This is a genomic window from Pseudomonas sp. P65(2024) (genome assembly GCF_057480955.1).
On sequence record NZ_JBLIYX010000014.1, the window covers coordinates 1 to 56,994 of the forward strand.

The following is a 56,994-nucleotide window of genomic DNA, read 5'->3' on the forward strand; positions in this document are numbered from 1 at the left end:
ACGGTCTCCGAAGTAAAAGCACCCTGCGAAAGCGTACGCCTCGCAGGGTGCCGGGGTGACCATCTCATTAAGTAACCCGCCGTAAGGGCGGAAAGGTGACTAAATGTCGATATCGTCTACGAATGCGCATGAAAATTTCAAAACCCACACCCTGAAGCGCCAGACCCAGACCCAGACCCAGACCCAGACCCAGACCCAGACCCAGACCCAGACCCAGACCCAGACCCAGACCCAGACCCACCCACTTCCTTGCCCAATCCCCCATCAGCCGCTATCGTCCAACCCCAAGCAAATTCATCCGATGACTGGACGTACCCACCTCGTGACCCCGCTCATCAAACGCTCCCTGGTAGAACAAGCCGTAGACCAGCTCCGCGACCGCATCGCCAAGGGCACCTGGTCGATAGGCCAGCGCCTGCCCACCGAACCGGAGCTGGCCAGCGACCTGGGCATCAGCCGCAACACCGTCCGCGAGGCCATGCGCGTCCTGGCCTTCAGCGGCCTGGTAGAAATCCGCCAGGGCGACGGCAGCTACCTGCGTACCGCCGTGGACCCCTTGCAGGCCGTGCAGGTCATGTCCCGCTGCGCAGTCGAACACGCCCGCGAAACCCGCCATATTCTTGAAGCAGAAGCCATCGGCCTGGCCGCCGTGCGCCGCACCGACACCGACCTGCAGGCCCTGCGCGAGGCCCTGGAACACAGCGCGCGGCATTTCCATGGCGATGTCGACGCCTACGTCGAATGCGACCTGGTGTTCCACCAGCGCCTGGTGGACGCCGCCCACAACCCCGCCCTGAGCGAGCTGTACCGCTACTTCTCCAGCGTGGTCCGCGCCGCCCTGCAGCACAACATGACCAGCGTCCCCCGTTGCCAGGCCGTGTTCGACCTGCACGGGCAGATCCTCGACGCCCTCGAACAACGCGATCCGGAACGGGCCAAGCACCTGAGCCGGACACTCATCGAATCCTGACAACGAGAAGGCCATGGCCGAACAACTGACCCGCAACACCGCTCCCCGCGAGGCGGAGCTCGATGAACTGCTGATCGACGCCGAAGCCGACGACGAGCAGGTCCAGCAACAGCCCGTGGTGCTGCGCAGGCCCTGGCTGTTGCTGCTGGGCCTGGTGCTGGTGGCGCTGAACCTGCGCCCGGCGCTGTCGAGCATGTCGCCGGTGCTCGGTCAGGTATCCGAAGGGCTGGGGCTCAGCGCATCGCAAGCCGGGCTGCTGACTACCTTGCCGGTACTGTGCCTGGGGCTGTTCGCGCCGCTGGCGCCGATCCTGGCGCGACGATTCGGCAGCGAGCGGGTGATCTTCGGCATCCTGCTGACCCTGGCGCTGGGCATCCTGGTGCGCAGCACCCTGGGCGCCACTGGCGTGTTCCTCGGCAGCCTGATGGCGGGGGCGAGCATCGGCATCATCGGCGTGCTGCTGCCAGGTATCGTCAAGCGCGACTTCCCCCAGCACGCCGGTACCCTGACCGGCGTCTACACCATGGCGCTGTGCCTGGGCGCCGCGATGGCCGCCGGGGCCACGGTGCCCTTGACCCGCCACTTCGATGACAGCTGGGCGCTGGGGCTGGGCTTCTGGCTGCTGCCTGCCTTGCTGGCGATGCTGGTCTGGCTGCCCCAGTCCCGTCAGGGCCATGGCGTGCACAAGGTGGCCTACCGCGTGCGCGGGCTGTGGCGCGATCCGCTGGCCTGGCAGGTGACGCTTTACATGGGCCTGCAGTCATCGCTGGCCTATATCGTGTTCGGCTGGCTGCCTTCGATCCTGATCGGCCGCGGGCTGAGCCCGACCGAGGCGGGGCTGGTGTTGTCCGGCTCGGTGATCGTGCAACTGATCAGCTCCCTGAGCGCGCCCTGGCTGGCCACGCGGGGCAAGGACCAGCGCCTGGCCATCGTGGTGGTGATGCTGGTGACCCTGGGCGGGCTGTTCGGTTGCCTGTATGCGCCGATCGAGGGGCTGTGGGGCTGGGCGATCCTGCTCGGGCTGGGGCAGGGCGGCACCTTCGCCCTGGCACTGACCCTGATCGTGCTGCGCTCCAAGGACGCCCATGTGGCGGCGAACCTGTCGAGCATGGCCCAGGGCGTGGGCTACACGCTGGCATCCATGGGGCCATTCGCAGTAGGGCTGGTGCATGATCTGACCGGTGGCTGGAGCGCGGTGGGCTGGATCTTCGCGGTGCTGGGCGTCGGGGCGATCCTGTTCGGTCTCGGCGCCGGGCGGGCGCTGCATGTGCAGGTCAGCAGCGAGCACGTTTGAGGCTCTGGCTTGATCCGTGATCGTCATTCACGACGCGAATGGGCATGGTGTTGCTGGCATCCAGGCAGTATCTTGCGGGTTTCGCACCTAGCGCAGGAACAGTCCATGAGCGATGCCAGCAGCGCCCTGATCACCCGTTTCTACCAGGCCTTCCAGCGCCTGGACGCCGAGGCCATGGTGGCCTGCTACAGCGAAGACATCGTCTTCAGCGATCCGGTCTTCGGCACCCTGCGCGGGCGTGACGCGGGTGACATGTGGCGGATGCTCACCGCCCGCGCCAAGGACTTCACCCTGACCTTCGACGACGTGCGCAGCGATGGCGCGCACTGGGTGGCGACCTACCTGTTCAGCCAGACCGGGCGGGTGGTGGTCAACGATATCCAGGCGCGCTTCGTGATCCGCGACGGGCTGATCTGCCAGCACGACGATACCTTCGACCTGTGGCGTTGGGCGCGTCAGGCGCTGGGCATGCCGGGTGTGCTGCTGGGCTGGACGCCGATGTTGCAGAACAAGGTGCGCCAGCAGGCATTCAAGGGGCTTCGCGCATTCCAGCAGGCGCGTTGAGGCGTTAAGCTGACGACCTTCTTCCGTTGCACCGAACCGAGCCGTGAGCGAAACAGCGCCTTCCCCCGACTGCAAACCCTGGTACGTCTACCTGGTGCGTGCCGCCAATGGCTCGTTGTACTGCGGTATCAGCGATGATCCGCAGCGGCGCTTCATCAAGCATCAGAAAGGGCAGGGCGCACGTTATTTCAAGACCAGCCCGGCGCAGGCGCTGGTGTATGTGGAGCAGTGGCCGGACAAGGGCGAGGCGTTGCGCCAGGAGCGGTTGGTGAAGAAGCTGCGCAAGGCGGCGAAGGAGGCGTTGGTGGCGTCCTATGCCGGATTCGGGGGGTAGTGGTCTCGCCGACGGTGGGGCGGGTTTCGTCCGTGGTCATGATAGATCGCTGGGACTGATTTGCTGCCCTTTCGCGACGCAAGGCCGCTCCCACAGGGAAACGTGATCGCCTGTGGGGCGCGAAAGGGGCGCAACGCGCCCCGGCGATTTCAGTCCTTGCGCCGCTTCAGCTGGTCGATCAATTGCGTCGGCAAGCCCTTGATCACCAGCGTCCCAGCCTCTTCGTCATACTCCACCTTCGAGCCCAGCAAATGCGCCTCGAAGCTGATCGACAACCCCTCGGCACGCCCGGTAAAGCGGCGGAACTGGTTGAGGGTACGTTTGTCGGCCGGAATCTCCGGCGACAGCCCGTAGTCGCTGTTGCGGATATGGTCGTAGAACGCCTCGGGGCGGTCCTCGTCGATCAGACTGGAGAGTTCCTCCAGCGTCACCGGCTCGCCCAGCTTGGTCTGGGTGGTGGCGTAGTCGACCAGGGTCTGGGTTTTTTCCCGGGCAGACTCTTCCGGCAGGTCTTCTTTCTCGACGAAGTCGCTGAAGGCCTTGAGCAGGGTGCGGGTTTCACCCGGGCCGTCGACGCCTTCCTGGCAGCCGATGAAGTCGCGGAAATAATCCGAGACCTTCTTGCCGTTCTTGCCCTTGATGAACGAGATGTACTGCTTGGAGTTTTGGTTGTTCTTCCACTCGGACAGGTTGACCCGCGCCGCCAGGTGCAACTGGCCCAGGTCCAGGTGGCGCGACGGTGTGACGTCGAGTTCGGCGTTCACCGCCACGCCTTCGCTGTGGTGCAGCAGGGCGATGGCCAGGTACTCGGTCATGCCCTGCTGGTAATGGGCGAACAGCACGTGGCCACCGGTGGAAAGGTTGGACTCTTCCATCAGCTTCTGCAGGTGCTCGACGGCGACGCGGCTGAAGGCGGCGAAGTCCTTTTCCTCATCCAGGTACTGCTTGAGCCAGCCGCTGAACGGGTAGGCGCCGGACTCGCCATGGAAAAAGCCCCAGGCTTTGCCTTGCTTGGCGTTGTAGCTGTCGTTGAGGTCGGCCAGCAGGTTCTCGATGGCGTCGGAGGCTGCCAGTTCGCTGTCGCGCGCATGGAGCACGGCGGGGCTGCCATCGGGCTTCTTGTCGATCAGGTGAACGATGCAATGACGGATTGGCATGGAATTCTCGGTGGTCTGAGCGGTGAAAAGCCGCGCTGCAAAAGTCGCTCAGTTTACCTCAGGGCGGGGGCGATGCAGTGGCCAGATATTGGCACAAATGGCGGTTGTTCGTTTTTTGTTCATTTTTTTGCGATTTTTCCGAAAACCCCCGAAAAACCTGCACAAAATCAATGTCGGCAGCGGATATTTCTCGATTCCTGTGGTAGCTTTGCGCGGTCTTGCGCCCCTTGGGTGGCGCATTGCTGGCAGATCGCTTGCGCGGTGTCGAACCAAACGCCGATTTGCGTATCTACATACGCGATCGACGCGGCCTCTGGATTGTCCCGGGCTGGCCCGACCACCGACCTAGCATGCTGCACAACCTCTGATTTGATAGGGAAGGAACACCACCATGGCACTGACCAAAGACCAACTGATTGCCGACATCGCTGAATCCATCGACGCGCCGAAAACCACCGCGCGCGCTGCTCTGGAGCAACTGGGCCAGATCGTTGCCGACCAACTGGAAAACGGCGCCGAAATCACCCTGCCAGGCATCGGCAAGCTGAAAGTCTCCGAGCGTCCTGCCCGTACCGGCCGCAACCCTTCGACTGGCGCTGCCATCGAAATCGCTGCCAAGAAAGTCGTCAAGTTCGTTCCAGCCAAAGTGCTGACCGACTCGATCAACAAGTAATTGTTGATGCGTTGACGAAACCGCGCCCGGCTTGCCCGGGCGCGGTTTTTTCATGCCTATGATTTGCGCGCGGCATGCCATTGCTGGCGTGCGCTGTCGTCCTGGAAGCTCCAGGCGATCATGCGGCTCTGCTTCTGCCCCTGGCCCATCTCGACGATGCGCACGGTCTTCACCCCGGCCTTCTTCAAGGCCGCCTCGATGCCCGGCAGGTTGCTGGCCTTGGACACCAGGCTGGTGAACCACAGCACCTGGGCCGCGTACTGCACGCTTTCAGCGACCAGTTGGCTGACAAAGCGGATCTCGCCACCTTCGCACCACAGTTCGTTGTTCTGTCCGCCAAAGTTCAGCACTGGCAGCTTGCGCTTGGGGTCCTGCTTGCCGAGATTCTTCCACTTGCGCTGGCTGCCGCGGGTGGCTTCCTCGCGGGAGGCGTGGAACGGCGGGTTGCACAGGGTGACGTCGAAGCGTTCGTCGGCCTGCAGCAAGCCACTGAGGATGTGCCTGGGCTGCGCTTGCTGGCGCAGGCTGATGGCCTTGTCGAGCTTGTTGGCCTGGACGATGGCCTTGGCCGAGGCCAGGGCCACGCCGTCGATGTCGGAGCCGGTGAAGCGCCAGCGGTAGTCGCTGTGGCCGAGCAGGGGGTAGATGCAGTTGGCGCCGACGCCGATATCCAGGGCGCGCACCTGGGCGCCGCGGGGGATTTCGCCGCCGTTGTCTTCGCCCAGTAGGTCGGCCAGCACATGGATGTAGTCGGCGCGGCCGGGGATCGGCGGGCACAGGTAGTCGGTCGGGATGTCCCAGTGCTGGATGCCGTACTGGGTCTTGAGCAGGGCGCGGTTGAACACCCGCACGGCCTCGGGGTTGGCAAAATCGATGCTGGGCTTGCCGTAGGGGTTGGTGATGGTGAAGCGGGCCAGGTCCGGGTGCGCCTTGATCAGGGCGGGGAAGTCGTAGCGGCCCTGGTGGCGATTGCGCGGATGCAGGGTGGGTTTGTTGGTCATGGTCGGATCCGGTGTTGCAGGCCCTGGGGCTGCTTTGCAGCCCTTTCGCGACACAAGGCCGCTCCCACAGGATAGTGGCGCCTTTCAAGCTGGCGCCGTCCTGTGGGAGCGGCCTTGTGTCGCGAAAGGGCCGCAACGCGGCCCCAGCGGTCTATCAGGTTGTTACAGCGCCGCAATCCGCGCATGCTGCTCGGTGAAGTTGGCCAGGGCCTGCTCCGACTCGGCCAGCTTGGCGCGTTCCTTCTCGATCACCGCAGGCGGTGCCTTGTCGACGAAGGCGGCGTTGGACAGCTTGCCACCCACGCGCTGGACCTCGCCCTGCAGGCGCTGGATCTCCTTGCTCAGGCGCGCAAGTTCGGCGTCCTTGTCGATCAGGCCGGCCATCGGCACCAGCACCTGCAGGTCACCCACCAGCGCGGTGGCCGACAGCGGCGCTTCGTCCTGCTCACCGAGCACGGTGAACGACTCGACCTTGGCCAGTTTCTTCAGCAGGGCTTCGTTTTCCTGCAGGCGACGCTGGTCGTCGGCGTTGGCGTTCTTCAGGAACAGCGGCAGCGGCTTGCCCGGGCCGATGTTCATCTCGGCGCGGATGTTGCGCAGGCCCACCATCAGCTCCTTGAGCCACTCGATGTCGCCTTCGGCGGCGGCGTCGATGCGGCTTTCATTCGCTTCAGGCCATGGCTGCAGCATGATGGTCTTGCCTTCGATGCCGGCCAGCGGCGCGATGCGCTGCCAGATCTCTTCGGTGATGAACGGCATGAACGGGTGCGCCAGGCGCAGGGCGACTTCCAGCACGCGCACCAGGGTGCGACGGGTGCCACGGGCGCGCTCGACCGGGGCGTTCTCGTCCCACAGCACCGGCTTGGACAGCTCCAGGTACCAGTCGCAGTACTGGTTCCAGATGAACTCGTACAGGGCCTGGCTGGCCAGGTCGAAGCGGAATTGCTCGAGCTGACGGGTAACCTCGGCTTCGGTGCGCTGCAGCTGCGAGATGATCCAGCGGTCGGCCAGCGACAGCTCGTAGGCCTCGCCGTTCTGGCCGCAGTCCTCGCCCTTGTCCAGCACGTAGCGGGCGGCGTTCCAGATCTTGTTGCAGAAGTTGCGGTAGCCTTCGACGCGGCCCATGTCGAACTTGATGTCACGACCGGTGGAGGCCAGCGAGCAGAAGGTGAAGCGCAGGGCGTCGGTGCCGTAGCTGGCGATGCCTTCGGGGAACTCGGCCTTGGTCTGCTTGGCGATCTTCTCGGCAAGCTTGGGCTGCATCATGCCGCTGGTGCGTTTTTCCAGCAGGGCGTCGAGGGTGATACCGTCGACGATGTCCAGCGGGTCGAGGACGTTGCCCTTGGACTTGGACATCTTCTGGCCCTGGCCGTCGCGGACCAGGCCGTGCACATAGACGGTCTTGAACGGTACCTGCGGGGTGCCGTCCTCGTTCTTGATCAGGTGCATCGTCAGCATGATCATCCGGGCGACCCAGAAGAAGATGATGTCAAAGCCGGTGACCAGCACGTCGGTGGAGTGGAATTTCTTCAGGAACTCGGTCTGTTCCGGCCAGCCCAGGGTGGAGAAGGTCCACAGGCCCGAGCTGAACCAGGTGTCGAGCACGTCGTCGTCCTGACGCAGTTTTACCTCGCTGCCCAGGTTGTGCTTGGCGCGCACTTCGGCCTCGTCGCGGCCGACGTAGACCTGGCCGGCCTCGTCGTACCAGGCCGGGATGCGATGGCCCCACCACAGCTGGCGGCTGATGCACCAGTCCTGGATGTCACGCATCCAGGAGAAGTACATGTTCTCGTACTGCTTGGGCACGAACTGGATGCGGCCGTCTTCCACGGCGGCAATGGCAGGCTCGGCCAGCGGCTTGGTGGAGACATACCACTGGTCGGTCAGCCACGGCTCGATGACGGTGCCGGAACGGTCGCCCTTCGGGACCTTCAGGGCGTGGTCGTCGATGCTGACCAGCAGGCCCTGGGCGTCCAGGTCGGCGACCATCTGCTTGCGCGCGACGAAGCGGTCGAGGCCGGCGTACTGGGCTGGCAGCGAGGTGTCGATACCTTCGTTGACGCTGCCGTCGAGGTTGAACGCCTGCACGGCGGCCAGCACGGTGGCGTTCTTGTCGAAGATATTGAGCAGCGGCAGGTTGTGGCGCTTGCCGACCTCATAGTCGTTGAAGTCGTGGGCCGGGGTGATCTTCACGCAGCCGGTGCCGAACTCGGGGTCGCAGTAGTCGTCGGCGACGATCGGGATGCGGCGGCCGACCAGCGGCAGTTCGACGAACTTGCCGATCAGCGCCTGGTAGCGCTCGTCGGTCGGGTTGACGGCGACGGCGACGTCACCGAGCAGGGTTTCCGGACGGGTGGTGGCGACCACCAGGTGGTCCTTGCCTTCGGCGGTCTTGGCGCCGTCGGCCAGCGGGTAGCGCAGGTTCCACAGGTGGCCCTTCTCGTCGTGGTTCTCCACTTCGAGGTCGGAAATCGCCGTGTGCAGCTTGGTGTCCCAGTTGACCAGGCGCTTGCCGCGGTAGATCAGGCCGTCCTCGTGCAGGCGCACGAAAGCCTCTTTGACCGCTTCCGACAGGCCGTCGTCCATGGTGAAGCGTTCGCGGCTCCAGTCCACCGACGAGCCCAGGCGGCGGATCTGGCGGCTGATGTTGCCGCCCGATTGATCCTTCCACTCCCAGACCTTCTCCAGGAACTTCTCACGACCGAGGTCGTGACGGTTCTGGCCCTTGGCCTCGAGCTGGCGCTCCACCAGCATCTGGGTGGCGATACCGGCGTGGTCGGTGCCCGGTTGCCACAGGGTGTCGCGACCCTGCATGCGGCGGAAACGAATCAGCGCGTCCATGATCGCGTTGTTGAAACCGTGGCCCATGTGCAGGCTGCCGGTCACGTTCGGTGGCGGGATCATGATGGTGTAGGACTCGCCTGCACCTTGTGGAGCGAAATAGTTCTCGGACTCCCAGGTGTTGTACCAGGAAGTTTCGATGGCGTGCGGCTGGTAGGTCTTATCCATGCGCGGCGGGACCCTTAGGCATTAATTCGGGAAAGCCGGGAAGTATAACCAAGCTGCGCGCTTCAAGACAGGTGTAGCGCCCATCGCGGGGCAAGCCCGCTCCCACGTGTTGTCGTGGGAGCGGGCTTGCCCCGCGATCCGGACGAATGGTTACTCGGAGCGCTTGAGCAACCGCTCCAGCCGTGCATCGAGGCGACGCTTGATTTCGGTCTCGATGTGCGGGGTAAAGTCGTTGATCACGTCCTGCATGATCAGTTGCGCGGCGGCGCGCAGTTCGGCGTCCAGGTGCAGCAGGGTGTCCTGGCGGCGGGTCTGGGCATCCTCTTCAGGCGCTTTGGCGGGCTCGGCTTCGACAACCGGTGGCGTCGCGCCGGCAGGTTCGTCCAGCAACAGGGGAATCTGCTCCACCGTCTCGGTCAGCAGCGGCGGTTGCAGGTCGGCGTCGCCCAGCAGCTCGCGGATCGACTCGAGGTCGTCGAGCAGGTGGGCGGAATGGGTCAGGGAGTTCAGCTGCTTGTCCATCGTCGTCAGAGTCGCTGTAAGCGGTGATCTTGCAGAGCATAGCCCTGTTCGCGGTAGAAACGGAATCGCTCGCGGGCGGCCAGGCGGATGGCCGGTTCCTCGACGACGATCTCGGCGACCCGCTCGAACTGGCCGACGAAGGCGGGAACATCGCCGCCCAGGTTGATCAGCAGGTCACGGTGTTCGCCGGCATCAGTGCCGACACCCAGCGCGACAATGGCGTCCGGGTGCTGTTCGGCGTGGTCGTGGGGCACGAAGGCCTCGCCCTTGAACTGCCACAGGCGCAGGTCGAGCTCGCTGCGTTGCGCCTCGTCCTGGCAGTGCAGGTAGATCCGGTGGCCGAGGCGCCAGGCCTTTTCACACAGCTTGCAGGCGAAATCCAGCCGCACCGACAGCGAGTCGCTGGGCAGGATGTAGAAATCGACTTTGCTCATGATCGTTCAGTGCCGACCGGTGGCGCGCGGGGCGCCACCGATCTTGCGCCATCAGGCGCCGGCGCGGTCCAGCAGGTACTGGGTGAGCAGTGGCACCGGACGACCCGAGGCGCCCTTGTCCTTGCCGCCGCTGATCCAGGCGGTGCCGGCGATGTCCAGGTGCGCCCAGTGGTAGGCCTTGGCGAAGCGCGACAGGAAGCAGCCGGCGGTGATGGTGCCGGCCTTCGGCCCACCGATGTTGGCAATGTCGGCGAACGGGCTGTCCAGTTGCTCCTGGTACTCGTCGAACAACGGCAGCTGCCAGGCGCGGTCGTCGGCACGCTTGCCGGCGTCCAGCAGTTGGCCGACCAGCGCGTCGTCGTTGCCCATCAGGCCCGAGGTGTGGCTGCCCAGGGCGACGATGCAGGCGCCGGTCAGGGTGGCGATGTCGATCACCGCCTGTGGCTTGAAGCGCTCGGCGTAGGTGAGGGTATCGCACAGCACCAGGCGGCCTTCGGCGTCGGTGTTGAGGATCTCGACGGTCTGCCCGCTCATGGTGGTGACGATGTCACCCGGACGGGTGGCGCCGCCGCTCGGCATGTTCTCGGCGCAGGCCAGCAGGCACACCAGGTTGATCGGCAGTTGCAGCTCGAGCACGGCGCGCAGGGTGCCGAACACGCTGGCGGCGCCGCACATGTCGTATTTCATCTCGTCCATGCCGGCGCCGGGCTTGAGGCTGATGCCGCCGGTGTCGAAGGTAATGCCCTTGCCGACCAGCACGAACGGTTTCTCGCTCTTCTTGCCGCCCTGGTAGTTGAGCACGATCAGCCGCGGCGGCTGGTCGCTGCCCTGGCCCACGGCGTAGAACGCGCCCATGCCCAGGTCCTTGATCTTCTTCTCGTCCAGCACCTCGACCTTGAGGCCTTTGTGTGCCTTGCCCAGGTCCTTGGCCTGCTCGGCGAGGAAGCTCGGGTGGCAGACATTCGGCGGCAGGTTGCCCAGGTCGCGGGTGAAGGCCATGCCGGTGGCGATGGCGCTGGCGTGCTTGACGGCGCGCTCGGCCTCGGCCTGGCCAGCCTTGGCGGTGAGCAGGGTGACTTTCTTGATGGCGCGGGGTTCGGCCTTCTGGCTCTTGTAGCGGTCGAACACGTAGTTGCCGTCGAGCAGGGTCTCGGCCAGCAGGCGGTACTTGCCGTAGTGGCCGTCGCGGCCGGTGACGGCGATGTCGTCCAGGGCCAGCACGGCGTCGCTGCCGCCCAGTCCCTTGAGTACGCCGGCAACACTGGCGACCAGCTTGCGCCAGGCGCGATCGCCGAGGGCTTCGTCCTTGCCGCTGCCGACCAGCAGCACGCGCTCGGCCTTCAGGCCCGGCAAGCTGTGCAGCAGCAGGGTCTGGCCCGGCTTGCCGGCCAAGTCGCCACGCTTGAGCAGCGCGCTGATCGCGCCTTCGCTGGCCTGGTCGACGGCCTTGGCGGTGGCGCCGAGCTTGCGCCCTTCACCGACGGGTACGACCAAGGTCGCGGTCTTGACGGATACAGCGGCTACGCTCTTTACAACCAATTCCATGTCTGGGGTCCCCGAATGATCTGTCTGTCAGTGGGCGCTGTCTTGTGCAGGCGCTCGGAACACGCGGCTGGCGGGCGATGCCTGCCAGCGGAAAAGCTGCCAGTTTGAGCCTGCCGCGAGCACAATGACAACCCCGATATGCGCCATGCTGCGTGGCCAAGTGACAGGCGCGGTCAATCACAGGATAATGCGCGCACTTTTACATGGAGGTTCGCCTTGGCGAACCGGCATTGGTCTTGGCTGTCCGAATCGTTCGTTTGGCTGTCCGCCCCTGACAACCCAGGAGTGTCTGGTTTGATCGTCTTTCGTTATCTGTCCCGCGAGGTCCTGGTGACCTTGAGCGCCGTCAGCGCCGTGCTGCTGGTGATCATCATGAGCGGGCGCTTCATCAAATACCTGGCCCAGGCGGCCCAGGGCGCGCTCGATCCAAGCGTGCTGTTCATGATCATGGGGTTCCGCCTGCCGGGCTTCCTGCAACTGATCCTGCCGCTGGGGCTGTTCCTCGGCATCCTGCTCGCCTATGGCCGGCTCTATCTCGAAAGCGAGATGACCGTGCTGTCGGCCACCGGCATGAGCCAGCAACGCCTGCTGACCGTGACCATGGTGCCGGCGGCGCTGGTGGCCCTCTTGGTCGCCTGGCTGAGCCTGAGCCTGGCGCCCCTGGGCGTTGCCCAGGTGCAGAAGATCATCGCCCAGCAGGATGCCCTGACCGAGTTCGACACCCTGGTGCCGGGCCGTTTCCAGACCTTGCGCGACGGCTCCCGGGTGACCTACACCGAGCAGTTGTCCGATGACCGCATCAAGCTCGGCGGGGTGTTCATCTCCGAGAAACGCTTCAACCAGGACAAGACCAAGGACCGCGCGCCTTCGGTGCTGGTCGCCGAAAAGGGCCACCAGGAAGTGCAGGCCGACGGAAACCGTTACCTGGTACTGGAGAACGGCTACCGTTACGACGGCAACCCAGGCCAGGCCGACTACCGGGCAATCAAGTACGACACCTACGGCGTGCTGCTGCCCAAGCCGGAAGTCGCCGAGGAAGTCACCGAGCGCGAAGCGATCCCGACTTCCGAACTGTTCGGGCAGGAAGGCATTCGCGAGCGTGCCGAGCTGCAATGGCGCCTGTCGCTGCCACTGCTGGTGTTCGTCGTGACGTTGCTGGCGGTGCCGCTGTCGCGTGTCAACCCACGCCAGGGCCGCTTCCTCAAGCTGCTGCCGGCGATCCTTTTGTACATGGCCTATCTGACGATGCTGATTTCCGTGCGTAGCGCCCTGGAGAAGGGCAAGCTGCCCATCTCGCTGGGCATGTGGTGGGTCCATGGCCTGTTCCTGCTGATCGGCCTGGCGCTGATGTACTGGGAGCCGCTGCGTCTCAAGCGCGCTGCCCGTCGTGCGGAGGTGGCCCGTGGTTAAACTGGACCGCTACATCGGCAAGAGCGTGCTGTTGGCGATCGTCGCCGTGCTCGGCATCATCCTCGGCCTGGCGTCGCTGTTTGCCCTGATCGACGAACTGAATGACCTGAGCGCGACCTACACCTTCCTGGACGCTGGCAGCTTCGTCCTGCTGACCGCCCCTCGGCGGCTCTACGACATGCTGCCGATGGCGGCCCTGATCGGCTGCCTGATCGGCTTGGGCAGCCTGGCCAGCAGCAGCGAACTGACCATCATGCGCGCCGCCGGTGTGTCCATCGGTCGCATCGTCTGGGCGGTGATGAAGCCGATGCTGGTGCTGATGCTGGTCGGCCTGCTGATCGGCGAGTACGTGGCCCCGGTAACCGAGAACAAGGCCCAGGCCGACCGTTCGTTGGCCCAGGGCGGTGGCGAGGCGCAAAGCTCCAAGCGCGGTATGTGGCACCGCCAGGGCGAGGAGTTCGTGCACATCAACTCGGTGCAGCCCAATGGCCTGCTGCTGGGCGTGACCCGCTACCGCTTCGACGCCGAGCGCAAGATCCAGACCTCCAGCTTCGCCCGTCGGGCGCAGTACGTCGAAGGCAAGTGGATGCTCAACGATGTCTCCACCACCTACTTCCGCGGCGACCACACCGAAGTGGTCAAGAGCCCCGAGGAAGTGTGGGACGTCTCGGTGACGCCGGAGCTGCTCAATACCGTGGTGCTGGCGCCAGAGTCGCTGTCGATCACCGGGCTGTGGGACTACATCCACTACCTGGCCGACCAGGGGCTGAACAACTCGCGCTACTGGCTGGCGTTCTGGACCAAGGTCCTGCAGCCGATGGTCACCGCGGCGCTGGTATTGATGGCGATCTCGTTCATCTTCGGCCCGTTGCGTTCCGTGACCCTGGGTCAGCGCGTGTTCACCGGCGTGCTGGTGGGCTTCGTGTTCCGCATCGCCGGGGACCTGCTGGGGCCATCGAGCCAGGTGTTCGGCTTCCCGCCGTTGCTGGCAGTGGTGATCCCCGCTGGGATCTGCGCGCTGGCCGGATTGTGGTTGATGCGCCGGGCGGGTTGATGGCCTGAGCCACACAAAGAAGCCGACCCTTGGGTCGGCTTTTTTGTGCACAACATGACGATGATGCCCGCCCAGGCTACTTCTTGCGCTTGGGCAAGCGCACCAGCTGTGTCTCGGAGTAAATGTCGTGCCAGCTACGCTGGCGCTTGTCGATCAACGACCAGAAGAACCCCAGCCCCAGGCACAGCCACGAGGCGATGGATACCAGAAAGCGCAGCAGCGCCTGCCACAGGCTGATGGCGCTGCCGTCGGCGTTCTGCACGCGTACTCCCCACACCTGCATGCCCAGGGTCTGGCCGCCATGGGTCCAGAACTTGGCGAAGAAGCCGAACAGGGCGAACAGCAGGATCGTCGACAGCAGCGGGTCGCCATCCAGCGCGCCGGCTTCTGTCAGCTCACGCATGCGCGCCTCGCCGATGATCGCCATCTGGATCATCTTGTAGGCGCCGGCGGTGACGATCAGCAGGGCGGTGCACAGCAGGAAGTCATAGAACATCGCCGCCAGCCGGCGACCCAGGCCGGCGGGGGGGAAATCACCCTGGGGTGAGAGCAGGGACTTGGACATGCAGTACGGCTCCGAATGGCGAGGCCGCCATTCTACGGGCAAAAAAAAACCCCTGCACTTGGCAGGGGCTTTTTGAGTCGGGTAATCGCTTATGCGACAACCTGAACTTTGTCAGCCTGCAGGCCTTTCTGGCCTTGCACGGCTTCGAAGGTGACTTTCTGGCCTTCTTTCAGGCTCTTGAAGCCGTTGCCTTCGATGGCACGGAAGTGAACAAACAGATCAGCACCGCTTTCTGGGGTGATGAAGCCGTAACCTTTTTCGTCGTTAAACCACTTGACGGTACCGCTCTGACGAGTCGACATTGTCTTTCTTCCTATGAAACTCAATTTTAATGACAGTTACTTTCGCATCATTTTGTAAGCGAAAGATTACCGGGCTGGGTTGCAGGAAAGTAAGAGACGTCGAACGGGTTGTAGCAGATTGCGGCTACTGGCCCAGGTCACGAACTGTTGCGACCCATGCAAACACAGTGCGATGACTCTACGCCAACTGCCGAGCGAAAAACAAGCCCTTCCAGCGGGTGAAAATCGGGGTTTTCCCGATAACCGAACGATTTGTCGGAAACGGCGTGGCGCCTGGGCTGGCGCTATGTTCAGAAGTTATTGGACAGGTTCGAAAACGAATATGTCGAACCCGTCCAATCCACTCATTCAGCCACGGTAGTAACGTTGTGCCACGAAAGGCATTTTGCTGACTTTCAGGGCAACTTGCTTGCCACGGACGACGGCAAACAACGCCGTGTCGAGGGCCGCATGTTCGGTATCGACATAGCCCATGGCCACGGGCGCGCCGAGCGTCGGACCGAAGCCGCCGCTGCACACTTCGCCGACCACCTTGCCAGCCTGGTCGACGATCTGCGCGCCCTCACGCACAGGCGTGCGTTCCTGGGGAAGCAGGCCGACCCGCTTGCGCGCCACGCCAGCCTGTTGCTGGGCGAACACGGTGTCGGCGCCAGGGAAGCCGCCCGCGCGGGTGCCATCGGCGCGGCGCACCTTGGAGATGGCCCACAGCAGGCTGGCCTCGATCGGGGTGGTGGTGGTGTCCATGTCGTGGCCGTACAGGCACAGGCCAGCTTCCAGGCGCAGCGAGTCGCGCGCGCCCAGGCCGATCGGCTGGACCTCGGGCTCGGCCAGCAAGCGGCGGGCCAGGGCTTCGGCGGCGGCGGCCGGCACCGAGATCTCGTAGCCGTCCTCGCCGGTGTAGCCCGAGCGGCTGACGAAGCAGTCGTTGCCGAGCAGGCTGACCGGGCGGAACTGCATGAAGGTCATGCCGGTCACTTCCGGAGCCAGGCGCTCCAGCACCTTGACCGCCGCCGGGCCTTGCAGGGCGAGCAGGGCGCGCTGCTCGAACAGTGGCTGGATCTCGCAGCGATCACCGATATGTTTGCGCAGGTGCGCCAGGTCCTGGTCCTTGCAGGCGGCGTTGACCACCAGGAACAGGGTGTCGTCACCCAGGTTGGCGACCATCAGGTCGTCGAGGATGCCGCCCTCGGCATTGGTGAACATGGCATAGCGCTGCATGCCCACCGGCAGGTCGACGATGTCCACCGGCACCAGGGTTTCCAGGGCACGGGCGGCGTCGCTGCCGCGCAGGATGATCTGACCCATGTGCGAGACGTCGAACAGGCCGGCCTGCTCGCGGGTATGCAGGTGCTCCTTGAGCACGCCCAGCGGGTACTGTACCGGCATGTCGTAGCCGGCGAAGGGCACCATGCGTGCTCCCAGCTCCAGGTGCAGGGCGTGCAGTGGGGTCTTGTGCAGTGTTTCGGACATCGGTGACTCCTCGTTTTTGTTCGGGTCAACATTCGATGATGTTGACGGCCAGACCGCCGCGGGCGGTCTCCTTGTATTTGCTTTTCATGTCGGCGCCGGTCTGGCGCATCGTGCGGATGACCTTGTCGAGTGAGACGTAATGCTGCCCGTCGCCGCGCAGGGCCATGCGCACCGCGTTGATCGCCTTCACCGAGCCCATGGCGTTGCGCTCGATACAGGGCACCTGCACCAGCCCGCCGATGGGGTCGCAGGTAAGGCCCAGGTTGTGTTCCATGCCGATCTCGGCGGCGTTTTCCACCTGCTGCGGGGTACCCCCCATCACTTCGCACAGGGCGCCGGCGGCCATCGAGCAGGCCACGCCGACCTCGCCCTGGCAGCCGACCTCGGCGCCGGAGATCGAGGCGTTTTCCTTGTAGAGGATGCCAATCGCCGCCGCGGTGAGCAGGAAGCGCACCACGCCGTCCTCATTGGCACCGGGGACGAAGCGCATGTAGTAGTGCAGCACCGCCGGGACGATGCCGGCCGCGCCGTTGGTCGGTGCGGTGACCACGCGGCCGCCGTAGGCGTTTTCCTCGTTCACCGCCAGGGCATAAAGGTTGACCCAGTCGAGCACCGACAGCGCATCACGCAGGCTCGCCTCCGGATGGCGGCTGAGCTGGCGATACAGTGCCGGCGCCCGGCGCTTGACCTTGAGCCCGCCGGGCAGGATGCCCTCGTGGCGGCAGCCGGCCTCGACGCAGTCCTGCATCACCTGCCAGATGCGCAGCAGGCCGGCACGGGTCTCGGCTTCCGGGCGCCAGGCGGCTTCGTTGGCCAGCATCACCTGGCTGAACGACAGGTGCTGCGCGGTGCAATGGCCGAGCAGTTCCTTGCCGGTCTTGAACGGGTAGGGCAGCACGGTGCTGTCTTCGACGATGCGGTCATGGCCCGCCGCGTCCTCGTCGACCACGAAGCCGCCCCCCACCGAGTAGTACTCGCGGCTGCGGATCTGCAGCCCGGCCTGGTCGAAGGCACGGAAGATCATGCCGTTGGGGTGAAAGTCCAGCGGCTTGCGGATCATCGCCAGGTGCTGCTTCTCGACGAAGACGATTTCGTGCTCGCCGAGCAGGCGCAGGTGGCCGCTGTCGCGGATCGCCTGCAAACGGGCTGGGATGGACTCGGTGTCGACGGTATCGGGGTGTTCGCCTTCCAGGCCCAGCAGCACGGCCTTGTCGCTGCCGTGGCCCTTGCCGGTGGCGCCGAGCGAGCCGTACAGCTCGGCCTTGACCGTGGCCGTACCGGCCAGCAGGCCATCACGGCGCAGGCCTTCGGCAAAGCGCGCGGCGGCACGCATCGGCCCGACCGTGTGCGAGCTGGAGGGGCCGATGCCGATCTTGAACAGGTCGAAGACGCTCAGGGACATGGTGCAACCTCCTGGGTGAGTCGGCATGCGCGGGAGTGGACTGCGTGGGAGCGGGCTTGCCCCGCGATAGGGCCGATACCGCAAATCGCGGGGCAAGCCCGCTCCCACAAAGCCTGCTCCCACAGGCTCACTCCTACATGGAAGAGCTATCAGACGTCCTGATAGCTCTCGATCGACGGGCAGGCGCAGACCAGGTTGCGGTCGCCGAACACGTTGTCGACGCGGCCCACCGGTGGCCAGTACTTGCCTTCCACCAGGCTCGGCAGCGGGTACACCGCCTGCTCGCGGCTATAGCCGTGGGTCCATTCGCCGGCCAGCTCCGCCGCGGTGTGCGGGGCGTTCTTCAGCGGGTTGTCGTCCTTGTCCAGGCTGCCGTTCTCGACGGCGCGAATCTCCTCGCGGATCTGGATCATCGCGTTGCAGAAGCGGTCCAGTTCCTCTTTGGACTCGCTTTCGGTCGGTTCGATCATCAGCGTGCCGGCCACCGGGAAGGACATGGTCGGGGCGTGGAAGCCGAAGTCGATCAGGCGCTTGGCCACGTCGTCGACGCTGATGCCGCTGGTGTCCTTGAGCGGACGCAGGTCGAGGATGCACTCATGCGCCACCAGGCCGTTGCCACCGGTGTACAGCACAGGATAGTGCTCTTCCAGGCGGCGGGCGATGTAGTTGGCGTTGAGGATCGCCATCTGCGAGGCGCGCTTGAGACCGGCGCCACCCATCATGCGAATGTACATCCAGGTGATCGGCAGGATGCTGGCGCTGCCGAAGGGTGCGGCACAGACCGCGCCCTGGGTGTTTTCCAGGGCGGCGTGACCGGGCAGGAACGGCGCCAGGTGCGACTTGACGCCGATCGGGCCGACGCCCGGGCCGCCACCGCCGTGGGGGATGCAGAAGGTCTTGTGCAGGTTCAGGTGCGAGACGTCGCCGCCGAACTTGCCCGGGGCGCACAGGCCGACCATGGCGTTCATGTTGGCGCCGTCGATGTACACCTGGCCGCCGTTGTCATGGATGATCGCGCAGATCTCGCCGATGGCTTCCTCGAACACGCCGTGGGTCGACGGGTAGGTGATCATGATCGCCGCCAGGCGCTCACGGTGCTCGATGGCCTTGGCGCGCAGGTCGTCGATGTCGACGTTGCCACGGGCGTCGCAGGCGGTGACCACCACGCGCATGCCGGCCATGTGCGCGGTGGCGGGGTTGGTGCCGTGGGCCGAGGACGGGATCAGGCAGATGTCGCGGTGGCTGTCGCCGCGGCTGCGGTGGTAGGCGCGGATCGCCAACAGGCCGGCGTACTCGCCTTGGGAGCCGGCGTTGGGCTGCAGCGACACGGCGTCATAGCCGGTGGCGGCGCAGAGCATGGCTTCCAGCTCGGTAGTCATCTGCAGGTAACCCTGGCTCTGCTCGGCCGGGGCGAACGGGTGCAGGTTGCCGAACTCGGCCCAGGTCACCGGGATCATCTCGCTGGCGGCGTTGAGCTTCATGGTGCACGAACCCAGCGGGATCATGCTGCGGTCCAGCGCCAGGTCCTTGTCGGCCAGACGGCGCAGGTAGCGCATCAGCTCGGTTTCGCTGTGATAGCGGTTGAACACCGGGTGCTCGAGGATTGCCGACTGGCGCAGCAGGCCGGCCGGCAGGCGCACGGCGATGGTGTTGGCCAGGGCGGTGAAGTCAGGGATGGCCTGGCCGTCGGCGAACAGCTGCCACAGGGCCTCGACATCGGCCTGGGTGCTGGTTTCGTCCAGCGACAGGCCCAGCTGGGCGGCGTCGACCTGGCGAAGGTTGATGCCTTGGGCGCGTGCCTTGTCGTGCAGTGCGCTGGTGCTCTCTCCCGTGGCCAGGGTCAGGGTGTCGAAGAAATCGCCGGTGACGACCTTGATGCCCAGCTTGGTCAGGCCGGTAGCGAGGATCGCGGTCAGCGCGTGGGTGCGTTCGGCGATCCGCTTGAGGCCGGCTGGGCCGTGGTACACGGCGTACATGCTGGCGATGTTGGCGAGCAGCACCTGGGCGGTGCAGATGTTGCTGGTGGCCTTCTCGCGGCGGATGTGCTGCTCGCGGGTCTGCATGGCCAGGCGCAGGGCGCTCTTGCCGAAGCGGTCGATCGATACGCCGACCAGGCGGCCCGGCATGTCGCGCTTGAACGCATCGCGGGTGGCGAAGTAGGCCGCGTGCGGGCCACCGAAGCCCAGTGGCACACCGAAGCGCTGGGCGCTGCCGATGGCCACGTCGGCGTCGAATTCGCCCGGCGGGGTGAGCAGGGTCAGGGCCAGCAGGTCGGCGGCCACGGCCACCAGGGCGCCGGCGGCGTGGAAGCGCTGCACCACTTCGCGGTAGTCGAACACGTCACCGTTGCTGGCCGGGTACTGCAGCAGGGCGCCGAAGAAGGCGCTGACGTCGCCCAGTTCACGCTCGTCGCCCACCACCACCTCGATGCCCAGCGGCTCGGCGCGGGTGCGCAGCACGTCGAGGGTCTGCGGGTGGCAATGCACGGAGGCGAAGAAGGCGTGGCTGGCCTTGTTCTTCGACAGGCGCTTGCAGAAGGTCATGGCCTCGGCGGCGGCGGTGGCTTCGTCGAGCAGCGAGGCGTTGGCGATCGGCAGGCCGGTGAGGTCGCTGATCAGGGTCTGGAAGTTCAGCAGCGCTTCCAGGCGGCCCTGGGAGATCTCGGGTTGGTACGGGGTGTAGGCGGTGTACCAGGCCGGGTTTTCCAGGAGGTTGCGCAGGATCGGTGCCGGGGTGTGGGTGTTGTAGTAGCCCTGGCCGATGTAGCTCTTGAACAGCTGGTTCTTGCTGGCAATCGCCTTCAGCGCGGCGAGGGCGTCGGCCTCGCTCTGGCCGTCGTCGCTGCCGAGCACGCTGGTGCCCTTGATGCTGTCGGGGATGACGGCGGCGGTCATCGCTTCCAGCGAGTCGAAGCCCAGGGTGGTGAGCATGGCCTGCTCGTCAGCGGCGCGCGGGCCGATGTGACGGGCGATGAACTCGTTGGCGGTGCCGAGGTTGATGGTCATGATGCGGTACCTCAGGCGTCGTCGTTGGCTTTGAGCAGGCGGTCGTAGGCGTCCTGGTCGAGCAGGGCGTTCACTTCGCTCATGTCGGCAGGGATGAAGCGGAAGAACCAGCCTTCGCCCAGCGGGTCTTCGTTGACCAGCTCGGGGCTGTCGTTCAGGCCTTCATTGACAGCGACCACTTCACCGGTGAGCGGCATGTACACGCCGCTGGCGGCTTTGACCGATTCCACGGTGGAGGCTTCGGCGCCCTTGTCGTACTGCTGCAGCTCCGGCAGTTGCACATAGACCACGTCGCCAAGGGCGTTCTGGGCGTAGGCGGTGATGCCCACGGTGACGCTGCCGTCAGTTTCGACGCGCAGCCATTCGTGATCTTCGGTGAAACGCAACTCGCTCATGGGAATTCCTCGGGAAGCAGGGGGCGTTGGGCGCGGTAGGCTCCGCGCTCTTAAGGTTGGAATTCCCTTAGCAATAATGCGGCCAGCTACTAAAAATCCTTAATAATCAATTACTTGTCTAAGTATAGTAGGATTTTTGTCATTTTTATGGAACGAAATCGATACAGGTAGGCCGGGAATCAAAAGCGTTGCGGGATCAAACCCTTGCAAAGACGCATGCAAATGGATGTGTACCGATATCGATACGGCGTAATGAAATCGATACAATTGATACGCCTGCTTCAACCTCTGGTTGGGATTCCATATTTGCGCAAGCGCTGGGCGATGGCCGTGTGCGAAGTCTGCAAGCGTCCCGCCAGCTGCCGGGTCGAGGGGTAGCTGGCATACAGCCGCTGCAACAGTTCGCGCTCGAAATCCCCCACCGCCTGTTCCAGGCTTGCTACCTCGCCATCCTGCCCACGGGCCACCGAGGTGCCGGCGATGTCGAGGTCGCCGATGTCTACCAGGTTGCTTTCGCAGATGGCCGCAGCACGGAAGATCACGTTTTGCAGCTGGCGCACGTTGCCCGGCCAGGGGTTGGCCAGCAGTGCGGGGTGCGTGGCCGGGGCCAGGCGGCAGGCCGGGCGCTGGATCTGGGTGCAGGCCTGCTGCATGAAGAAATGCGCCAGCGACAGGATGTCCTGGCCGCGCTCGCGCAGCGGTGGCACCTGCAGGTTGAGGACATTGAGGCGGTAGAACAGGTCTTCGCGGAAGGTGCCCTCGGCGACCATGCGTTCCAGGTCGCGGTGAGTGGCGCTGATGATGCGCACATCCACTTTCACCTCGCGGTCACCACCGACCCGGCGGAAGCTGCCGTCGCTGAGAAAACGCAGGAGCTTGGCCTGCAGGTAGGGCGACATCTCGCCGATCTCGTCGAGGAACACCGTGCCCTGGTTGGCCAGCTCCATCAGCCCGGGCTTGCCGCCACGTTGCGCGCCGGTGAAGGCGCCGGGGGCATAGCCGAACAGTTCACTCTCGGCCAGGCTCTCGGGCAGCGCCGCGCAGTTGAGGGCCAGGAACGGCGCGGCATGGCGGCTGCTGATGGCGTGGCAGGCACGGGCCACCAGTTCCTTGCCGGTGCCGGTCTCGCCGTGCACCAGCAGTGGCGCATCGAGGGTGGCCACGCGCAAGGCGCGGGCCTTGAGGGTGCGGATTGCCGGTGAGTCGCCGAGCATGGCGTCGAAACCCTCGGCGTGATCGTGGTGCAGCGCCGACAGGCGCTCGCCCATGCGGTTGGGCGGGTAAAGGGTCAGCAGGCCGCCGGCGTGGGTGATCGGCGTGGCATCGAGCAGTAGGCTCTGGCCGTTCAACTGCATTTCGCGCATGGGCAGGTGGAAATTGTTGTCCAGCAGGGCCTGGAGCAGGTCCGGATCACCGAACAGTTCGCCCACCGAACGCCCGGCGGACTCACGTCCGCACAGGGCGATCAGCGCCGGGTTGGCCAGCAGCACCTTGCCCGCGCTGTCCACCGCCAGCACCGGGTCGCTCATGGCGGCGAGCAGGGCGTCGAGCTGCAGGTGGCGGCGCTGGCCGGGGAGGATGTCGACCACCTCCACCGACTGCACGCCGTGCACCTCGAGCAGGGCGTCGTGCAGCTCTTCAAGCACGGCGGGGCTCAGGGTCGGGGCGTCGATGTAGACGTTTGGCGGGACCATCTCCACGGCATCGAGGTTCAGGTTGCGGGCGCCGAGCAGGGCCAGGACTTCCTGGGTGATGCCGACGCGGTCGATGAAGCTGACGTGGATGCGCATGATGAGCGAGGCTTTGGCCGGGATGGGCGTCAGTATGCCTCGGCCATGGTGGAAACCCAATCGCGGGGCAAGCCCGCTGCCCCGTGGTTTGTGGGAGCGGGCTTGCCCCGCGATTGGGATTACTCCAGATGGTCGGGCCTGATCGGGTCGCCCGACTTCACATCCAGCGTGGTGCGAATGTCTTCGAACATGTAGTCATACAGCTTGTGCGGCGAGCCGAGGTTCTCGAACTTCTTCGGTGGCGGCAGGTACGACTGGGCCTTGCGGCTCAACTGCATCAGAAAACTCGGCAGTACCTGGTCCTTGGCCAGGAAGAATTTCTCATCGACGGTCTTGCCCTCGATGTGGCCGTGCATGCGGAACTGGATACCTCTGCCTTCCTTGGGGTCGGTCGCCGCCTCGTATTCGATATTGAGGTCGTAGCTGTGGTCGTTGGTGTTCAGCGCGGTGCGCTCAATGTGTACATGACCGGGCGCGTACTGGGCCATGGCAGACTCCTCCGGAAGGTTGAAAACGGCGGGCGCCCGGCGCCCGCCAACTGCATTCAACGGTAGCTGATACCGGGCTTGGCGGTGGAAACCCGCGTGCCGGCGGTGCCCTTGACGATGTCCTCGATGTTCTCCAGCGAGCTGATCACCGCCACCTTGCCGGTGTGACGGGCGAAATCGCAGGCGGCCTGGACCTTCGGTCCCATGGAGCCGGCAGCGAAGCCCAGCTTCTCGAGTTCGTCCGGGTGGGCCTGGGCGATGGCCTTCTGCGTCGGCTTGCCGAAATCGATGTACGCCGCATCGACGTCGGTGGCGATGATCAGCAGGTCCGCTTCCAGTTGCTCGGCCAGCAGGGCAGAGCACAAGTCCTTGTCGATCACCGCCTCGATACCCTTGAGCTTGCGGTTTTCGTCGTACAGGGTGGGGATACCACCGCCGCCGGCGCAGATCACGATGCTGCTTTTTTCCAGCAGCCACTTGATCGGGCGGATCTCGAAGATGCGTTTGGGTTTTGGGCTGGCCACCACGCGGCGGTACTTGTCGCCGTCGGGCTTGACCACCCAGCCTTTTTCCTTGGCCAGGCGCTCGGCCTCGTCCTTGGCGTAGACCGGGCCGATGAACTTGGTCGGGTCCTTGAACGCCGGGTCGTTGGCGTCCACTTCGACCTGCGTCAGCAGGGTGGCGAACGGCACCTCGAAGTCCAGCAGGTTGCCCAGCTCCTGTTCGATCATGTAGCCGATCATGCCCTCGGTCTCGGCGCCGAGCACGTCCAGTGGATAGGCTTCATCTGCCTTGTACGACAGCCCCTGCAGGGCCAGCAGGCCGACCTGCGGACCGTTGCCGTGGGCGATGACCAGTTCGTTGCCGGGGTGGATCTTGGCGATCTGTTCGGTGGCAGTGCGGATATTGGCGCGCTGGTTGTCGGCGGTCATCGGCTCGCCGCGGCGCAGCAGGGCGTTGCCGCCCAATGCAACAACGATACGCATGGGAAATGTCCTTTGGCGCAAATGTAATAGTCTGGTCGGGACCTGTGGGAGCCGGCAAGCCGGCTCCCACAGAGTCAAGGCCGCTGTCAGAGATCAGCCAGCGTCGACACCAGGATCGCCTTGATCGTGTGCATGCGGTTCTCCGCCTGCTCGAAGGCGATGCACGCCGGCGACTCGAACACGTCATCGGTCACTTCGATGCCGTTGGCCAGGTGCGGGTACTGTTCGGCGATCTGCTTGCCGACCTTGGTCTCGGAGTTGTGGAACGCTGGCAGGCAGTGCATGAACTTGGTGCGTGGGTTGCCGGTGGACTTCATCAGTTCCTTGTTCACCTGGTAGGGCAGCAGCAGCTTGATGCGCTCACCCCAGGCCTCGACCGGCTCGCCCATCGATACCCAGACGTCGGTGTGGACGAAGTCGACGCCCTTGACCGCGGCTTTCGGGTCTTCGGTCAGGGTGATACGCGCGCCGCTCTCCTCGGCGTATTTCTGGCAGCGCTCGACCAGGTCATCATGGGGCCACAGGGCCTTGGGCGCGGCGATGCGCACGTCCATGCCGAGCTTGGCGCCGATCAGCAGCAGCGAGTTGCCCATGTTGTTACGGGCGTCACCCAGGTAGGCGTAGCTGATGTCGTGCAGCGGCTTGTCGCTGTGCTCACGCATGGTCAGCACGTCGGCGATCATCTGCGTCGGGTGGTACTCGTCGGTCAGGCCGTTGAACACCGGCACGCCGGCGAACTTGGCCAGTTCCTCGACGATCTCCTGCTTGAAGCCACGGTACTCGATGGCGTCATACATGCGCCCAAGCACGCGGGCGGTGTCCTTCATGCTCTCCTTGTGGCCGATCTGCGAGGAGTTTGGGTCGATATAGGTGACGTTGGCGCCCTGGTCGTAGGCGGCGACTTCGAAGGCGCAGCGGGTGCGGGTCGAGGTCTTCTCGAAGATCAGGGCGATGTTGTTGCCCTTCAGGTGCTGCTGCTCGGTGCCGGTGTACTTGGCGCGCTTGAGATCGCGGGACAGGTCCAGCAGGTACTTCAGCTCGCGGGTGCTGTGGTGTTCGAGGCTCAGCAGGTTGCGGTTGTGGATGTTGAACGCCATGACGGTTCTCCTTGGATTCGGTGAGGTGCCCGGCCGCTGTCTCGTGGAGGCGACCGGGTGCGATGGACGTTTAGTAGTCGATAGGGTCGCGCACGATCGGGCAGGTCATGCAGTGACCGCCGCCGCGGCCCCGGCCCAGCTCGCCGGCGCTGATGGTGATGACCTCGATCCCGGCCTTGCGCAGCAGGGTATTGGTGTAGGTGTTGCGGTCGTAGCCGATGACCACGCCCGGCTCCACGGCCACCACGTTGTTGCCGTCATCCCACTGTTCGCGTTCGGCGGCGAAGCTGTTGCCGCCGGTCTCGACCACGCGCAGCTTGACCCCCAGGTGCTCGCCGACCACCTCGATGAACGACTTGTTCTCGCGGCGCACGTCCATGCCATAAGGCTTGCTTTCGTCCGGACGGATGATGAACGGCACGATCTCCTTGACCACTTCCGGGAAGACCGTGACCAGGTCGCGGTCGCAGAAGCTGAACACGGTGTCCAGGTGCATCGCGGCGCGGGACTTGGGCAGGCCTGCGACGATGACTTTCTCCACCGCGCCCTTGGCGAACAGGTTCTGTGCCAGCTGGCCGATGGCCTGGCGCGAGGTGCGCTCACCCATACCGATGAGCACGACGCCCTTGCCGATCGGCATCACGTCGCCGCCTTCGAGGGTGGCGTTGCCATGGTCCTTGTCCGGGTCGCCGTACCAGACCTGGAAGTCGGCGTTGGTGAATTCCTTGTGGAACTTGTAGATGGCGGTGGTCAGCAGGGTTTCCTGGCGTCGCGCCGGCCAGTACATCGGGTTGAGCGTCACGCCGCCGTAGATCCAGCAGGTGGTGTCGCGGGTGAACTGGGTGTTGGGCAGTGGCGGCAGGATGAAGCTGGAGTGGCCCAGGTAGTCGTTGTACATCTTGACCACGCTGGCACCTTCGCTTTCCGGCAGGTCCTGACCGGCCACACCGCCGATCAGGAATTCGGCCAGGTGGCGTGGATCGAGGCCTTCGAGCCAGCTGCGCACTTCATTGGTGAGGCCGACGCCGACGGTGTCGGAGGTGATCTTGCGGTCGAGAATCCACTTCAACGCTTCGGGTTGCTGGACGATGTCGGTCAGCAGGTTGTGCATCTCCAGCACATCGACGCCGCGTTCGCGCATCTTGGTGACGAAGTCGAAGTGGTCGCGTTTGGCCTGGTCGACCCAGATCACGTCGTCGAACAGCAGTTCGTCGCAGTTGCTCGGGGTCAGGCGCTTGTGCGCCAGGCCCGGGCTGCAGACCATCACTTTGCGCAGCTTGCCGGCTTCGGAATGGACGCCGTATTTCTGTTTCTCAGTGGACATGGTGAATCCTCCTGTAAAGCGAAGACGTGGGGTTCAGAGAGTCAGGAAGCCGTCGTACAGGCCGTAAGCTGCCACCAGGGCGCCCGCGACCACGGCGGCGAAGATCAGTTTTTCCACGCTGGTGAAGATCGGTTGGCCAACTTCGCGCTTGGCCTTGGCGAACAGGATCGCGCCAGGGGCGTAGAGCAGGGCCGAGAGCAGCAGGTATTTCACGCCGCCGGCGTACAGCAGCCAGATCGCGTAGAGCAGGGCGATGCCGCCGATGATCAGGTCTTTCTTGCGTTCGGCCAGGGCCTGTTCGTAGGTCTCGCTGCGCACCGCCAGCAGCACCGCGTAGGCTGCCGACCACAGGTAGGGCACCAGGATCATCGAGGTGGCGAGGTAGATTAGCGACAGGTAGGTGCTGTTGGAGAACAGGGTGATGACCAGGAAGATCTGCACCATGGCGTTGGTCAGCCACAGGGCGTTGGCCGGCACATGGTTGACGTTCTCGCGGCGCAGGAACTCCGGCATGGTGTGGTCCTTGGCGGCGGCGAACATGATCTCGGCGCACAGCAGCACCCACGACAGCAGGGCGCCCAGCAGCGAGATGATCAGGCCGACGCTGATCAGCACCGCGCCCCAGTGGCCGACCACGTGTTCCAGCACCGCGGCCATCGATGGGTTTTGCAGCTTGGCCAGCTCCGGCTGGGTCATCACGCCCAGCGACAGCACGTTGACCAGCACCAGGAACAGCAGCACGGTGACGAAGCCGATGACCGTGGCCTTGCCGACGTCAGAGCGTTTTTCGGCACGGGAGGAGAAGATGCTCGCGCCCTCGATGCCGATGAACACCCACACGGTGACCAGCATCATGTTGCGCACCTGGTTCATCACGCTGCCCAGCTCCGGCGTGCCGACCGCCCAGATGTCCGCAGTGAAGACATCGAGCTTGAAGGCGAACAGGCAGATCAGCGCGAACAGCGCCAGCGGCACGACCTTGGCCACGGTGGTGACCAAGTTGATGAAGGCGGCTTCCTTGATGCCGCGCAGCACCAGGAAGTGCACGGCCCATAGCAGGATCGAAGCACCGATCACCGCCGCCGGGGTGTTGCCTTCGCCGAACACCGGGAAGAAATACCCCAGGGTGCTGAACAACAGCACGAAGTAGCCGACGTTGCCCAGCCAGGCACTGATCCAGTAGCCCCAGGCCGAGGAAAAGCCCATGTAGTCACCGAAACCGGCCTTGGCGTAGGCGTATACCCCGCCGTCAAGATCGGGCTTGCGGTTGGCCAGGGTCTGGAAGACGAAGGCAAGGGTGAGCATGCCCACCGCGGTGATGGCCCAGCCGATCAGCACGGCGCCGACGCCAGCGCTGGCGGCCATGTTCTGGGGTAACGAGAAGATCCCGCCACCGATCATCGAGCCGACGACAAGTGCAACGAGTGCACCCAGTTTTAGTTTTCCGGGAGAATCAGACATTTAACGACTCCGTACCAGGAGAAAGTTGACCTCAGAATAAATCTGACGCCTGGATCATTCGCTGACTTAGATCAGTTCATGCCCGCATGAAGATCAGAAAAATCCCTCATGCGCCTCCTGGAGGATGCCGACAGCTCTGACGCAGGCCTTGTGTGCTGGCACCTCCATGTACTTCCAGAGCAAACGCTCCGTTTCGCCTGCGAACTGAGAAGTTAGTCCGTTTTGCGGCTTTCGCAAATTTTTCACAGCAAATAGCGACGGGTTTAGACGAACCGACAAGTAGTCGACTAATGTGGTTTTTATTAAGGTGTCGGGATAGACAGCATGGTTATGAGTGCTATAGGTTTAATGGCTTTATTTGATAAAAAACTTGTAACAATGATGTCGGACAATACGTTGTTCACTCGCGCCTGCGCACGAGGAGCCCCATGAGCGAACCGGGACAGAAACTGCGCTTGGGGGCGCTGATCGCGCTGGTGGTCGGCTCGATGATCGGCGGCGGGATCTTCTCATTGCCGCAGAACATGGCCGCCCGCGCCGATGTCGGGGCGGTGCTGATCGGCTGGGGCATCACCGCGGTGGGGATGCTGGCGCTGGCGTTCGTCTTCCAGACCCTGGCCAACCGCAAGCCGGAGCTAGATTCCGGGGTCTATGCCTACGCCAAGGCCGGGTTCGGCGACTACATGGGGTTCTCCTCGGCCTGGGGTTACTGGATCAGTGCCTGGCTGGGCAACGTCGGCTACTTCGTGCTGCTGTTCAGTACCCTTGGCTTCTATTTTCCGGTGTTTGGCGAAGGCAACACGCCAGTGGCCATCGGTAGTGCCTCGCTGTTGCTGTGGGCGGTGCATTTCCTGGTGCTGCGCGGCATCAAGGAAGCCGCCTTCATCAACCAGGTGACGACCGTGGCCAAGGTCGTGCCGTTGCTGATGTTCATCGTCATCGCCGCCTTCGCCTTTCGCGCCGACATCTTCACCCGCGACATCTGGGGGCTGAGCAATCCGCAGTTCGGCAGCGTGCTGGAGCAGGTGCGCAACATGATGCTGGTGACGGTGTTCGTGTTCATCGGCATCGAGGGGGCGAGTGTCTACTCGGGGCGGGCGCTGCATCGCTCGGATGTGGGCAAGGCCACCGTGGTCGGTTTTCTCGGCGTGCTGGCGCTGCTGGTGCTGGTCAACGTGCTGTCGCTGGGGGTGATGACCCAGCCGGAGCTGGCCGGTCTGCAGAACCCTTCGCTGGCCTCGGTGCTTGAGCATATCGTCGGGCCCTGGGGGGCGTTGTTGATCAGCATCGGCCTGGCGGTGTCGCTGCTCGGTGCACTGCTCTCGTGGGCGCTGCTGTGCGCCGAGATCCTCTACGCCACCGCCCGGGACAAGACCATGCCGCGCTTCCTGGCACGGGAGAACGCCAACCAGGTACCGGCCAACGCGCTGTGGCTGACCAATGTGATGATCCAGGGGTTTCTGCTGATCACTCTGTTCTCGGCGGGGACCTACACCAGCCTGATCTACCTGGCGTCGTCGATGATTCTGGTGCCGTACTTCTGGTCGGCGGCCTATGCCGTGCTGCTGGCCTGGCGCGGTGAAGGCTACCAGGGGCAGGCGGGGCTGCGGCGCAAGGACCTGCTGGTGGCGGCGATCGCGCTGCTGTATGCGATCTGGCTGCTGTATGCCGGAGGGCTCAAGTACGTGTTGCTGTCGGCGCTGCTGTATGCGCCCGGGGTGATCCTGTTCGCCCGGGCCAAGCGCGAGCAGGGGCAGGTGCTGTTCAGCGCGTGGGAGAAACTGATCTTCGCGGCGGTGCTTGCCGGGGCGGGGCTGGCGGCGTATGCCCTGTATTCGGGGTTGTTGAACCTTTGACTTGCAGGCGCCGTCGCAACGTCGCTGTCATTTGGCGCCGCAGCGCAAATGAATCAACCTTGCAGTTCGACAGCGCCTGGTGGCGTGGGACGTTCCGGGCGTGACCAGATCCACAGGTTGCCCAGGGTCATGCCGGCGATGGCGAGGAACACCGGCCAGTGGTGTTCGAGAACGGTCAGCATCAAGCCGGCGCACAGCAGCATGCTGATGGTCGCGCTGACCTTGGCGCGGCGCTGGATCACCTTGCCGTTGCGCCAGTTGTAGAGGATCGGACCGAACAGCCGGTGGTTCTCCAGCCAGGCGGACAGGCGCGGCGAGCTGCGGGTCGCGGCCCAGGCGGCGAGGAGGATGAACTCGGTGGTGGGCAGCCCTGGGATGACGATGGCCACAAGGCCAATGCCCAGGCTGACATAGGCCAGGATCGCGTAGAGCAGGCGGGACAGTTTCGAGCGGGCGATTCGGGTCATGGTCTCACTGCAACGGTGTGGCCGCCCGCAGGCGGCCGGGTAAAGCGTGTCAGGCCAGCGCGGCGTCGGCGGCGTAGGCATGCTTGAGCAGCTCGGTGAAGCGCTCGAAGGCAGCAACAGCGCCTCGTTCGGCGGCAGCGTCTTCCTCGGGCGACAGGTCCAGGCTGTCGAGGATGCGGGTGAACTGCTTCCAGCCCTCGGCACGGCCGCCCGCCGGTTCGCCCAGGTGACGGGCACCGAAGGTTTCGGACAGCTCCAAGGCCACGGCACGCTTGATCAGGAACGCGGCGCCCAGTTTGGAGCCTTCGGAGACGAAGATCCAGCCCAGCGCCTCGCCCAGGCTTGGCTTGCCCAGGGCGCCGGCGAAGGGCGCGGGCACTTCGGTGTCGAGGTCGGCCAGGTCCAGGCGGGCCTGTTCGGCGCGGCAGCGCGCGGCGAGGTCGGGCACGATGGCGATCAGTTGCGGGTCGGTGTACAGCGCCTGCAGCTCGGACTGGAACAGGTACTGGGCAACCACGAAGCGGGCGAAGCTTTCGCGGCTGTCGAACGGCTTGTGCGACTTCACCAGGGCGTCCAGCTCGGTGTGCGGGGCGTGGGTGACCTGATTCAGGCGCTGGGAGCGCAGGGCAGCGCGTTCGGTGGAAGGGGCGGTCATGGGGGCATCCTTGGAAAATGGGGCGTCTAGTGACAAGACGAAACAGAAGACGTGGGACAGTAAAAAAACCTCACCTGCGAAGTGAAATCATTCTCATGACTTGAAACGGGCGGCACCTGCATCGCGGTCGCCGCCCTTTTCAGCCGATCAGATATCCCACACCAAGTTGATGGCGAAGTTGCGCCCCGGCATGGTCAGCCGATCAAGGTTGGCTGGCTGGGTCACGCCTGCTTCGCCAAGCGCGTCGTAGCCACGGACGTCATCCCACTGCCAATACTTTTTGTCGGTCAGGTTGTAGAGCCCTGCGTTTACGGTGATGTCGTCCGTCACCTTGTAGAAACCGGTCAGGTCCAGTACGCCATAGCCAGGGGTGCGGAACTGCTTGCTGGCACCATCGGGGGCGAAGAAGGTGGAATCGTCGACCCGGTCCTTGCGTTTTACCAGGGTCCAGCTAAGCAGGCCGCCATAGTTGGAGGTTTCGTAACCCAACCCGAGGACTGCGGTCAGCGGGTTGACACTGTTCAGCGGCTGGCCGTTATCGTCATTGCGACCATGGGCGTAGGCCAGCGAGCCCTGGGTGTACAGGCCCTGTGCTGCACCGAAGTGGTCGAGGTTCAAGCGACCCTTGAACTCTGCGCCCTTGATAGTGGCGTGCTTGATGTTGTTGGCCTGGAAAGTCGAGCCAAGGTTTGCCGACTGTACTGCGTCCTCGTTGATAAAGTCGCGATACTTGTTGTAGAACACCGCCACGTCGAAGTTGCCGGCCTCGAAGCTGCCGCGCAGGCCCGTTTCGTAGCTCTTGCTCTTCTCTGGTTCGAGGTTTGGGTTCGGCTCGACGCTGTAGCCGAGCGTAGGGTTGTCAAAGCGGCCGTACATGGCCTTGGCGGTCGGGGTACGGAAGCCCTCGGCGTACTGACCGTACCAGGTGTAGTTGTCGTTGAATGCGTAAGTCACGCCAAATTTAGGCGAGACCCGATGCCATTTCTTGTCCGAGTCATCGATACTGCCCGGCGCGGCGCCAGTGCCCTGGATACCGCGCAGGAACTCGGCAGTCATCTCTGGTTCCATGCGGGTGTAGTCATATCGCAGGCCTGGCAGGAAGGTCCAGTTGTTCCAGCGGATCTCATCCTGAGCGAACAGGCTGTAGGTGTTCACGGTTGGGTCCGGGAAATCGCTCACCAACGCCTGGCCGTCACTGGGGCTGTTCTGGCCGATGGCGGTGCAGCTACCTCCGACGTTCTGGCAGGTGCCGGTGCCGCTTCGCGCGCCGGTGATCTTTTCGTGCTTGAGCGTTGTGCCGTAGGTCAGCAGGTGGTCAGTGGCGCCAATGCTGAACGCTTTGTCCAACTGGCCATCGAAGACCCACTGGCGATCCTTGTAAGTAGTCTGGCGATCGCGAAACACCTGGCGGCCACTGGCGAAGTACAGTTCGTCTGTGCGTTGATCGGTCTTGGCAATCTGGTAGTTCAAGCTCCATTTCGCGTGATCGGCAACCAGGCTGTCGAGGCCGAACTTGTGGTTGATGCCGAAGCGTTCTCGGGTGACGGTGTCGTTGCCCTGACGCATGCGGTACATGTTTGAGGCGCCGCGACCAGGAATGAATGGACCACCCACCGCGCTCAGGATGTTCTGGTCGCGGTCATCCTTGTAGTGCTCGTAGGTGAATCCCAACCGGGCATCGTCGGCATAGTCCCAGCCAAGCTTGGCCAGGACGTTAGTGGTGCGCACATCCTCGGGGTTGGCCTCGCTACGGCCAAGACCGGTGCCGCCATGCTTGCCATATGATTCGGTTTCGTGGCCGTTGCGCTGGCTGATATGCAGCAGGCCGTCAAAGTCGCCTTGGCGGCCGGCGACAGTGGCCGAGGTCAACCAGCTTTCGTCGGCTGAGCTGTAGCCGGTCTTCAGGCGGGCGCCGACATCGTTACCGGGTTTGATGATGTCCTCGGGGTCGAGGGTGAAGTAACTTACCGCGCCGCCGATGGCATTGCTGCCGTACAGCACCGAGGCAGGACCGCGGAGGATCTCCACCCGCTTGATGATCTCCGGATCGACGTAGTTGCGTTGTGTCTGGGCATAGGGGCCGTAGAAAAAGCTGTCGGGGATCGACACACCGTCAACCTGGGTCAGGATACGTTCACCGTCGATGCCCCGGATGTTGTAGCCGTTCAGTCCGCTACGCTGGCCAACACCGCCGACCGAGACGCCGGGCTCGTAGCGCACCAGTTGCTTGATGTCATTGACGTTCTGCCGATCCAGCTGCTCGCGGGTCTGCACGCTGACGGTGCTTGGCACCTGGCTGACATCCTGGGCGCTGCGGGTGGCGCTGACGGTCACCTGTTGCAGGGCGATGGCGTTGCCGGCCCACTGGCGTTCGAGCACCACGTTGCCGTTGCCGATCTTGCGATAGCCCAGGCCGGTGCCGCGCAGCAGGCGCTGCAGCGCCGCTTCCGGGGCCAGCGAGCCCTGCACGCCGGGCGAGGCCACACCGTCGGCGAGCTCGGCGCTGAAGCCGACCTGCCAGCCAGTCACCTTGCTGAACGCGTTGATGGCCTCGACCAGCGGCTGCTGGGCGATGGCGAAACGGTAGTCGCCCATGCGCGGGCTGCTGGCCTGGGCCGGTTCCACGGCCAGCGCCGGCAGGCTGCAAGCGCCGCTGGCGAGCAGGGCCAGGGTCAGCAGGGACAATTGCCCGCGACGGCGGGAAGAAGTGGACGGGCGGGTCTGACCTGTGGGCATTGAAAGCGCTCCCTGTCGCGCGTGAGTTATAGGCGGTACTTGTTCTCGTTTTCGAACGAGAATCAATCGTATTGGCTATAACGAGACGGGCGAGGCAGGGCGATCGCGTAAAAAAACTTGCCGGGTCAGTTGAGAATCACCACGGCTGGGTACTCATGCAGTTGCGCCGAGGTGATATGGGCGAGGGCGCGCAGGGTTTCCAGCGGCTGGTCGAGGCGGTAGTTGCCGGTGACCGCGACCTGCTCCAGGTGGGTGTTGCGGTTGATGATCCAGCCTGGGTAGTAGCGGCGGACTTCTGCGAGCACCTGGCTCAGCGGGCAGTTCTCGAACACCAGGCGGCCCTCGATCCAGGCCAGGTCCTTGCTCATGTCGGGACGCTGGCGCTGGCCGAACCCCTTGGGGCCGACGCTGATGCTGTCGCCAGCGCTCAGACGGATGCGCTGGTCGCTCGCGGCCTGCAGGTCGACATCGCCGCGCTGCACCCGCACCTGGGCCTCGCCATCGAGGTAGCGTACGGCGAAGTCGGTGTCGCGCACGCTGGCGCGCAACGGACCGGCCTGGACCTCCAGGGGGGGCTGGCTGGCGTTGGACACCTGGAAGTACGCCTCGCCCTGCAGCAGGCGGGCGACCTTGCGACCTTCGCGTTCGTCGCTGGCGAAGGCCGAATTGGTGTTGAGCAGCACCTTGGCGCCCGGGTCCAGCTCCAGGCGCTGGCGTTCGCCGACCACGGTCAGGTGGTCGGCCTGCAGGCGCACCGGCAGGTTGCCGAAAGTGGACAGCCCGACCAGCAGCACGGCGGCGGTGGCCAGCGGTTTCCAGTGGCTGCGCAGGCGCCCGGCGAGCGAGCGCTTGCGCCTGTGCTGCAACTGGCCGGCGGCCTGGCGCAGCGAGGCGCCGTTCCACAGCGCTTCGGCCTCGACATAGGCCTCGGCGTTTTCCGGCTCGGCCTCCAGCCAGTGCTCGAAGGCGCGGGTGTCGTCCTCGCTGGCGCACTGCAGGCGGATCAACCAGTCGAGCGCCTCCTCGCGGGCACGGGCGCGGGCATCAGGCTCGGCAAGTGACGGGCGAGGGGGGCGGTGGTCGGTCACGGAGGATCCTTGCATCGGGCATTTTTTGCGCATGATCAGTGCAGACCTTGCCCATGGCAAGGGCTTTGCGCAGGCCAGTGGCGAGCGGTCGCATCACTGGTGACGATCGGCCACGCCCATGCAGATGGCCATGATCAGTTTCAGCTCCTTCTGCACCGTACTGGCCGAGACCTTCAGTTGGTCGGCGATTTCCAGGTAGCTGGCGCCGTGCAGGCGGCTGAGGATGAAGATGCGTTGCTGGCGTTCGCTGAGCTGGCCGAGGCTGACGCTCAGGTGCTTGAGCAGTTGCTCGGCGTGGGCGGCGTCCTCGCTGCTGGTCGAGGGGGAGGCGACATTGTGCAGGACCTGCTCGGGCACATCGTCCACCAGCGTACGCGCCTGCACCCGACGTGCGCGCAGGTGGTCCAGGGCCAGGTTGCGGGCGGTCTGGAAAACGAAGGGTTCGAGGTGCTCGATCGGCCGCTCGCCCAGGGCGCGGGTGACTCGCAGGTAGGTTTCCTGCAGCAGGTCCTCGGCGGTGCTGGGGTTGCCCACCATGCGTTGCAAGGTGCGCAGCAGGGAGAGGCGCTGGCTGAGGAACACGGAGTTGAACCGGGACTGACTCACGGGGAAACCTGGGCGTTTTCGGGTGAATGATAATGCTTATCATCCATGCTCCAGGTCAAGCGTGGAAATGTCACGAACAGGTAAATATTGCGGCTAACGCGGTCTCTTTAGGAGACCACCCAGCCCTGCGGGCTACGCTGTCGCGTAGGGAACTACCCCCCTGTGGGAGCGGCCTGGCGTCGCGAAAGGGCTGCGCAGCAGCCCCGGCAATTTCGAAGATGGCTCAGAATCTGGGGCCGCTACGCGCCCCTTTCGCGACGCAAGGCCGCTCCCACAGGGATACAGCTCTCTGCGCGACCACCTGCAAGGGATCGCGCAAACATTCACCTGGCGTTGAACAACGCCAGGCAGTTGTCCAGCATGCGGTTGGAGAAGCCCCATTCGTTGTCGTACCAGGCCAGCACCTTGAGCATGCGCCCGTTGGCGCGGGTGTGGTTGGCGTCGAAGATCGACGACAGCGGGTTGTGGTTGAAGTCGCACGACACCAGCGGCAGGGCGTTGTAGCCCAGCACCCGCGAGTGGCGGCTGGCTTCGAGGAACAGCTGGTTGACTTCGTCGGCGCTGGCCTCGCGCTTGAGGTTGACCGTGAGGTCGACCAGCGACACGTTGATCACTGGCACCCGCACGGCCATGCCGGTGAGCTTGCCGGCCAGCTCCGGCAGCACCAGGCCCACGGCTTCGGCGGCGCCGGTCTTGCTCGGGATCATCGACTGGGTAGCCGAGCGGGCGCGGTACGGGTCGCCGTGGTAGACGTCGGTAAGCACCTGGTCGTTGGTGTAGGCGTGGATGGTGGTCATCAGGCCTTGCTCGATGCCGAACTCGCGGTGCAGCACCTGGGCGATCGGCGCCAGGCAGTTGGTGGTGCACGAGGCGTTGGAGATGATCTGGTGCGAGGCGCGCAGCACGTCGTGGTTGACCCCGTACACCACGGTGGCGTCGGCGCCCTTGGCCGGCGCGCTGACGATCACCTTGGCGGCGCCGGCCGTCAGGTGCGCGGCGGCCTTGGCGCGTTCGGTAAACAGCCCGGTGCACTCGAACACCACATCGATGGCCAGGGTCTTCCAGGGTAATTCGGCAGGGTTGCGGATGGCGCTGACGGCGATGCGGTCGCCATTGACGGTGAGGCTTTCATGGTCGGCCTCGACGCTGGCGTCGAAAATGCCGTGGACGCTGTCGTACTTGAGCAGGTGGGCGTTCATCGCGCTGTCGCCCAGGTCGTTGATGGCGACGACCTGCAGGTCCTGGCGGTAGCCCTGCGTGTACAGTGCGCGCAGGACGTTGCGTCCGATGCGGCCGAATCCGTTGATGGCGATGCGTAGGGTCATGGCGTTACCTCTGGCAGTCGGGTGAAGCCTGTGGCACAAAGAGCAGCTTCACTGAAACGGTTTTGTTGTTGGAATTACAAGATTATTCACCGAGAGATAGAAAACAAGCCTTTTTGCTGGCAGTATTTTGTTTAAACATACAACGAGTGGTCGGGTCAGCCCCATTTCGAACGGTCCAGGCACCTGTTTCTACAGCCTAGGTCGCAATCGTTTGGAGGGGAAATGGCCAGTGGAGGCCGCCCCACAGTTAGCCTGGAGTCCAGTACATGCATCCGCGCATCCTTGAGGTCACCGAACGGCTGATCGCCCGCAGCCGCCGTACCCGTGAACGCTACCTTGAGCTGATCCGTGGGGCGGCCAGTGACGGACCCATGCGCGCCAGCCTGCAGTGCGCCAACTTCGCCCATGGCGTGGCCGGCTGTGGCGGCGAGGACAAGCAGACCCTGCGCCTGATGAACGCCGCCAACGTGGCCATCGTCTCGGCCTACAACGACATGCTCTCGGCGCACCAGCCGTACCAGCACTTCCCCGAACAGATCAAGCAGGCCCTGCGCGAAGTCGGCTCGGTCGGCCAGTTCGCCGGCGGCGTGCCCGCCATGTGCGATGGCGTGACCCAGGGCGAGCCGGGCATGGAGCTGGCCATCGCCAGCCGCGAAGTGATCGCCATGTCCACCGCCATCGCCCTGTCGCACAACATGTTCGACGCCGCCCTGATGCTGGGCATCTGCGACAAGATCGTTCCCGGCCTGATGATGGGCGCGTTGCGCTTCGGTCACCTGCCGACCATCTTCGTGCCGGGTGGGCCGATGGTCTCGGGCATCTCCAACAAGGAAAAGGCCGATGTGCGCCAGCGCTACGCCGAGGGCAAGGCCACCCGCGAGCAACTGCTCGAATCGGAAATGAAGAGTTACCACGGTCCGGGCACCTGCACGTTCTACGGCACTGCCAACACCAACCAGCTGGTGATGGAGGTGATGGGGCTGCACCTGCCGGGCGCCTCGTTCGTCAACCCGTATACGCCGCTGCGCGACGCCCTCACCGCCGAGGCCGCGCGCCAGGTCACGCGCATGACCAAGGCCAGCGGCAATTTCATGCCCATCGGCGAGATCGTCGACGAAAAGGCGCTGGTCAACTCAATCGTTGCCCTGCACGCCACCGGCGGCTCGACCAACCACACCCTGCACATCCCGGCCATCGCCCAGGCCGCCGGCATCCAGCTGACCTGGCAGGACATGGCCGACCTGTCCGAGGTGGTGCCGACGCTGTCCCACGTCTATCCGAACGGCAAGGCCGACATCAACCACTTCCAGGCCTCCGGCGGCATGGCGTTCCTCATTCGCGAACTGCTCGACGCGGGCCTGCTGCACGAGGACGTCAACACCGTGGCCGGGCATGGTCTGCGCCGCTATACCCAAGAGCCGTTTCTCGAAGATGGCCAACTGGTCTGGCGCGAAGGGCCGAAGGACAGCCTCGACGAAAGCATTCTGCGCCCGGTGGCACGACCGTTCTCCGCCGAGGGCGGCCTGCGGGTCATGGAGGGCAACCTGGGGCGCGGCGTGATGAAGGTATCGGCGGTGGCGCCGGAGCATCGCGTGGTCGAGGCGCCCGCCCGGGTGTTCCACGACCAGCAAGCGCTGGCCGATGCGTTCAAGGCCGGAGAGCTGGAGCGCGACTTCGTCGCCGTGGTGCGCTTCCAGGGCCCGCGTTGCAACGGCATGCCTGAGCTGCACAAGCTGACACCCTTCCTCGGTGTGCTGCAGGATCGCGGCTTCAAGGTGGCGCTGGTTACCGACGGGCGCATGTCCGGCGCCTCGGGCAAGATTCCGGCGGCCATTCACGTGTGCCCGGAAGCCTTCGATGGCGGCCCGCTGGCGCGGGTGCGCGATGGTGATATCGTGCGTGTCGATGGTGCCGAAGGCACGCTGCGGATCATGGTCTCGGCCGAGGAGCTGGCCAGCCGTGAACTGCCCGAGCCGCCCACGGGCAACGACCTGGGCTGCGGGCGCGAGCTGTTCGGCTTCATGCGCGTGGCGTTCAGTTCGGCCGAACAGGGCGCGAGCGCCTTCACCTCGGCCCTGGAGAATCTCAAATGAAGGCCTTGCTGGTCGGCGACATCGGCGGCACCAACGCACGTTTCGCCTTGTGGCGCGACAATGAGCTGCAGGCGGTCCAGGTGCTGGCCACCGCCGACTACACCAGCCCCGAGCAGGCCATCGAGGCCTACCTCGCCGACCAGGGCATCGCCCGTGGCGGCCTGGCGGCGGTGTGCCTGGCAGTGGCCGGCCCCGTGGACGGCGACGAATTCCGCTTCACCAATAACCACTGGCGCCTGAGCCGCAGCGCGTTCTGCCAGACGCTGCAGGTCGAGCGCCTGTTGCTGATCAACGATTTTTCCGCCATGGCCCTGGGCATGACGCGCCTGCGCGACGGTGAGTTCCGCGAGGTCTGCGCAGGCCACGCCGATCCGTCGCGCCCGGCGCTGGTGATCGGCCCCGGCACCGGCCTGGGCGTGGGCAGCCTGCTGCGCCTGGGCGAGCACTGGCTGGCGCTGCCGGGGGAGGGCGGGCATGTCGACCTGCCGGTGGGCAACGCCCGCGAGGCGGCGATCCACCAGGAGATTCACCGGCAGATCGGACATGTCAGCGCCGAGACGGTGCTCAGTGGCGGTGGGTTGGTGCGCTTGTACCAGGCGATCTGTGTGCTCGACGGCGCCACGCCGACGCACAAGACTCCGGCGCAGATTACCGACGCGGCCCTGGCCAGCGAGCCCCGGGCACTGGCGGTGATCGAGCAGTTCTGCCGCTTCCTCGGGCGGGTGGCGGGCAACAATGTGCTCACCCTGGGCGCCCGGGGTGGGGTCTACATTGTCGGTGGGGTGATTCCGCGTTTCGCCGAGTTGTTCCTGGGCAGCGGATTCGCCGCGAGTTTCGCCGACAAGGGCTGCATGAGTGGTTATTTCGCCGGGGTGCCGGTATGGCTGGTGACGGCGGAGTTTTCCGGGTTGTTGGGTGCCGGGGTGGCCTTGCAGCAAGCGTTGGATCATTGAGCGTCATCGCGGGGCAAGTCGCATCGGCGATTGGCCCTCACAGCAGACACTAAGATCTGCGAATAACAAGAGGACTGACCATTGTGACCACTGCCGGCAAATCGATCCTGATGGTCGATGACGACCAGGACATCCGCGAACTGTTGCAGACCTACCTCGCCCGCTGCGGCCTGCAGGTCCATGCCGAACCCGATGGCCAGGGCTTTCGCCGTGCCCTGGATGCCAACCCCTATGACCTGGTGATCCTCGACGTGATGCTGCCCGACGAGGATGGCTTCAGCCTGTGCCGCTGGGTCCGCCAGCATCCACGCCAGGCGCGGGTGCCGATCATCATGCTCACCGCCAGTTCCGACGAGGCCGACCGGGTCATCGGCCTGGAGCTGGGTGCCGACGACTACCTCGGCAAACCCTTCAGTCCACGTGAACTGCAGGCGCGCATCAAGGCCTTGCTGCGTCGCGCCGATTTCGCTCAGGCGGCGCCGGCCAGCGCGGTACTGGCCTTCGACGACTGGCGCCTGGACACGGTCAGCCATCGCCTGTTCCACCGCGATGGCGAAGAGGTGATCCTCTCCGGCGCCGACTTCGCCCTGCTCAAGCTGTTCCTCGACCACCCGCAGCAGATCCTCGACCGCGACACCATCGGCAACGCCACCCGCGGGCGCGAGCCGATGCCGCTGGACCGTATCGTCGACATGGCGGTCAGTCGCCTGCGCCAGCGCCTGCGCGACACGGAAAAACCCCCTCGGCTGATCCGCACCGTGCGCGGCAGCGGCTACCTGCTGGCGGCCAATGTCTGCCCGGCCTAGCGAACGCCGCTGGCGCCTGCTGCCGCGCTCGCTTCTGGGGCGCATGCTGCTGCTGACCTTGCTGGTGGTGTTGCTGGCCCAGGGGCTGTCGAGCCTGATCTGGGTGGCGCAACTGCGCGCCAGCCAGCTGCAGGGCCTGCGTGCCAGCGCCGGCAGCCTGGCTCATTCGATGAGCGCCAGCGTCAGCTACTTCCGTTCGCTGCCGGTGGCCTACCGGCCCATGGTCCTCGACCAGTTGCGCAGCATGGGCGGAACGCGCTTCTTCGTTTCGCTCAACGTCAAGCCGCTGGATATGCCGGTGCTGCCGATCACCCCGCGCAAGCAGGCGGTGATCGACGTGTTCCAGGACGTGTTGCATGAGCGCCTGGGCCAGCAGATGGAAATCTCCGTCGAATTCGTCAGCCCCGACGACCTGCGGATCTTCAACAGCGGCCTGAAACTCGATGAGCTGCCTCGCTCCTGGGCGCACTACTCGTTGACCCTGGAGCCGCTCAACCCGCCGGTGCTGGTGACCCAGATCCGCCTGGGTGAGGGCGAGTGGCTGTACATCGCCTCGCTGCTGCCCGAGCCTTACACCAGCCTCGAGGCCGAGCGCCTGCCGCGTCAGCAGATCGGCTTCATTGCCATGACCACTGCCCTGCTGTTGCTGTTCATCGGCCTGTTGGTGCACTGGCAGAGCCGGCCGCTCAAGCGCCTGGCGCGGGCGGCGCGGGAAATGTCGCTGGGCGCCGATGTGGCCCCGGTGGCCGAGGGCGGCGGCAGCGAAGTGGTCGAGGTGGGGCGGGCGTTCAACAGCATGCGCGAGCGGATCAGCCGCTATCTCACCGAGCGCGCCCAGCTGTTCAGCGCCATCTCTCATGACTTGCGCACACCGATCACGCGCCTGCGGCTGCGGGTCGAACTGCTCGAGGACGAGAAGCTGCAAGCGAAGTTCAGCCGCGACCTCGACGAGCTGGAGCTGCTGGTCAAGGGCGCGCTGCAATGTGTCAAGGACACCGACATTCACGAGAACATCGAGCCGATTGACCTCAACCAGGTGCTGGAGATGCTTGCCGAGCCTTACCTCGGCGACGGGCGCATCACCCTCGAGGGGCAGGCGCTGGCACCGTACCTCGGCAAGTCACTGGCCCTGCGCCGCTGCATCGGCAACCTGATCGATAACGCCATAAAGTACGGCGAGCGGGCGCACCTGCGGATTCTCGACAGTGCCGAGAGCTTTGTCCTGCAGGTGGACGACCAGGGGCCGGGGGTGCCGGAGCAGCGCCTGGAGCAGGTGTTCGAGCCGCATTTCCGGCTGGCCGGGCAGCAGCAGGGCTATGGGCTGGGGCTGGGGATCGCGCGCAACATTGCCCACAGCCATGGTGGCGAGGTGAGCCTGTTCAACCTGCGTGAGGGTGGACTGCGGGTGACCTTGTACCTACCCCGTACAACCGATTGACATGCTCCTACCGGGGCCTGATGTCACTAGATGGTGACAATCGAGCCGGTCTTCGTGACATGCCAGCCAGGACGGCTGACTAGAATCGGCTGACAACAACAAGGAAGACCACGTCCATGGCCAACCGCTGGATCGACTCCCCGACACACCATGCCTGGCTCGACGCCGAGGCCCTGCGCCTGCTTGCCTTCGCCAGGGCTTCGCGCCTGCCCCAGGGGTTCGGCAACCTCGACGACGAAGGCCGCCTGCCCCGTTGCGCCCTGGCCGAGACCATGAACACCGCGCGCATGACCCATAGCTTCGCCCTGGCGCATATCCAGGGCGTTCCGGGTTGCCGCGAGCTGGTCGAGCATGGCGTCGAGGCCCTGCTGGGCCCGCTGCGCGACCAGGAGCACGACGGCTGGTACGCCCAGCCCGAAGGCCACGGCGACACTGGCAAGGCCGCCTACCTGCATGCCTTCGTCGCCCTTGCCGCGAGCTCGGCGGTGGTAGCGGGTATCACGCAGGCCCAGGCACTGCTCGATGCCGTGGTCCGGGTCATCGAGCAGCGCTTCTGGTGCGAGGAGGAGGGCGCCTTGCGCGAGTCGTTCTCCCGCGACTGGGGGCAAGCGGAGGCTTACCGTGGCGCCAACAGCAACATGCACGGCGTCGAGGCGTTTCTCGCCCTGGCCGATGTGACCGGCGACACGCTGTGGCTGCGCCGCGCCCTGCGGATCGTCGAACGCTTGATCCCGGCCCAGGCCGCCGCCGATGGTTTGCGGGTCACCGAGCATTTCGACGCGCTCTGGCAGGCGTTACCCGACTACAACCGTGACAACCCCGCCGACGGCTTCCGTCCCTACGGCACCACGCCCGGCCATGCCTTCGAATGGGCCCGTCTGGTGCTGCACCTGGAAGCGGCCCTGCAGCGGGCGCAATTGCCGGCGCCCGCTGCTTTGCTGCCCGCCGCCAGGGGCCTGTTCGACAGTGCCTGCCGCCATGCCTGGCAGGCTGATGGCGCCCCGGGGCTGGTCTATACACTGGACTGGCGCAACCGACCGGTGGTGCGCGAACGCCTGCACTGGGTGCATGCCGAGGCCAGCGCCACCGCCGCGGCCCTGTTGCGACGTACCGGCGAGGCGCAATATGAACATTGGTATCGCTGCTTCTGGGACTTCATCGCCAGCCACTTCATCGACCGCGGCCACGGCAGTTGGCATCACGAGCTGGACCCGGCGCTGCTGCCCAGCGCGCGGATCTGGGGCGGCAAACCCGACCTCTACCACGCCTACCAGGCCCTGCTGCTGCCCCGCCTGCCGCTGGCGCCGAGCCTGGCCACGGCCCTAGCTTTGTAACCAAACGATGACATTCGCGCATCCGTTCGTTACCTGGCGGCGGGCGCGGGCTCCCTACACTCCATGCCATGCAAGCGACAGTCTTGCCTCGCATAACAACAAGAAAGGTATTCCCATGCATTCGACGCTTCGTCTCGCCGCCGCGATCTCCTTCGCCTCCCTGTTTTCCCTCAGTGCCCAGGCCGCCGATTCCAAAGGCAGTGTGGAAGTCGTCCATTGGTGGACCTCCGGCGGTGAAAAGGCCGCGGTCGATGTGCTCAAGGCCCAGGTCGAGAAGGACGGTTTCACCTGGAAGGACGGCGCCGTGGCCGGGGGCGGTGGCTCTACCGCCATGACCGTGCTCAAGAGTCGCGCGGTGGCCGGTAACCCCCCTGGAGTGGCGCAGATCAAAGGCCCGGATATCCAGGAGTGGGCATCCACCGGCCTGCTCGACACCGATGTGCTCAAGGACGTTGCCAAGGAAGAGAAGTGGGATAGCCTGCTCGACAAGAAAGTCGCCGACACCGTGAAGTATGACGGCGACTATGTGGCCGTGCCGGTTAACATCCACCGTATCAACTGGCTGTGGATCAATCCGGAAGTGTTCAAGAAGGCCGGTATCGACAAGGCCCCGACCACCCTCGATGAATTCTACGCCGCTGCCGACAAGCTCAAGACCGCCGGTTTCATCCCACTGGCCCACGGTGGCCAGCCGTGGCAGGACAGCACCGTGTTCGAGAATGTGGTGCTCTCGGTGATGGGCGTCGAGGGTTACAAGAAGGCCCTTGTCGAACTGGACAAGGATGCCCTGACCGGTCCCGAGATGGTCAAGGCGCTCACCGAGCTGAAGAAAGTCGCCACCTACATGGACCCTGACGGCAAGGGCCAGGACTGGAACTTGGAGGCGGCCAAGGTCATCAACGGCAAGGCCGGGATGCAGATCATGGGCGACTGGGCCAAGAGCGAATGGACCCTGGCCAAGAAGACCGCCGGCAAGGACTACCAGTGCGTGGCCTTCCCAGGCACCGACCAGGCCTTCCTCTACAACATCGACTCGCTGGTGGTGTTCAAGCAGAAGGACAAGGGTACCGCAGCGGGCCAGCAGGACATCGCCCGCAAGGTGCTGGGCGAGGACTTCCAGAAGGTCTTCAGCATCAACAAAGGCTCGATCCCGGTGCGTAACGACATGCTCGCCGACATGGGCAAGTACGGTTTCGACAGCTGCGCCCAGACTGCGGCCAAGGACTTCCTGGCCGACGCCAAGACCGGCGGCCTGCAACCGAGCATGGCGCACAACATGGCCACCACGCTGGCGGTGCAGGGAGCGTTCTTCGATGTGGTGACCAACTACATCAACGATCCTAAGGCCGATCCTGCGGATGCGGCGAAGAAACTCTACTCGGCGGTGAAGGCGGCTCAGTAGTCCTTGTCTGGCGAGGCTTCCTGTGGGAGCGGCCTTGTGTCGCGAAAGGACCGCGTAGCGGTCCCGGAACCCAGCAGGACAGTCCCTCCGGCTTAGCTCATCAAGCCCCGGGGCTGCTGCGCAGCCCTCTCGCGACGCAAGGCCGCTCCCTCAGGGCTCCGAGTCGTTCTCGAAACGAGATCTGAACCATGACCACTGCAACCGCCCGCCTGCGGGCATCCCCCCTGGACGCGCTGCAGCGCTGGCTACCGAAGCTGGTGCTGGCGCCGAGCATGTTCATCGTCCTTGTGGGTTTCTACGGCTACATCCTGTGGACCTTCGTCCTCTCGTTCACCACCTCGACCTTCCTGCCTACTTACAAGTGGGCGGGCCTGGCGCAGTACGCCCGGCTGTTCGACAACGACCGCTGGTGGGTGGCGAGCAAGAACCTGCTGCTGTTCGGTGGACTGTTCATCGGCATCACCCTGGCCATCGGCGTGTTCCTTGCCGTGCTGCTTGACCAGCGCATCCGCCGCGAAGGTTTCATCCGCACCATTTACCTGTATCCCATGGCCCTGTCGATGATCGTCACCGGTACCGCCTGGAAGTGGCTGCTCAACCCCGGCATGGGCCTGGACAAGCTGCTTCGCGACTGGGGCTGGGAAGGCTTTCGCCTGGACTGGCTGATCGACCCCGACCGCGTGGTCTACTGCCTGGTGATCGCCGCCGTGTGGCAGGCCTCGGGCTTCATCATGGCGATGTTCCTCGCCGGTCTGCGTGGCGTCGACCCGTCGATCATCCGCGCCGCCCAGCTCGATGGCGCCAGCCTGCCGCGCATCTACTGGACCGTGGTGCTGCCCAGTCTGCGCCCGGTGTTCTTCAGCTCGCTGATGATCCTTTCGCACATCGCGATCAAGAGCTTCGACCTGGTGGCGGCGATGACTGCTGGTGGCCCGGGCTACTCCTCGGACCTGCCGGCCATGTTCATGTACTCGTTCACCTTCAGCCGCGGGCAGATGGGCATGGGCTCGGCCAGCGCGATCCTCATGCTGGGCGCCATCCTGGCAATCCTCGTGCCTTACCTGTACTCCGAGCTGCGGGGGAAACGCCATGACTAGCCCGATCGACAAACCGGCGCTGAACCTCAGCCGCGTCGCCGTCCACGCCGTGCTGCTGCTGGCCGTGCTGCTGTACCTGGTGCCGCTGGTGGTGATGCTGCTGACCAGCTTCAAGACCCCCGAGGACATCGGCAGTGGCAACCTGCTGAGCTGGCCCACCGCGTTCACCGCCATCGGCTGGAGCAAGGCCTGGGCCACGGTCAGCGGCTACTTCGTCAACTCGATCCTGATCACCGTGCCGGCGGTATTGATTTCCACGGCCATTGGCGCGCTCAACGGCTATGTGCTTTCGATGTGGCGCTTCCGTGGCTCGCAGCTGTTCTTCGGCCTGTTGCTGTTCGGCTGCTTCCTGCCGTTCCAGACCGTGCTGCTGCCGGCCTCGTTCACCCTCGGCAAGCTGGGCCTGGCCAGCACCACCAGCGGGCTGGTGCTGGTGCATGTGGTGTATGGCCTGGCCTTCACCACGCTGTTCTTCCGCAACTACTACGTGAGCATCCCCGAGGCGCTGGTCAAGGCCGCGCGGCTGGACGGCGCCGGGTTCTTCACCATCTTCGGGCGGATCATCCTGCCGATGTCGACGCCGATCATCATGGTCTGCCTGATCTGGCAGTTCACCCAGATCTGGAACGACTTCCTGTTCGGCGTGGTGTTCTCCAGCGGCGACTCGCAACCGATCACCGTGGCCCTCAACAACCTGGTCAACACCAGCACCGGGGCCAAGGAATACAACGTCGACATGGCCGCGGCGATGATCGCCGGGCTGCCGACGCTGCTGGTCTACGTGGTCGCGGGCAAGTATTTCGTGCGCGGGCTGACCGCCGGCGCGGTCAAGGGGTAAGTCATGGCAACACTCGAACTTCGCAATGTGCACAAGACCTACGGCGTGGGCCTGCCGGACACGCTCAAGGACATCCAGCTGGCGATCAAGGACGGCGAGTTCCTGATCCTGGTCGGCCCCTCGGGCTGCGGCAAGTCGACGCTGATGAACTGCATCGCCGGCCTTGAGAGTATCAGTGGCGGGGCGATCCTCATCGACGACGAGGACGTCAGCGGCATGAGCCCCAAGGACCGCGACATCGCCATGGTGTTCCAGTCCTACGCGCTGTACCCGACCATGAACGTGCGCGACAACATCGCCTTCGGCCTGAAGATCCGCAAGATGTCCCAGGCCGCCATCGACGAAGAGGTGGCGCGGGTCGCCAAGCTGCTGCAGATCGAGCACCTGCTCGAGCGCAAGCCCGGGCAGCTGTCCGGTGGCCAGCAACAGCGCGTGGCCATGGGCCGAGCGCTGGCGCGCCGGCCAAAGATCTACCTGTTCGACGAGCCGCTGTCGAACCTCGATGCCAAGCTGCGGGTGGAGATGCGCACCGAGATCAAGCTGATGCATCAGCGCCTGAAGACCACCACGGTGTACGTCACCCACGACCAGATCGAGGCGATGACGCTCGGTGACAAGGTGGCGGTGATGAAGGACGGCATCATCCAGCAGTTCGGCACGCCGCAGCAGATCTACAACGACCCGGCCAACCTGTTCGTCGCCAGCTTCATTGGCTCGCCGCCGATGAATTTCATTCCGGTGCGCTTGACGAAGCAGGACGGTCGCGTGCTGGCGCTGCTCGACAGCGGCCAGGCGCGCTGCGAGCTGCCGCTGGGCGTGGTGGCGGACGAGCTGGAAGGTCGCGAGATCATCCTCGGCGTGCGCCCGGAGCAGATCGCCCTGGGGGCGGAGCAGGGCAATGGCCTGCCGGGCATCCGCGCCGAAGTGCAGGTCACCGAGCCCACCGGCCCGGACCTGCTGGTGTTCGTCACCCTCAATCAAACCAAGGTCTGCTGCCGTCTGGCGCCGGATGTGGCATGCCGGGTCGGTGACAGCCTCAACCTGCAGTTCGACCCGGCGCGGGTTCTGCTGTTCGACGCCGGCAGCGGCGAACGCCTGGACCTTGCCGCCACCGCCGTGAAGGACAACGTGACGCGTTTCAAAGGCCGTTAAGAACGGCGGCCGCTCCTACAGGAAAGATCAGGCCGTTGATTCGTTCTGTTAATAACAAGAAAAGAGGACGCAAAGGGATGGAACATCGCAATCGCATCAGGACACTGGGCTCACTGGCACTGCTGGCCGTGGTCGGCAGCAGCGGGGCCCAGGCCGCCGAGGCTTTCTCGTCGGAATCGAAATGGATGACCGGCGACTGGGGCGGCACCCGCACCGAGTTGCTGGAGAAGGGCTACGACTTCACCCTCGACTACGTCGGCGAGGTGGCCGGCAACCTGCACGGCGGCTACAACAACGACAAGACCGCGCGCTACAGCGACCAGTTCGCCCTGGGTGCGCACCTGGACCTGGAGAAGATCTTCGGCTGGAAGGACACCGAGTTCAAGCTGGCGATCACCGAGCGTAGCGGCCGCAACCTGTCCAACGACCGCATCAGCGACCCGCGCGCCGGGCAGTTCAGCTCGGTGCAGGAAGTCTGGGGCCGGGGCCAGACCTGGCGGCTGACCCAGATGTGGATCAAGCAGAAGTACTTCGACGGCGCGCTGGACGTGAAATTCGGCCGCTTCGGCGAGGGCGAGGACTTCAACAGCTTCCCCTGCGACTTCCAGAACCTGGCCTTCTGCGGCTCGCAGGTGGGCAACTGGGTCGGCGGCATCTGGTACAACTGGCCGGTCAGCCAGTGGGCGCTGCGGGTCAAGTACAACATTACCCCGGAATTCTTCGTCCAGGTCGGCGCCTACGAGCAGAACCCGTCGAACCTGGAGACCGGCAACGGCTTCAAGCTCAGCGGCAGTGGCACCAAGGGCGCGATCCTGCCGGTGGAGGCGGTGTGGTCGCCGAAGGTCAACGGCCTGCCGGGCGAGTACCGCCTGGGCTACTACTACAGCACCGCCAAGGCCGACGACGTGTACGACGACATCAACGGCAACCCGCAGGCGCTGACCGGCGCGGCGTTCAAGTCGCACTCCAGCAAGCACGGCTGGTGGGTGGTGGCGCAGCAGCAGGTCACCGCCCATGCCGGCGACGTCAATCGCGGCCTGAGCCTGTTCGCCAACTTCACCGTGCACGACAAGGCCACCAACGTGGTCGACAACTACCAGCAGGTCGGCCTGGTCTACAAAGGTGCCTTCGACGCCCGGCCCAAGGACGACATCGGCTTCGGCATCGCCCGCATCCACGTCAATGACGACGTGAAGAAGCGCGCCGAGCTGCTCAATGCCCAGAGCGGTATCAACGACTACGACAATCCGGGCTTCGTGCCGCTGCAGCGCACCGAGTACAACGCCGAACTCTACTACGGCTTCCACGTCACCAACTGGCTGACCGTGCGGCCGAACCTGCAGTACATCAAGAGCCCGGGCGGTGTGGACGACGTGGATAACGCGCTGGTCGCGGGGTTGAAGATTCAGTCGTCATTCTGAGAAAAATTGTTGTAAATTTACGCCATCCATCTCGACCTACCGCTAACCACTGGCCAGCAGTGGTTAGCGGGCACGGGGTGAGACAGCGCTATCTCAAACAACAAAAGAGCTCGGAACCATGCCTGAACATCCGCTACATCGCTTCTTCACCTCGCAACGGCCCAGGCCGACCTTCGAGTGGGAGCGTTACCAGCAGCGCGATGTGCTGATCATCGACCACCCAAGCTGCCAAGCGGTGTTCAGCCGCCAGGGCGCGCAACTGCTGCATTTCCAGCCGGCCGGCGAGAAGCCCTGGCTGTGGTGCGCCGAGCAGTGGCCGCAGGTGGGCGCCATCCGCGGTGGCGTGCCGGTGTGCTGGCCATGGTATGGCCGTCATCCCAGCGAGGACCTGTGGCCGGCCCACGGCTGGGCGCGCCTGCTGGACTGGAAGCTGGTGGACAGCCTTGAGGACGAGCAGGGCGTGGCCCTCAAGTGGCGCCTGGACCTGTGCGACTGGCAGGTCGACCTGCACGCCCGGCTTGGCGCGAGCATGGAACTGAGCCTGAGCACCGAGCACCAGGACAGCGAGCCGTGTCAGCTGAGCCATGCGCTGCTGGCCTACTGGCGAATCAGCGACGTGTCGAAGATAGCGCTGTCCGGGCTCGAGGATATCCAAGGTTACGATCGCCTCAATCGCCAGGCCTGCCGCGAGGACGGCGCGCTGACCCTCAAGGGCGGTTGCCAGAAAGTCTATCCCGGCACACCCAAGGTGCAGTTGCAGGATCCGGACTGGCAGCGCGAGCTGTGCATCGACACCGGCGACAGCGATGACACTGTGGTCTGGCACCCGGGCAATCGCCCGTTGATGGGCGTGACCGGGCGCGAATGCCAGGGCTTCGTCTGCGTCGAGGCGGCCAGCGGCAGTGGCGAGGGCCTGAGCCTGGCGCCGGGGGAGCGGGCGCACCTGCGGCTGCAGGCGCACCGGCTCAGTTGAGGTCGTCATCCTCGATCGGGTAGCGACTGGCGTTGAGGCTTTCCTTGATCTTGCGCAGGTGCGGCTGGAAGTCCACGCCGCGGCGCAGGGTCATGCCGGTGGCCAGCACGTCGAGCACGGTGAGCTGGATGATCCGCGAGGTCATCGGCATGTAGATGTCGGTGTCTTCCGGCAGCGGGATGTGCAGGCTCAGGCTGCAGGCCTGGGCCAGGGGCGAGCCGGCGGCGGTCAGGCCGAGCACCGAGGCGCCGTTTTCCCGGGCCAGGCGCGCCACCTCGACCAGTTCGCGGGTGCGCCCGGTGTAGGAAATGATCACGAACAGATCGCCGGTGTGGGCAACCGAGGCCAGCATGCGCTGCATCAGCACGTCGGCATGGGCCGACACGGCGAGGTTGAAGCGGAAGAACTTGTGCTGGGCGTCGAGGGCCACCGGGGCCGAGGCGCCGAGGCCGAAGAAGTGGATCTGCCGGGCCTGGATCATCATGTCCACGGCGCGGCTGACCTGCTGCGGGTCGAGCGCCTGGCATGCGCTGTCCAGCGAGGCGATGGCGCTGCCGAAAATCTTCTGGGTGTAGGCGGCCGGATCGTCATCGGCCTCCACCGCGCGGCTGACATAGGCGGCCCCGCTGGCCAGGCTCTGCGCCAGCTGCAGCTTGAGCTCGGGGTAGCCGCTGACGCCGAACGAGCGGCAGAAGCGGTTGACCGTCGGTTCGCTGACCTTGGCCGCCTGGGCCAAGGCGGCGATGCTGAAGCGGGTGGCCTGTTGCGGGTTGAGCAGGATGACTTCGGCGACTTTGCGTTCGGCCTTGTTCAACTCGTCGAGGCGGCCCTGGATCTGTTCCAGGAGGTTGCGCACGCGGTCCATGGTGTGTCCTTGGGTCGGAAGCTGGCTTTTTGCGGTGGCGTGTATCGTACTGTCGGTAAGATTGTCACACCACTTGTCTGTAATGGCTGTATTCGATGTTGTGGTTTTTACTACATTAACCCTTGAAATGCAGGGTTGAAACCGGTATTCCTAGTCCAACATTTATAAAAGAACCAACATCATGGCCGCGATCAGTGTCGAACCCTGCACCTTCGCCCTCTTTGGCGCCCTCGGCGACCTGGCGTTGCGCAAGCTGTTTCCCGCGCTCTACCAGCTCGACCGCGCCGACCTCCTGCACCCGGATACCCGCCTGCTGGCCCTGGCCCGCGAGCCGGGCAGCGTGCAGGACCACCTGAACAGCATCGAGGCCCATCTGCGCCGCCATGTGCCGGAGGCCGAGATCGATGCCGCTTCCCTGGGGCGCTTCCTCGGGCGCCTGAGCTACCTGCACCTGGACTTCGTCGAGCCGGAGGGCTACCAGGCCCTGGCCGAACAGGCGCCGAGCGGGCAGCCGCTGATCGCCTACTTCGCCACGGCGGCGGCGGTCTACGGCGCGATCTGCGAGAACCTCGACAAGGCCGGCCTGGCCTCGCGCACCCGCGTGGTGCTGGAAAAGCCCATTGGCCACGATCTGGAGTCGTCGCGCCGGGTCAACGACGCCGTGGCGCGGTTCTTCCCCGAGAGCCGGGTCTACCGCATCGACCACTACCTGGGCAAGGAGACGGTGCAGAACCTGATCGCCCTGCGCTTCGCCAACAGCCTGTTCGAAACCCAGTGGAACCAGAATTCGATCTCCCACGTGGAGATCACCGTCGCCGAGAAGGTCGGCATCGAGGGCCGCTGGGGTTACTTCGACAAGGCCGGCCAGCTGCGCGACATGATCCAGAACCACCTGTTGCAGCTGCTCTGCCTGATCGCCATGGACCCGCCCAGCGACCTGTCGGCCGACAGCATCCGCGATGAGAAGGTCAAGGTGCTCAAGGCACTGGCACCGATCACCGGCGAAGGCCTGAGCACCCATGTGGTGCGCGGCCAGTACATTGCCGGCTTCAGTGACGGCAAGCCGGTGCCGGGCTACCTGGAAGAGGACAACGCCAACGCCCAGAGCGATACCGAGACCTTCGTCGCCCTGCGCGCCGATATCCGCAACTGGCGCTGGTCGGGGGTGCCGTTCTACCTGCGCACCGGCAAGCGCATGCCGCAGAAGCTGTCGCAGATCGTCATCCACTTCAAGGAAACCCCGCACTACATCTTCGCCCCGGAACAGCGTTTGCAGATCGGCAACAAGCTGATCATCCGCCTGCAGCCGGACGAAGGCATTTCGCTGCGGGTGATGACCAAGGAACAGGGCCTGGACAAGGGGATGCAGCTGCGCAGCGGTCCGCTGCAACTGAACTTCTCCGACACCTGGCGCAGCGCGCGGATTCCGGATGCCTACGAGCGTCTGCTGCTGGAAGTGATGCGCGGCAACCAGAACCTGTTCGTGCGCAAGGACGAGATCGAATACGCCTGGAAATGGTGCGATCAGCTGATCGCCGGCTGGAAGACCAGCGGCGACGCGCCCAAGCCCTATGCGGCCGGCTCCTGGGGGCCGATGAGCTCGATTGCATTGATCACTCGCGATGGGAGGGCCTGGTATGGCGATATCTGAACTGCAACTGCCGGCGACGGTGAAGGCGCATCAGCTGGCTGACGCGAAAACCCTGGCGGCGACCCTGGCCCATGATGTGGCCGAGCGCCTGCGCCAGGCCATCGTCCGCAAGGGCCAGGCCTGCGTGGTGCTGTCCGGCGGCCGCAGCCCGGTGGCGTTTCTCGAGAAGCTGGCGGCAGAGGCGCTGGACTGGTCGAAGGTCACCGTGAGCCTGGCGGACGAGCGCTGGGTACCGGTGGAACACGACGACAGCAATGCCGGCCTGCTGGCCCGTCACCTGCTCAAGGGCGGTGCGGCCAAGGCGCGTTTCATCGGCCTGTACCAGAGCGCCGCGACCCTGGAGGCCGCCGCCGAGCAGGCCGACCAGGTCCTCGCCGATCTGCCGCCGATCGATGTGCTGGTGCTGGGCATGGGCGACGACGGCCACACGGCTTCGCTGTTCCCGGCCAGCCCCAACCTGCGCCAGGGCCTGGCCAAGGTCGGCGAGCGTCGCTGCCTGCCGATGCTGGCGCCGAGCGTGCCGCACCAGCGCCTGAGCATGACCCGCGCGCTGCTGGCCGGCGCCGGTTTCATCGCCCTGTCCGTGCAAGGCGCGGGCAAGCTCACCACCTTGCGTGCTGCCCTGGCGGCCGAAGACCCTACCGAAATGCCGATTCGCGCCTTTCTTCACGACCCCCTGGACATCTACTGGTGCCCATGAGCCAAGGACCCATTGTCATGACCACCCTCGAACGCCCACAGCCTTTGCTCTCGATGGCCGACAAAGCCGCGCGGATCGACACGATCTGCGACAAGGCGCGCATCCTGCCGGTGATCACCATCGCCCGTGAGGAAGACATCCTGCCCCTGACCGACGCCCTGGCCGCAGGCGGCATCCGCACCCTGGAAGTGACCCTGCGCTCGCAACATGGCCTGAAGGCCATCCAGGTGCTGCGCGAGCAGCGCCCCGAGCTGTGCGTCGGTGCCGGTACCGTGCTCGACCGTAGCATGTTCGCCGCCGTCGAGGCCGCGGGCGCGCAGTTCGTCGTTACCCCGGGCATCACCCAGGACATCCTCGAAGCGGGCGTGGACAGCGACATTCCGCTGCTGCCGGGTATCAGCACGCCGTCGGAGATCATGATGGGCTATGCCCTTGGCTACCGTCGCTTCAAGCTATTCCCGGCGGAGATCAGTGGTGGCGTGGCGGCGATCAAGGCCTTTGCCGGCCCATTCGGCGACATTCGCTTCTGCCCGACCGGTGGGGTGAACCCGGCCAACGTGCGCAACTACATGGCGCTGCCCAATGTGATGTGCGTGGGCGGCACCTGGATGCTCGACAGCAGCTGGATCAAGAACGGCGACTGGGCGCGGATCGAGGCGTGCAGCGCCGAGGCGATGGCATTGCTGGACTGACAGATTTCGTTGTGTGCTACACGGCTTGTGGGGCGCTTGGTCGGCGCCCCTTTTTTTGCCTGCGAATTTTGTGTTGCCAATGCTGGCCCTATCGCGGGTCAAGCCCGCTCCCACGCATGCGATGAAAGGCACGTGGGAGCGGGCTTGCCCCGCGATAGGGCCTGTATAGGCAATAAAAAAGCCCGCATCGAGGATGCGGGCTTCGTTCATCGGCGATGGTTTACGCCGCTTTGGCCTGCTGCTGGCTCAGCGACCGGTTCAGCGCGCTGAACAGCGCCTTGAAGCTGGCGGTGGTGATGTTCTCGTCGATGCCCACGCCATGCACCGGCCGCCCACCGGCCACGCGCAGTTCGATGTACGCCGCCGCCTTGGCGTTGGTGCCGGCACCGATGGCGTGCTCGTTGTAGTCCATGATCTCCACGTTGACCGGCAGGCCGGCGACCAGCGCTTCCAAGGCGCCGTTGCCCTTGCCGTGCCAGTGCAGGGTGGTCTCGCCTTCACCGGAGACTTCCACCTGCACGTGGCTGCTGCCGTTCTCTTCCTGCAGGCGGTGGCTGACCAGCGCATACGGTGCGTTGGCCTGGAGGTACTCCTTCTGCAGCAGCTTGTAGATCTGCTCGGCGGTCATTTCCAGGCCGAGACGGTCGGTCTCGCCCTGTACCACCTGGCTGAACTCGATCTGCATGCGGCGCGGCAGGCTGATGCCGTACTCCTGCTCGAGCAGGTAGGTGATGCCACCCTTGCCCGACTGGCTGTTGACGCGAATCACCGCCTCGTAGCTGCGGCCGATGTCGGCCGGGTCGATCGGCAGGTACGGCACCTCCCACAGTTCGCCGTCCTGCTGCTTGGCGAAGCCCTTGCGGATGGCGTCCTGGTGCGAGCCGGAGAAGGCGGTGTGGACCAGGTCGCCGACGTACGGGTGACGCGGGTGCACCGGCAGCTGGTTGCACTCCTCGACGACCTTGCGCACGCCGTCGATGTCGGAGAAGTCCAGCTGCGGGTCGATGCCCTGGGTGTAGAGGTTCAGGGCGAGGGTGACCAGGTCGACGTTGCCGGTGCGCTCACCGTTGCCGAACAGGCAGCCTTCGGCACGGTCGGCGCCGGCCATCAGGCCCAGCTCGGTGGCGGCGATGCCGGTGCCACGGTCGTTGTGGGTGTGCAGGCTGATGATCACGCTGTCGCGACGGTTGATGTTGCGGCAGAACCATTCGATCTGGTCGGCGTAGACGTTCGGCGTGGCGACTTCGACGGTGGCCGGCAGGTTGAGGATGATCTTGTGCTCAGGAGTCGGGTTCCACACTTCGATCACCGCGTCGCACACTTCCTTGGCGAACTCCAGTTCGGTGGCGCTGAAGGTTTCAGGCGAGTACTGGAAGGTCCACTGGGTGTTCGGCTGCTGGGCGGCGTACTTGACGAACAGCTTGGCGGCGTTGACCGCGATGTCCTTCACGCCCTGCTTGTCCTGGTTGAAGACGATGCGGCGGAACGACGGGCAGGTGGCATTGTACAGGTGGACGATGGCCTTCTTGGCCCCGCGCAGGGATTCGAAGGTACGGGCGATCAGGTCTTCACGGGCCTGGGTCAGCACCTGGATGGTGGTGTCGTCCGGGATGTGGCCGTCTTCGATCAGGGTGCGCACGAAGTCGAAGTCGGTCTGCGAGGCCGACGGGAACGAGGCTTCGATTTCCTTCACGCCCACCTGCACCAGGGTCTTCCAGAACCGCAGCTTCTTCTCCGAGTCCATCGGCTCGATCAGCGACTGGTTGCCATCACGCAGGTCGGAACTGCACCAGATCGGTGCCTGGGTGATGGTCTTCGACGGCCAGGTACGGTCGGGCAGGTCGATGGTCGGGAACGCGCGGTATTTCTTCGAAGGGTCTTTGAGCATGGTCATGGAAGCAATCCTTTTTATGTGCGGCCGTGATCGGGCCTGCCAAACGAAAACGAGAGAAAAAGGCGAGGCGACGCGATTCACCCTGGTAGTCGGGCGCTGACCAGGCAGAGGCTGCGGTGTTGTCGGAGCAGGGTGCTGAAGATGTTCATAGGCTCAACCCTAACCAGTGGGTTGGGGGATGGCAAGCATTGCGGGAAAATTGAGAGGAATGCTTAAAATAACGACGCTTATGAGTTTTTATGGCCGCTGAATCGGTCTTGTTGAGATTTTATTGCGTGATGTTTTTTCGTTGCGCAAATCGCGAGGCCTGTTCGATCCCACGATGACACCGTCGGCTGCGTGGGAGCGGGCTGGCCCCGCGATTGCGCTTTCAGGGCTGGAACGCGCCGATGAAAATCGCAGGATCGACCCGCGCATCGTTGAGGCTGACGTTCCAGTGCATGTGCGGCCCGGTGGCCCGGCCAGTCGAACCCACGCGGCCCACCACCTCGCCACGGCGTAGCACCTGCCCTGGCTTCACGTCGATCTTCGACATATGGCAGAACATGCTGATGAAGCCCTGGCCATGGTCGACGAACACCGTGCGGCCATTGAAGAAGTAGTCGCCCACCAGGATCACCTTGCCATTGGCCGGGGTCTTGATCGGCGTGCCGGCCGGTACGGCGAAGTCAAGGCCCGCATGAGGGTTGCGCTCCTCGCC

The 56,994-nt window shown here is 64.7% G+C and carries 49 protein-coding genes (1 of these 49 only partly in view); 22 read left to right on the top strand and 27 right to left on the bottom strand.

Translation table 11 applies throughout. The features are described 5' to 3' along the window. Positions 1–301: 301 nt before the first annotated feature. The 4 genes from AC25MA_RS18225 to AC25MA_RS18240 all read left to right on the top strand — a co-directional run bounded on the left by AC25MA_RS18225 (position 302) and on the right by AC25MA_RS18240 (position 3,162). On the top strand, positions 302–970 hold the full coding sequence (locus tag AC25MA_RS18225; RefSeq protein WP_062360402.1) for a FadR/GntR family transcriptional regulator: 669 nt from the start codon (positions 302–304) through the stop codon (positions 968–970). Positions 971–983: 13 nt separating this feature from the next. After that, positions 984–2,264, top strand: coding sequence for a CynX/NimT family MFS transporter (locus AC25MA_RS18230; RefSeq protein WP_028692004.1), 1,281 nt, complete (start codon positions 984–986; stop codon positions 2,262–2,264). Positions 2,265–2,369: 105 nt separating this feature from the next. After that, positions 2,370–2,828 carry a nuclear transport factor 2 family protein gene (locus tag AC25MA_RS18235; protein WP_028692003.1) on the top strand — a complete coding sequence of 153 codons (459 nt, stop codon included), beginning with the start codon at positions 2,370–2,372 and terminating at the stop codon, positions 2,826–2,828. A gap of 43 nt (positions 2,829–2,871) precedes the next feature. Further along, entirely contained in the window at positions 2,872–3,162 is a 291-nt protein-coding gene (locus AC25MA_RS18240) for a GIY-YIG nuclease family protein (RefSeq protein WP_028692002.1), read from the top strand. Between the two features lie 149 nt (positions 3,163–3,311). Here the strand turns inward: AC25MA_RS18240 and yejK are convergent, their stop codons facing one another. Next, on the bottom strand, positions 3,312–4,319 hold the full coding sequence (gene yejK, locus AC25MA_RS18245; RefSeq protein WP_062360406.1) for a nucleoid-associated protein YejK: 1,008 nt from the start codon (positions 4,317–4,319) through the stop codon (positions 3,312–3,314). 391 nt (positions 4,320–4,710) lie between these two features. On the opposite strand from yejK, the gene AC25MA_RS18250 reads away from it, so the two are divergent. After that, the gene (locus AC25MA_RS18250) at positions 4,711–4,992 is read left to right on the top strand and encodes an HU family DNA-binding protein (protein WP_011535502.1); all 282 of its coding nucleotides are present in this window, start codon (positions 4,711–4,713) and stop codon (positions 4,990–4,992) included. Positions 4,993–5,048: 56 nt separating this feature from the next. On the opposite strand, the gene rlmF is transcribed toward AC25MA_RS18250, so the two are convergent. The 5 genes from rlmF to AC25MA_RS18275 all read right to left on the bottom strand — a co-directional run bounded on the left by rlmF (position 5,049) and on the right by AC25MA_RS18275 (position 11,503). After that, complete coding sequence (gene rlmF, locus AC25MA_RS18255) at positions 5,049–5,993, bottom strand: 23S rRNA (adenine(1618)-N(6))-methyltransferase RlmF (RefSeq protein WP_486972276.1); 945 nt, start codon at positions 5,991–5,993, stop codon at positions 5,049–5,051. 162 nt (positions 5,994–6,155) lie between these two features. After that, positions 6,156–9,002, bottom strand: a complete 2,847-nt coding sequence (locus tag AC25MA_RS18260; RefSeq protein ID WP_062360408.1) for a valine--tRNA ligase — start codon at positions 9,000–9,002, stop codon at positions 6,156–6,158. Between the two features lie 150 nt (positions 9,003–9,152). Next, the gene (locus tag AC25MA_RS18265; RefSeq protein WP_062360410.1) at positions 9,153–9,524 is read right to left on the bottom strand and encodes a hypothetical protein; all 372 of its coding nucleotides are present in this window, start codon (positions 9,522–9,524) and stop codon (positions 9,153–9,155) included. Between the two features lie 5 nt (positions 9,525–9,529). Beyond that, on the bottom strand, positions 9,530–9,958 hold the full coding sequence (locus tag AC25MA_RS18270) for a DNA polymerase III subunit chi (protein ID WP_028691997.1): 429 nt from the start codon (positions 9,956–9,958) through the stop codon (positions 9,530–9,532). Between the two features lie 51 nt (positions 9,959–10,009). After that, positions 10,010–11,503 (bottom strand): leucyl aminopeptidase, encoded by a 1,494-nt coding sequence (locus AC25MA_RS18275; protein ID WP_028691996.1) that lies wholly within the window; start codon positions 11,501–11,503, stop codon positions 10,010–10,012. Between the two features lie 294 nt (positions 11,504–11,797). On the opposite strand from AC25MA_RS18275, the gene lptF reads away from it, so the two are divergent. Together lptF and lptG are read left to right on the top strand one after the other, a co-directional pair. Next, positions 11,798–12,913 (top strand): LPS export ABC transporter permease LptF, encoded by a 1,116-nt coding sequence (lptF, locus tag AC25MA_RS18280; RefSeq protein ID WP_062360416.1) that lies wholly within the window; start codon positions 11,798–11,800, stop codon positions 12,911–12,913. Further along, a complete protein-coding gene (gene lptG, locus AC25MA_RS18285; RefSeq protein WP_062575044.1) occupies positions 12,906–13,967 on the top strand; it encodes an LPS export ABC transporter permease LptG in 1,062 nt (353 codons plus the stop codon). Before lptF ends, lptG begins: the two co-directional genes overlap by 8 nt. 76 nt (positions 13,968–14,043) lie before the next feature. On the opposite strand, the gene AC25MA_RS18290 is transcribed toward lptG, so the two are convergent. The 12 genes from AC25MA_RS18290 to arcD (AC25MA_RS18345) all read right to left on the bottom strand — a co-directional run bounded on the left by AC25MA_RS18290 (position 14,044) and on the right by arcD (AC25MA_RS18345) (position 28,252). Beyond that, on the bottom strand, positions 14,044–14,532 hold the full coding sequence (locus AC25MA_RS18290) for an RDD family protein (RefSeq protein ID WP_062575043.1): 489 nt from the start codon (positions 14,530–14,532) through the stop codon (positions 14,044–14,046). 89 nt (positions 14,533–14,621) lie between these two features. Continuing rightward, positions 14,622–14,834 carry a cold-shock protein gene (locus AC25MA_RS18295; RefSeq protein WP_062575042.1) on the bottom strand — a complete coding sequence of 71 codons (213 nt, stop codon included), beginning with the start codon at positions 14,832–14,834 and terminating at the stop codon, positions 14,622–14,624. A 348-nt stretch (positions 14,835–15,182) separates the two neighbouring features. Next, positions 15,183–16,304, bottom strand: coding sequence for a glycine cleavage system aminomethyltransferase GcvT (gcvT, locus tag AC25MA_RS18300; RefSeq protein ID WP_069016405.1), 1,122 nt, complete (start codon positions 16,302–16,304; stop codon positions 15,183–15,185). Between the two features lie 25 nt (positions 16,305–16,329). After that, the gene (locus AC25MA_RS18305) at positions 16,330–17,706 is read right to left on the bottom strand and encodes an L-serine ammonia-lyase (protein WP_486972277.1); all 1,377 of its coding nucleotides are present in this window, start codon (positions 17,704–17,706) and stop codon (positions 16,330–16,332) included. Between the two features lie 149 nt (positions 17,707–17,855). Continuing rightward, positions 17,856–20,711, bottom strand: coding sequence for an aminomethyl-transferring glycine dehydrogenase (gene gcvP, locus AC25MA_RS18310; protein ID WP_028691989.1), 2,856 nt, complete (start codon positions 20,709–20,711; stop codon positions 17,856–17,858). Positions 20,712–20,722: 11 nt separating this feature from the next. Beyond that, positions 20,723–21,106 (bottom strand): glycine cleavage system protein GcvH, encoded by a 384-nt coding sequence (gcvH, locus tag AC25MA_RS18315; protein WP_028691988.1) that lies wholly within the window; start codon positions 21,104–21,106, stop codon positions 20,723–20,725. 281 nt (positions 21,107–21,387) lie between these two features. After that, positions 21,388–22,896, bottom strand: coding sequence for a sigma-54-dependent transcriptional regulator (locus tag AC25MA_RS18320; RefSeq protein WP_028691987.1), 1,509 nt, complete (start codon positions 22,894–22,896; stop codon positions 21,388–21,390). A gap of 119 nt (positions 22,897–23,015) precedes the next feature. Continuing rightward, positions 23,016–23,384, bottom strand: coding sequence for a DUF5064 family protein (locus tag AC25MA_RS18325; protein WP_028691986.1), 369 nt, complete (start codon positions 23,382–23,384; stop codon positions 23,016–23,018). Between the two features lie 56 nt (positions 23,385–23,440). After that, the gene (gene arcC, locus AC25MA_RS18330; protein ID WP_028691985.1) at positions 23,441–24,370 is read right to left on the bottom strand and encodes a carbamate kinase; all 930 of its coding nucleotides are present in this window, start codon (positions 24,368–24,370) and stop codon (positions 23,441–23,443) included. An 86-nt stretch (positions 24,371–24,456) separates the two neighbouring features. Next, positions 24,457–25,467: an ornithine carbamoyltransferase gene (locus tag AC25MA_RS18335; RefSeq protein ID WP_028691984.1), complete on the bottom strand. Its 1,011-nt coding sequence runs from the start codon at positions 25,465–25,467 to the stop codon at positions 24,457–24,459. Positions 25,468–25,537: 70 nt separating this feature from the next. Next, positions 25,538–26,791 carry an arginine deiminase gene (arcA, locus tag AC25MA_RS18340; RefSeq protein ID WP_028691983.1) on the bottom strand — a complete coding sequence of 418 codons (1,254 nt, stop codon included), beginning with the start codon at positions 26,789–26,791 and terminating at the stop codon, positions 25,538–25,540. Positions 26,792–26,824: 33 nt separating this feature from the next. After that, on the bottom strand, positions 26,825–28,252 hold the full coding sequence (gene arcD, locus AC25MA_RS18345; RefSeq protein ID WP_486972278.1) for an arginine-ornithine antiporter: 1,428 nt from the start codon (positions 28,250–28,252) through the stop codon (positions 26,825–26,827). Between the two features lie 428 nt (positions 28,253–28,680). On the opposite strand from arcD (AC25MA_RS18345), the gene arcD (AC25MA_RS18350) reads away from it, so the two are divergent. Further along, on the top strand, positions 28,681–30,108 hold the full coding sequence (arcD, locus tag AC25MA_RS18350; RefSeq protein WP_062360422.1) for an arginine-ornithine antiporter: 1,428 nt from the start codon (positions 28,681–28,683) through the stop codon (positions 30,106–30,108). Positions 30,109–30,161: 53 nt separating this feature from the next. On the opposite strand, the gene AC25MA_RS18355 is transcribed toward arcD (AC25MA_RS18350), so the two are convergent. The 6 genes from AC25MA_RS18355 to gap all read right to left on the bottom strand — a co-directional run bounded on the left by AC25MA_RS18355 (position 30,162) and on the right by gap (position 36,985). Continuing rightward, complete coding sequence (locus AC25MA_RS18355) at positions 30,162–30,575, bottom strand: YbaN family protein (RefSeq protein WP_028691980.1); 414 nt, start codon at positions 30,573–30,575, stop codon at positions 30,162–30,164. Positions 30,576–30,624: 49 nt separating this feature from the next. Next, positions 30,625–31,230 carry a biliverdin-producing heme oxygenase gene (locus tag AC25MA_RS18360; protein WP_062360424.1) on the bottom strand — a complete coding sequence of 202 codons (606 nt, stop codon included), beginning with the start codon at positions 31,228–31,230 and terminating at the stop codon, positions 30,625–30,627. 147 nt (positions 31,231–31,377) lie between these two features. Beyond that, positions 31,378–33,966, bottom strand: coding sequence for a TonB-dependent receptor (locus tag AC25MA_RS18365; RefSeq protein WP_486972279.1), 2,589 nt, complete (start codon positions 33,964–33,966; stop codon positions 31,378–31,380). A gap of 125 nt (positions 33,967–34,091) precedes the next feature. Next, on the bottom strand, positions 34,092–35,054 hold the full coding sequence (locus AC25MA_RS18370) for a FecR family protein (protein ID WP_486972280.1): 963 nt from the start codon (positions 35,052–35,054) through the stop codon (positions 34,092–34,094). Positions 35,055–35,147: 93 nt separating this feature from the next. Beyond that, positions 35,148–35,660: an RNA polymerase sigma factor gene (locus AC25MA_RS18375; RefSeq protein WP_069016400.1), complete on the bottom strand. Its 513-nt coding sequence runs from the start codon at positions 35,658–35,660 to the stop codon at positions 35,148–35,150. Between the two features lie 323 nt (positions 35,661–35,983). Next, the gene (gene gap / locus AC25MA_RS18380) at positions 35,984–36,985 is read right to left on the bottom strand and encodes a type I glyceraldehyde-3-phosphate dehydrogenase (RefSeq protein WP_050704137.1); all 1,002 of its coding nucleotides are present in this window, start codon (positions 36,983–36,985) and stop codon (positions 35,984–35,986) included. A gap of 266 nt (positions 36,986–37,251) precedes the next feature. On the opposite strand from gap, the gene edd reads away from it, so the two are divergent. The 11 genes from edd (at position 37,252) to AC25MA_RS18435 (ending at position 50,492) form a co-directional block, all read left to right on the top strand. Next, positions 37,252–39,078 (top strand): phosphogluconate dehydratase, encoded by a 1,827-nt coding sequence (edd, locus tag AC25MA_RS18385; RefSeq protein ID WP_028691974.1) that lies wholly within the window; start codon positions 37,252–37,254, stop codon positions 39,076–39,078. Beyond that, positions 39,075–40,031 (top strand): glucokinase, encoded by a 957-nt coding sequence (locus AC25MA_RS18390; protein WP_028691973.1) that lies wholly within the window; start codon positions 39,075–39,077, stop codon positions 40,029–40,031. The genes edd and AC25MA_RS18390 overlap by 4 nt, the downstream gene beginning before the upstream one ends. Before the next feature lie 110 nt (positions 40,032–40,141). Continuing rightward, the gene (locus tag AC25MA_RS18395; RefSeq protein ID WP_189662194.1) at positions 40,142–40,837 is read left to right on the top strand and encodes a response regulator; all 696 of its coding nucleotides are present in this window, start codon (positions 40,142–40,144) and stop codon (positions 40,835–40,837) included. Continuing rightward, positions 40,821–42,275, top strand: coding sequence for an ATP-binding protein (locus AC25MA_RS18400; RefSeq protein ID WP_028691971.1), 1,455 nt, complete (start codon positions 40,821–40,823; stop codon positions 42,273–42,275). Before AC25MA_RS18395 ends, AC25MA_RS18400 begins: the two co-directional genes overlap by 17 nt. A gap of 116 nt (positions 42,276–42,391) precedes the next feature. After that, positions 42,392–43,609 (top strand): D-mannose isomerase, encoded by a 1,218-nt coding sequence (locus tag AC25MA_RS18405; RefSeq protein WP_307942636.1) that lies wholly within the window; start codon positions 42,392–42,394, stop codon positions 43,607–43,609. Between the two features lie 115 nt (positions 43,610–43,724). Then, the gene (locus AC25MA_RS18410; RefSeq protein WP_028691969.1) at positions 43,725–45,011 is read left to right on the top strand and encodes an ABC transporter substrate-binding protein; all 1,287 of its coding nucleotides are present in this window, start codon (positions 43,725–43,727) and stop codon (positions 45,009–45,011) included. 188 nt (positions 45,012–45,199) lie between these two features. Then, on the top strand, positions 45,200–46,108 hold the full coding sequence (locus tag AC25MA_RS18415) for a carbohydrate ABC transporter permease (protein WP_028691968.1): 909 nt from the start codon (positions 45,200–45,202) through the stop codon (positions 46,106–46,108). Continuing rightward, positions 46,101–46,946 carry a carbohydrate ABC transporter permease gene (locus AC25MA_RS18420; protein WP_062360432.1) on the top strand — a complete coding sequence of 282 codons (846 nt, stop codon included), beginning with the start codon at positions 46,101–46,103 and terminating at the stop codon, positions 46,944–46,946. Before AC25MA_RS18415 ends, AC25MA_RS18420 begins: the two co-directional genes overlap by 8 nt. Positions 46,947–46,949: 3 nt before the next feature. Continuing rightward, a complete protein-coding gene (locus AC25MA_RS18425; RefSeq protein WP_028691966.1) occupies positions 46,950–48,098 on the top strand; it encodes an ABC transporter ATP-binding protein in 1,149 nt (382 codons plus the stop codon). A gap of 77 nt (positions 48,099–48,175) precedes the next feature. Then, positions 48,176–49,519, top strand: coding sequence for a carbohydrate porin (locus AC25MA_RS18430; protein ID WP_486972281.1), 1,344 nt, complete (start codon positions 48,176–48,178; stop codon positions 49,517–49,519). A 118-nt stretch (positions 49,520–49,637) separates the two neighbouring features. Further along, complete coding sequence (locus AC25MA_RS18435) at positions 49,638–50,492, top strand: D-hexose-6-phosphate mutarotase (protein ID WP_028691964.1); 855 nt, start codon at positions 49,638–49,640, stop codon at positions 50,490–50,492. Here the strand turns inward: AC25MA_RS18435 and hexR are convergent. Then, positions 50,485–51,348 carry a DNA-binding transcriptional regulator HexR gene (gene hexR / locus AC25MA_RS18440; RefSeq protein WP_172402443.1) on the bottom strand — a complete coding sequence of 288 codons (864 nt, stop codon included), beginning with the start codon at positions 51,346–51,348 and terminating at the stop codon, positions 50,485–50,487. The genes AC25MA_RS18435 and hexR overlap by 8 nt on opposite strands. Before the next feature lie 190 nt (positions 51,349–51,538). Here hexR and zwf point away from each other — a divergent pair, with 190 nt between their 5' ends. The 3 genes from zwf to AC25MA_RS18455 are packed head-to-tail and all read left to right on the top strand — an operon-like array spanning position 51,539 to position 54,400. Continuing rightward, complete coding sequence (zwf, locus tag AC25MA_RS18445) at positions 51,539–53,008, top strand: glucose-6-phosphate dehydrogenase (RefSeq protein WP_028691962.1); 1,470 nt, start codon at positions 51,539–51,541, stop codon at positions 53,006–53,008. Further along, the gene (gene pgl, locus AC25MA_RS18450) at positions 52,995–53,708 is read left to right on the top strand and encodes a 6-phosphogluconolactonase (RefSeq protein ID WP_062360437.1); all 714 of its coding nucleotides are present in this window, start codon (positions 52,995–52,997) and stop codon (positions 53,706–53,708) included. The genes zwf and pgl overlap by 14 nt, the downstream gene beginning before the upstream one ends. Before the next feature lie 17 nt (positions 53,709–53,725). Then, positions 53,726–54,400 (top strand): bifunctional 4-hydroxy-2-oxoglutarate aldolase/2-dehydro-3-deoxy-phosphogluconate aldolase, encoded by a 675-nt coding sequence (locus AC25MA_RS18455; protein WP_186596991.1) that lies wholly within the window; start codon positions 53,726–53,728, stop codon positions 54,398–54,400. A gap of 220 nt (positions 54,401–54,620) precedes the next feature. Here the strand turns inward: AC25MA_RS18455 and leuA are convergent, their stop codons facing one another. Further along, positions 54,621–56,294: a 2-isopropylmalate synthase gene (gene leuA, locus AC25MA_RS18460; protein ID WP_028691640.1), complete on the bottom strand. Its 1,674-nt coding sequence runs from the start codon at positions 56,292–56,294 to the stop codon at positions 54,621–54,623. 370 nt (positions 56,295–56,664) lie between these two features. Next, a protein-coding gene (locus AC25MA_RS18465) for a M23 family metallopeptidase (protein WP_069017657.1) crosses the window boundary here: on the bottom strand, positions 56,665–56,994 show its end. 498 nt of this gene lie beyond the right edge of the window; only the last 330 of its 828 coding nucleotides appear in the window; its start codon lies off the right edge, out of view; it ends in the stop codon at positions 56,665–56,667.

Bases quoted from the DNA above. Each gene is read 5' to 3' on its own strand.
- AC25MA_RS18225 (WP_062360402.1), top strand. From the start codon at position 302: ATGACTGGACGTACCCACCTCGTGACCCCGCTCATCAAACGCTCCCTG.
- AC25MA_RS18230 (WP_028692004.1), top strand. From the start codon at position 984: ATGGCCGAACAACTGACCCGCAACACCGCTCCCCGCGAGGCGGAGCTC.
- AC25MA_RS18235 (WP_028692003.1), top strand. From the start codon at position 2,370: ATGAGCGATGCCAGCAGCGCCCTGATCACCCGTTTCTACCAGGCCTTC.
- yejK (WP_062360406.1), bottom strand. From the start codon at position 4,319: ATGCCAATCCGTCATTGCATCGTTCACCTGATCGACAAGAAGCCCGAT.
- AC25MA_RS18250 (WP_011535502.1), top strand. From the start codon at position 4,711: ATGGCACTGACCAAAGACCAACTGATTGCCGACATCGCTGAATCCATC.
- rlmF (WP_486972276.1), bottom strand. From the start codon at position 5,993: ATGACCAACAAACCCACCCTGCATCCGCGCAATCGCCACCAGGGCCGC.
- AC25MA_RS18260 (WP_062360408.1), bottom strand. From the start codon at position 9,002: ATGGATAAGACCTACCAGCCGCACGCCATCGAAACTTCCTGGTACAAC.
- AC25MA_RS18265 (WP_062360410.1), bottom strand. From the start codon at position 9,524: ATGGACAAGCAGCTGAACTCCCTGACCCATTCCGCCCACCTGCTCGAC.
- AC25MA_RS18270 (WP_028691997.1), bottom strand. From the start codon at position 9,958: ATGAGCAAAGTCGATTTCTACATCCTGCCCAGCGACTCGCTGTCGGTG.
- AC25MA_RS18275 (WP_028691996.1), bottom strand. From the start codon at position 11,503: ATGGAATTGGTTGTAAAGAGCGTAGCCGCTGTATCCGTCAAGACCGCG.
- AC25MA_RS18290 (WP_062575043.1), bottom strand. From the start codon at position 14,532: ATGTCCAAGTCCCTGCTCTCACCCCAGGGTGATTTCCCCCCCGCCGGC.
- AC25MA_RS18295 (WP_062575042.1), bottom strand. From the start codon at position 14,834: ATGTCGACTCGTCAGAGCGGTACCGTCAAGTGGTTTAACGACGAAAAA.
- gcvT (WP_069016405.1), bottom strand. From the start codon at position 16,304: ATGTCCGAAACACTGCACAAGACCCCACTGCACGCCCTGCACCTGGAG.
- AC25MA_RS18305 (WP_486972277.1), bottom strand. From the start codon at position 17,706: ATGTCCCTGAGCGTCTTCGACCTGTTCAAGATCGGCATCGGCCCCTCC.
- gcvP (WP_028691989.1), bottom strand. From the start codon at position 20,711: ATGACCATCAACCTCGGCACCGCCAACGAGTTCATCGCCCGTCACATC.
- gcvH (WP_028691988.1), bottom strand. From the start codon at position 21,106: ATGAGCGAGTTGCGTTTCACCGAAGATCACGAATGGCTGCGCGTCGAA.
- AC25MA_RS18320 (WP_028691987.1), bottom strand. From the start codon at position 22,896: ATGCGCATCCACGTCAGCTTCATCGACCGCGTCGGCATCACCCAGGAA.
- AC25MA_RS18325 (WP_028691986.1), bottom strand. From the start codon at position 23,384: ATGGCCCAGTACGCGCCCGGTCATGTACACATTGAGCGCACCGCGCTG.
- arcC (WP_028691985.1), bottom strand. From the start codon at position 24,370: ATGCGTATCGTTGTTGCATTGGGCGGCAACGCCCTGCTGCGCCGCGGC.
- AC25MA_RS18335 (WP_028691984.1), bottom strand. From the start codon at position 25,467: ATGGCGTTCAACATCCACAACCGCAACCTGCTGAGCCTCGAACACCAC.
- arcA (WP_028691983.1), bottom strand. From the start codon at position 26,791: ATGTCCACTGAGAAACAGAAATACGGCGTCCATTCCGAAGCCGGCAAG.
- arcD (WP_486972278.1), bottom strand. From the start codon at position 28,252: ATGTCTGATTCTCCCGGAAAACTAAAACTGGGTGCACTCGTTGCACTT.
- arcD (WP_062360422.1), top strand. From the start codon at position 28,681: ATGAGCGAACCGGGACAGAAACTGCGCTTGGGGGCGCTGATCGCGCTG.
- AC25MA_RS18355 (WP_028691980.1), bottom strand. From the start codon at position 30,575: ATGACCCGAATCGCCCGCTCGAAACTGTCCCGCCTGCTCTACGCGATC.
- AC25MA_RS18360 (WP_062360424.1), bottom strand. From the start codon at position 31,230: ATGACCGCCCCTTCCACCGAACGCGCTGCCCTGCGCTCCCAGCGCCTG.
- AC25MA_RS18365 (WP_486972279.1), bottom strand. From the start codon at position 33,966: ATGCCCACAGGTCAGACCCGCCCGTCCACTTCTTCCCGCCGTCGCGGG.
- gap (WP_050704137.1), bottom strand. From the start codon at position 36,985: ATGACCCTACGCATCGCCATCAACGGATTCGGCCGCATCGGACGCAAC.
- edd (WP_028691974.1), top strand. From the start codon at position 37,252: ATGCATCCGCGCATCCTTGAGGTCACCGAACGGCTGATCGCCCGCAGC.
- AC25MA_RS18390 (WP_028691973.1), top strand. From the start codon at position 39,075: ATGAAGGCCTTGCTGGTCGGCGACATCGGCGGCACCAACGCACGTTTC.
- AC25MA_RS18395 (WP_189662194.1), top strand. From the start codon at position 40,142: ATGGTCGATGACGACCAGGACATCCGCGAACTGTTGCAGACCTACCTC.
- AC25MA_RS18400 (WP_028691971.1), top strand. From the start codon at position 40,821: ATGTCTGCCCGGCCTAGCGAACGCCGCTGGCGCCTGCTGCCGCGCTCG.
- AC25MA_RS18405 (WP_307942636.1), top strand. From the start codon at position 42,392: ATGGCCAACCGCTGGATCGACTCCCCGACACACCATGCCTGGCTCGAC.
- AC25MA_RS18410 (WP_028691969.1), top strand. From the start codon at position 43,725: ATGCATTCGACGCTTCGTCTCGCCGCCGCGATCTCCTTCGCCTCCCTG.
- AC25MA_RS18415 (WP_028691968.1), top strand. From the start codon at position 45,200: ATGACCACTGCAACCGCCCGCCTGCGGGCATCCCCCCTGGACGCGCTG.
- AC25MA_RS18420 (WP_062360432.1), top strand. From the start codon at position 46,101: ATGACTAGCCCGATCGACAAACCGGCGCTGAACCTCAGCCGCGTCGCC.
- AC25MA_RS18425 (WP_028691966.1), top strand. From the start codon at position 46,950: ATGGCAACACTCGAACTTCGCAATGTGCACAAGACCTACGGCGTGGGC.
- AC25MA_RS18430 (WP_486972281.1), top strand. From the start codon at position 48,176: ATGGAACATCGCAATCGCATCAGGACACTGGGCTCACTGGCACTGCTG.
- AC25MA_RS18435 (WP_028691964.1), top strand. From the start codon at position 49,638: ATGCCTGAACATCCGCTACATCGCTTCTTCACCTCGCAACGGCCCAGG.
- zwf (WP_028691962.1), top strand. From the start codon at position 51,539: ATGGCCGCGATCAGTGTCGAACCCTGCACCTTCGCCCTCTTTGGCGCC.
- pgl (WP_062360437.1), top strand. From the start codon at position 52,995: ATGGCGATATCTGAACTGCAACTGCCGGCGACGGTGAAGGCGCATCAG.
- AC25MA_RS18455 (WP_186596991.1), top strand. From the start codon at position 53,726: ATGACCACCCTCGAACGCCCACAGCCTTTGCTCTCGATGGCCGACAAA.
- leuA (WP_028691640.1), bottom strand. From the start codon at position 56,294: ATGACCATGCTCAAAGACCCTTCGAAGAAATACCGCGCGTTCCCGACC.